Below are 54546 nucleotides of genomic sequence, written 5' to 3' on the forward strand. Positions count from 1 at the left end.
CCGATCCGCCGAGGAACCGCGCCACCTCATCGATCGGCCGCACCGTCGCCGACAGGCCGATGCGCTGTGCGGGCTCGGCTGCGCCGTCGGCCGCGCGCAGGGCATCCAGCCGCTCAAGACTCACCGCCAGGTGCGCGCCCCGCTTCGTGGCAGCGACCGCGTGCACTTCGTCGATGATCACGGTGTGCACCCCGCGCAGCGTCTCGCCGGCGCGGCTGGTGAGCATCAGATACAGCGATTCCGGAGTGGTGATCAGGATGTCGGGCGGAGCGCTGACGAGCTTGCGGCGGTCGGAGGAAGTCGTGTCGCCGGACCGCACGCCCACGGTGACCTCCGGCACATCGAGGCCGAGGCGACGTGCGGACTGGCCGATGCCGACGAGCGGAGAGCGCAGGTTGCGCTCGACGTCGACGCCCAGTGCCTTCAGCGGCGAGATGTAGAGGATGCGAGTGCGGGCGCTCTCAGCGGCAGCATCCGACTTCGTCGATGCCATGCGCTCACGGAAGACGCTGTCGATCGCCCACAGGAATGCGGACAGCGTCTTGCCCGACCCTGTCGGCGCGACGACGAGCGCGCTGCAGCCCGCCGACACCGCCTCCCACGCGCCGACCTGCGCGGGCGTGGGCGCGTCGAACGCGCCCCGGAACCAGTCCTGCGTCGCGGGGGTGAAACGGTCGAGCACATCGCTCATGTCTCTATCTTCACCCGGGCATCCGACACGGGTATCGAAGTGGACCCTCGACAATGTCGGAGCGGTGGGGGATGCTGGCGAGATGGCGCATACGACGAACTACCTCAACACTTTCATCGAGGTCTCTGAGGACTGCCGGGCGGAGTACGGCGAGGAGCCGCCGATCGCCGAGAACCTCTCGATCGCGGCGCTGCATTACCGGCTCATCATCGAGCATCCCTATTCGCGCACCAGCGACGACGTGCTGTTCGAGACTCATGCGCTGCGCAAGGGCATCGACCCGGACGACGCGGATGCCAGGGCCGAGTTCTTCTCTCAGGGACAGGCCTGCCTGCGCTCTTCGCCGATCAGCAAGCGCTACGGCTGGGGCACGCATCATGACGCCGAGGGCCGCGTCGCGATGTACCCGCGCGAGTCGGAGGAGTATGCCGCGCTCGCCGCCGACCCGGCGCTGAAGCACACGCGGGCGATGCGCAGCAGTCGCGCGGCCTGAGCGGATGGACGACGCCGAATTCGAGAAGGTATACGGGCGCTGGGCACGGCGCACTCCGCAGGACGCCGCCCGACTGTTCGACGGGTATCCCGGCGTCTGGTGGATCGCCGGCGGGTGGGCGCTGGAGGCGTTCACGGGAGTCACGCGCCACCATGAAGACCTCGACCCGTCCGTGCTGCGGGCTGACCTGCCCGCCCTGCGGCGACACCTCGACGGGCACCTGCACGTGTGGAGCGCCTCGTCCGGAGCACTCAAGCCGATCCTCCCCGGCGACCGGCCTGAGGCCGCTGCCGACGACGTCCTGATGCCGGGCTCTGGTCAGGTCTGGACGCGGCCGGATGCCGAGCACCCCTGGGAGTTCGACATCCTGCTCAGCCCGGGAACCCGCGATCAATGGCGGTACAAGCGCGACGAATCGGTGCGGATGCCGATGGCCGACGCGCTGTGGGAGCGCGACGGCATCCGATATCTGCAGCCCGAGATCCAACTGCTCTACAAGGCCAAGGGCCTGCGCGCGAAGGATCAGATCGACTTCGACGCGACGCTGCCGTTCCTCGACGCGCGGCGGCGGGCTTGGCTGTCGGATGCTCTTGAGCAGACGCTCCCCGGGCATCCGTGGCTGGGGCCACTTCAACCCGCGAACGTGTGACACTTCCGGGACTGCCGGACATGACGGGGTATGAGCGAGCAGAACGACGAGACCGAGATCTGGAGTCGTGCGCGCACGGACAGCGGTGAGGCCTTCGCCGAACTCTTCCGTCGGCACCGTGACTCCGTGTTCCGCCGGGCGGCCGCGCTCGTCGACCGGATGCAGGATGCTGATGACGCTACGGCGATCGCGTTCTTCGAACTCTGGCGAAAGCGAAGATCGGTCGTACTCGTCGATGGCACGGTGCTGCCATGGCTGCTTGTCGCCGTCACCAATACGGCAAGGAACCAGCGGCGCGGCAGCGTTCGCTATCGGCGTCTGCTCGCCGCGCTCCCACGATCGGATGCCCGAGATGCTGAGCAGGAGGCGCTGACCGCCATCGAGACCGAGGTTCTCGGCATCCGCCTGCGGGAGGCACTGTCGGTGTTGGATCCGAAGGATGCCGCGCTGCTCACGCTCACGGCGCTCGATGGGCTCAGTGTTGCAGACGCTGCACCGCTGGTCGGCTTGAAAGCCGGCGCAGCGCGGACGCGCCTGATGCGGGCGCGCCGTCGGCTGCAGGACCGCTTGGGCAGGCACCCGTCGCACGTCACCTGGTCTCTCTCGGAAGGAGAACGCGCATGAACATCACACTGGATCCGGTTTTCGCCGCGGCCATCGAACGCGAGCTGATGAGTCTCGGCACGGCTCGGAGCCGACTGCGACGTCGTCAGCGGAGGGTGCGCCTTGCTGCCTTCGGCGGCGGATCGCTCGCGCTCGTCGGAGCGCTCACGGGGGCAGCGATCATCAGCGGGCTGCCGGGCGAGACTTCGGTCACGCCGTTCGATGAGACAGTCAGCGGTTCGTACACGGGCACGGCGACGGTCGATCTCGGGCCGGTGCCCGCGGGCGCAGACCGCGTGATCCTGGACGTGACCTGCAGGGAGGGCGGCACCATCGAGGTGCCGACGAACGCAGGGGCGGGGCAAGCCCGGCCTGGAAGCGTGTTCTGGACCTGCTCTGATCCGATCCGGGAGAAGTCGACAACCCGAATCGAGGACGGGCTGCTGCCGTCGAGCGGCGCAACGACGATCACGATCACCGCGGATGCCGGCACGCCGTGGACGGTAGTCGCCCGCTATGGCTCGTCGGTGACCACGTCTTGGGGCGTGAATGCGCGAGGCGAGACCTACGGCATCCCCAACGACAACGGAGTGCCGGATCTGATCGCCGCCCAGGCGACCAACGGCGAGGTCGGCTACACGCGGCTGAGTGAGCAGTCTTTTGAGGGGGAGGGGTACGTCAAGGTGTACAAGTCGGACGGCGAGACGCAGATCGGCTGGTTCCCGATCGGGGACCCTGCGACACTCGGCGATCCACCCGCGTTCGACGAGTAGGGCGGTCATCTTCGTCTCACTCGACAGGATGATTGCAATTCTGCAGGAGGATGCGACGGCATCCATCCTGTGGAATTGGAATCGTCCTAGGAAGTTGAAGGCGACCGAGCAGCCGGCGTGGCCGGCCGACCTCAGAAGTTCCCGAGGCCCTTCCCGACCACGCTGACGCCGAGCACGATGAACAGCACCGTCATGATCACGGCATTGTTCGCGGTGAGCCAGGTGCGGATGCCGGACAGCACGTCCGCGGCCTTCTTCGGGGCGGCGATCGCGGTGATGACCGGGATCGCGACGGTCAGCGAGGCGATGAGGGCGAAGATCAGCACGAGCGTCAGCTCCTCGCCGAGGTTCTCGCCGCTGCGGCCGATCATCGTGCCGGCCGCCGCCGCCAGCAGCAGGTTCTTCGGGTTCACTCCCGAGAGCAGCAGTGCGAGCCCGGTCGCCGCGAACGGCTTCATGGTGTCGATCTTCGACATCCAGGCGGGCAGCTCGGCATCGACGCCGGGGGCCGGGCGCGAGCGCCACTGACGCACAGCGAGGAACAGCAGCCCGAGACCCAGCAGAAGCTGAATGACGGCCATGACCGGCTTCGAGCCGTCAGAGGTGTCCGGCTCGGGGATGATCCCCGCGAGCAGCGTGAACACCGTCGTCGCCACGAGCACGCCGACCAGCCAGCCCACCAGGAAGCCGAGGCCGAGCTGCTTCGAGCGCGGCGACATCAGCATCAGGATGACGGCGATGATCGGGATCGGACTGATGGCGATGCCGACAGCGCTGGGCAGTACGTCGCCGATGACCTCAAGCATGAGTGTTCTCCCTCTGGTCGGATGCTGCTCTCATCATGCCCGGATGAGGCGCCCTCGGCATCCATTCCGGTTTCGTCTAGGTTCGTGTTGCGTGGGCAGGGCGTGGATGCACGACCGTGCGCCCGCATTGGGGGAGCGGGACCCGGGCGGGGTGATCCCTGCGAGAATCGAGAGGGCGAAGATGACAGAGCTGACGATCGGCACCGTGCTGGGGGAGCCCGAGCAGGCCGTGCAGTTGGACGCGCGGCGGTTCAACCGCCACACCTTCTGGTGTGGTCAGAGCGGCAGCGGCAAGACCTACGCGCTGGGCGTCGTGCTCGAGCAGCTGCTGTTGCGCACGGAGCTGCCGATGCTGATCCTCGACCCGAACTCTGATTTCGTGCACCTGCCGAAGACACGTGACGCCGCCAGTGCCGAGGATGCCGCGCGTCTGGCCGACATCGACATCCGCGTCTTCCACTCATCTCAACGTGACGGGGAGCGATTGCGGGCCCGTTACATCGACATGTCGACAGTGTCCAAGGCCGCGCTGCTGCAGCTTGACCCGATCAAGGACGCGGAGGAGTACAACGTGCTCCTGCACATGGAGGAGCACACGGATCGACTCGACACCGATCACATGCTCGAGAACCTACGCGCATCTGGTGATCCCGGCATGGTGCGTCTGGCGAATCGCATCGACAACCTCGAGGTGCTCGGCTGGGATCTCTGGTCGCGCGGCGAGGGGGCGATCACGCAAGTCATCGACGAGCGTCCCCGTGCCACAGTGATGGACCTCGGCGGATTCGCCCACCCGAACGAACCGAAGGTCGCCGCCCTCGCGGTGCTCGAGCACCTCTGGGCGCGCAGGGAGGAGCGGCGCCCCATCCTCATCGTGATCGACGAGGCGCACAACCTCTGTTCGCCGAATCCACGCACCGATGTCGAACGGGTGCTCACCGAGCAATTGGTGCAGATCGCCGCCGAGGGGCGCAAGTTCGGTCTGTGGCTGTTGCTGTCGACGCAGCGGCCGACGAAGATCCACCCGAATGTGCTGTCTCAGTGCGACAACCTCGCGCTGATGCGCGTCAACGCGCCGCGCGACCTCGCCGAGCTCGCCGACGTCTTCGGCTTCGCGGGCGACAAGATCAGCCGTTCCCAGCGGTTCACCCAGGGGCAGGCGCTGTTCGCCGGGGGGTTCATCGAAGAGCCCACCTACGTGCAGATGGGCGTGCGCATCACCGAGGAATCCGGCGGCGACGTGCGCGTGCCGCTGCGCGAAGGGTAGAGCACGATGCGAGTCGCGCCTGGACACAGCCTGCGGATGCTGGACACCGGTGCGCCATGAAGACGACGCTCGAGTCGCTCACACGCGGCCTGCGCCGATACCTGCGCAGATTCGGCGGACGCAAGACCGTCGGCGCTGATCTGAAGGCCGGTCTCGTGCTGGGCGTCGAAAGCGTCCCGGACGGGTTGGCGGCGGGACTGCTCGCCGGGGTGAGCCCGCTGCACGGACTGTACGCCTACATGTTCGGTGCCCTCGGTGGCGCGCTCGCCACCGGGTCGGCGTTCATGACCGTTCAGTCCACTGGTGCGATGTCGGTCGTCATCGCGGACGTCTCCGCCTCGACGCCAGGCGGCCTCACCGCTGGCGCACTCACGATGCTCGGCATACTCACCGGCCTGGTGATGCTCGGCCTGGGCATCGCACGGCTCGGGTCGCTGGTGCGCTTCATCCCGACCGCGGTGCTGGTCGGCTTCATCAACGCGGTCGCGGTGAACATCGTGCTGGGGCAGCTCGACAACGCGACGGGCATCTCGTCTGAGGGGGCGAATCGCATCCTCAAGGCGGTGGATTCGTTCCTGCACATCTGGCAGTGGAGCTGGCCGACCGTGCTCGTCGGCGCGGTCACCGTCGCACTGATCCTGCTGCTCGAGCGCACCAGGCTCGGCGCCCTCGCCCTGGTCGTCGCGGTCATCGCAGGCTCTGCGCTCGCCGCCCTGCTGGCGCTGCTCGGCGGCATCGACAAGGTGGCGACCATCGGCGACGTGGCCAGCGTGCCGCAATCGCTGCCCGGACTGCAGCTGCCGGATCTCTCCACGGCGTTCACGCTGCTGATCCCCGCACTCTCCCTGGCGCTGGTCGGACTCGTGCAGGGCGCTGCCATCAGCGGCTCGATCCCCAATCCCGATGGCCGCTACCCGGATGCCTCCGCGGACTTCCGCGGGCAGGGCGTCGCGAATCTGGCATCCGGCCTGTTCCAGGGCATCCCCGTCGGCGGGTCGATGTCGGCGACGGCGCTGGTGCGCGCGGCGGGCGCGAAGACCGCGCTCGCCAACCTCTTCGCCGGTGTGGTGATGGCGATCACGATCCTCGCCTTCGCCTCGCTCATCGAGTACGTCGCCATGTCGGCGCTGGCAGGGCTGCTCATCGTGGTCGGCGTTCGGACCTTCAAGTTCCACGACCTGTACATGGTGTGGCGCACCGGCGCCGTGCAGGCCACGGTGCTGGCGGTCACCTTCCTGCTCACCTTGCTGATCCCGCTGCAGTACGCGGTGCTGACCGGCGTGGGCCTCGCCGTGATCCTGATCGTCGTGCAGCAGTCCAACCGCGTGGTGCTCAAGCGGTGGGAGTTCGACGAACTCAGCACCCTGCCGGTGGAGTCGTCGCCGCCCGCCACCATCCCTCCTGGCGAGATCCTCATCCTCGCGCCCTACGGCAGCCTGTTCTTCGCGGCCGCGCCGGTCTTCGAGAAGCAGCTGCCCGAGGTGCCGACGTATCTGGCCGGCGCCGTGGTGATCCTGCGACTGCGGGGCAAGGAGGCGCTCGGCAGCACGTTCCTGCGGACGATGGCGACGTACGCCGAGCGGGTGCGTGCCGCAGGTGGAACCCTGATGATCTCCGGCGTCAGCGAGACGGTCTACGAACAGCTGCGCAGCACGCGGATCATCCGCCGGATCGGTGAGCGGTACGTCTTCCAGGCGAAGCCCCGGCTGGGTGCCTCACTGCAGCAGGCCATTGACGCCGCGCAGCGGATGCTCGACGATCGCAAGCAATGACGGACAAGCACCGATGGACCGACCTGGAAAGAGGGCGACATGCTGATACTCGGCTCGTTCTGGAGCGTCCTGCTGCTGACCTTCTGGGCGTTCGTGCTGCTCGCGGCGCTGCTCGCCGTGTTTCTGACGATCAGCGACCTGTTCCGCGACCGTGCGTTGAGCGGCTGGGCGAAGGCGGCATGGGTGGTGCTGCTGATCTTCCTCCCGCTGCTGGGGTCGCTGATCTACGTCATCGCCCGCGGCCGTGGCATGCCCGATCGCATCGGCGACGCAGCGCGGCGCCGGCACGAGCGGGCTGACGCCAGAGCCCGTGCCGACACCGCGGAGTGACCTCCCTCAGCCCACCTGCTGCAGCATCCGATCCCCGTCCGGCGCCACGGTGAGCTCCAGCGTGAGGCTCACGTCGAGCTGGCCGAGGAACGCATCGTCGTGGCTGACGATCAGCACCGCCCCGCGGTAAGCGCGCAGTGCCTGCACCAGCTGCTCGAGTGTGTCGAGATCGAGGTTGTTCGTCGGCTCGTCGAGCACCACGAGCTGCGGTGCGGGTTCGGCCAGCAGCAGCGTCGCCAGCGCGACGCGGAACCGCTCACCGCCTGACAGCGCCGAGACAGGACGGTTCACGGTCTCCCCGCGGATGAGGAAGCGCGCGAGCCGGTTGCGCAGCTCCTTGTCCGGCACGTGCGGCGCCGCCGCCGCGATGTTCTCGATGACCGATGCCCGCTCATCGAGCCCATCCACGCGCTGCGACAGGTAGCCGATGCGGTCGGTGTGCGCGAAGGCGGTCGGCGCGCCATCGGCCGTGCCTGCGCCATCGGCCGTGCCTGCGCCATCGGCCGTGCCTGCGGCATCGGCCGTGCCTGCGGCGTCGGATGCCACGAGCCGGCGCAGCAGGGTGGTCTTGCCTGCCCCGTTCGGGCCGACCAGCGCCACGCGCTCCGGGCCCTGGATGACCCAGGCGCGCTCGGCATCGCCGATCGTCGCGATCCGTCGTGCCGGAGGCACTTGCGGATCTGGCAGGTCGATCTTCATCGTGGCGTCATCACGCACGCGGTGTCCTGCGGCGTCGAGCGCCTGGCGGGCGACGTCCTCCTTCCCGGCCACCTCGGTGCGCAGCTTGCCGGCCGACACCTGCGCCGCCATCTTGCGCCCGTTCGCGATGATCTTGGGCACGCGCTTCTCGACCTCCGCCTTCTTGGCCATCTGCGACCTCGTCGCGAGCTTCAGCTCGGCCTCGATGCGCTGCCGCTTCTCCTTCTTGAACGCCTGCTTGGCGTCGCGCTCGGCCTGCTGCGCCGCGTGCTGCTCGGCATCCAGCCACGCCCGCCACTGGGAGTACGGGCCGCCGAACACGTGCAGCGCATTGCCGTACAGCTCTGCCGTGTCGTCCATCAGCTCCAGCAGCGTGACGTCGTGGCTGACGACGATCAGAGTGCCCTTCCAGGACCGCACCATGTCGCCAAGGCGCGCACGCGCCACCCGGTCGAGATTGTTGGTGGGCTCGTCGAGCAGGGTGATCGGCGCGCGTCGGAGTCGGATGCCCGCGATCGCCACCAGCACGGCCTCGCCGCCGGAGAGCTCGCCGACGGTGCGGTCGAGGAACGACGGATCGAGTCCCGCCTCTGCGAGTGACGCCTCGGCGCGCGCCTCGATGTCCCAGTCGTCGCCGACGGCGTCGAAGTGCGCGGGATCGACGTCGCCAGCGGTGATGGCGCGGACAGCATCCAGCGCCGGTGCGATGCCGAGCAGGTCGGCGACGCGACGCTCGATGTCGAGCGTCAGCCGCTGCGGCAGGTAGGCGACCTCGCCAGTGGTGACGATGGTCCCCGAGGCGGGGGTCAGCTCGCCGGAGATAAGGCGCAGCAGCGTTGTCTTGCCTGAGCCGTTGCGGCCGACGAGACCGGTGCGCCCGGCGCCGAAGGCACCGGACAGGTCACCGAGCACTACCGAGCCGTCCGGCCAGGTGAAGGTGAGACGGTCGATGGTGACCGATGCGGATGAGATGGGTGATGACATGGGCGACTCCCGGAGGTTTTCGGGTGCGCGGATGCCGACGAGGCCACATCACGTCGAGGACGTGGAAGACCGGATGTCAAGGGAGGACCCAGGGGTCGTCGGATCAGCGCGTGAATAAGAACGCGGAGGCGACGACTCAGATCAATGGACTTCCCAACACGGCGGACAAGGGCCTCATGACTGTATCCCGGGCGTGTCGACTCGCGCAAGCCCGGGTCGCGCTCGCGCGCATATCCGTCGCGTGGGGGATGCCTGCCGCCCTCGCACGCGCGTAGCGTCGAGGGCATGGATGATCAGCCGAGCGGACACGAGACGAGCAGGCGCCTGACGCTGGGAGCGGGGATCGCCATCGGAATGGGCGTCGGTGTCGCACTGGGAGTCTCGTTCGACAACATGGGCCTCGGCATCGGGGTCGGTCTTGCGATCGGCATCGCGATCAGCGCCGCCCCGGAGTTCATCGGACGACGCCGGCGCGGTGATGATCCGGGCGCGGGCGAGTCGGATGCGGCAGATCCGGGCGACCCGGATGGCGCGGGGGACGAGCCGGGCGCGCCGGGCGACGACCTGCGCCCCTGAGCGTCAGCGCCTCAGCGGCCCTCGGTCACTCGGCATCCTCAGCATCCCGCCACTTCGCGAGGAACACGCCCACGTCGGCGAGCTCGTACTCGGAGATGCTGTGGGTCAGCCCCGCGTACACGCGGCCGGACAGCTCGGAGTGCTCGGGAAGCCACTGCGCAGTGTGGGCGACGAGCGCATCAGGGATCACGTCGTCATTGCTGCCGCGTCCCCAGAATACCGGCGGGCGCGACTCGCGCAGCACTTCGTCGTTCGGCAGCTCGCCCACGGCGGCGTACCCGCTCAGTGCCACCACGGCATCGATGCGCGTCGGCTGCAGGCGCAGCGCCTGCAGCGCGACCGCGGCCCCCTGCGAGAAGCCGAGCAGGGCGATCGTCGGGGCGCCGGCGGCTGCCTCGTCGAGCCACGTCAGCAGCGCCTCGGCGGCGGTCGTGATGCCAGCGGCATCCCTGGTGTCGAGCGAGTCGATCGCGTACCACGACCGGCCGGGCATCGGCCAGGGCGGGGTCAGGGGAGCCGCCACGGCGGCGACCGCGATGCCGTCGGGAAGGTACGGCACCAGGCCGAAGAGGTCGCGCTCATCGGCTCCATACCCGTGCAGCAGCACCAGCAGCGGTTTGCCCTCGCGGGGCGCTTCGGACCACAGCGTGGCGGAGGGATCGATCGAGACGGTCACGATGCCATCCTGCCAGCAGGCGCCGACGCTGGTAGAAATGACCCATGACGGTGCGCACACCCGACCCCGACCCCGACGGCGACGACTTCGCCTTCGATGGCGCGCCAGGCGACACGAACCCCGGGTGGCTCAGCGACATCGAGCTCGAAGAGGCCAGGCGCCGCCTGCCGATGCTCTACGTCGAGGCGATCCCGGTGCGCACCGACGGCTCAGGGCAGGTCACCTCGATCGGGGCGCTGCTGCGGTCGACGCCCCTGGGCGAGATGACGCGCACGATCGTGTCCGGCCGCGTGCGCTACGGCGAGAGCATCCGCGATGCGCTCTTCCGGCACATCGAGAACGACCTGGGCCCGATGGCGTTTCCGCAGCTGCCGCCGTCGCCCGATCCGTTCACGGTCGCCGAGTACTTCCCCATTCCCGGGGTCAGCGCGTATCACGACGACCGGCAGCACGCGGTGTCGCTGGCGTTCGTCGTGCCGGTGACGGGCACCTGCGAACCGCGACAGGACGCCCTCGAGGTCACCTGGTTCTCGCCGGAGGAGGCGGCATCCGACGCGCTTTCCGCCGAGATGGAGGGTGGCCGCGGCACTCTGCTCCGGCACGCCCTCGCGCACCTCGGCCTGCTGCGCTGATTCCGCCGCCCGCGGTGTCGGTGAGGTTTCGACATCCGAGGATTAGGCTCGATCGGGTGACTGAACCCATCGTCTTCCCCACCGATTCCGCCGACTGGCTCGCCTTCGCAGGCAGCCGCACCGATGAGCGCCTCGCGCGCGTCGACGAGGTCGTCGCCCGACTCAAGGACGGCTCCGAGCGATCGACGCTCGAGGTGCTCGCGCTGTGGAACGACCTGCAGATCGACCTGCGTCGCGCACACAGCGAGGCCGAGGTGCTTGCCGAGGTGCACCCCGACCGCGAGGTGCGAGAGGCAGCCGAATCGCGCACGGCAGCGGCGCAGGCGAAGGATACCGAGGTGATGTCGGATGCTGACCTCGCAGCGATCTTCGCCGCCACCTCCGCCGCCGGGCTCGACGTCGACGCCGCGCGTCTGCGGGAGCACCTGCTGCGCGACTTCCGCCGCGGCGGGGCGGATCGGGATGAGGCGACCCGCGATCAGCTGCGCGCGTTCGCGGCCAGGGAGACCGAGCTCGGCGTGACGTTCGCCCGCAACATCCGCGAGGGCCGCCGCGAGGTGCGCGTGGAGCCGGCGAAGCTCGCCGGTCTTCCCGAGGACTTCCTTGCCGGTCTACCGATCGGCGATGACGGACTCGTCGCGATCTCGACAGACAACCTCGACGTCATGGCCGTGATGAACTACGCCAGCGACCGCGAGACCCGCATCGCCCTGCGCCGTGCCCGCGCCGACATGGCCTGGCCGGAGAACGACGGCGTGCTCGCGGAGCTGCTCGATGTGCGCCAGCAGCACGCAGAGCTGCTCGGCTACGCCAGCTGGGCCGACTACGAGACCGAGGATCGCATGGCGGGCTCGGCCGCGCGCGTGGCGTCCTTCCTCGAAGAGGTCGATGGGGCGTCGAAGGGCGCATCCGACGCCGAGTACGAGATCCTGCTCGCCCGCCTGCGCGAGGACGAGCCCGACGCCGAATCCGTCACCAGTGCCGACAACCTCTACCTGCTCACGAAGCTGCATGAGGAGCGCTTCGCGGTGGATGCCCAGGAGGTGCGCCGCTATCTCGACTTCTCACGTGTGCTGGAGGGGCTGCTCGGGGTCACCGGGCGGCTGTTCGACATCCAGTACGTCCCGGTGCACGTCGCGACCTGGCACGAGGAGGTGCGCTCCTACGACGTCGTGCGCGGCGGAGCGCGCATCGGCCGCATCCACCTCGATCTGCACCCGCGCGAGGGCAAGTTCAACCACGCCGCGTGCTTCCCGCTCGCACCGGGCGTGCGGGGCAAGGTCGTTCCGGAGGCCGGGCTGGTGTGCAACTTCCCGCGCGGGCTGATGGAGCACCGCGAGGTGCAGACCTTCTTCCACGAGTTCGGACACCTCGTGCACGACATCCTCGGCGGTGACCAGGAGTGGGCGCCGTTCTCCGGCGTCGCGACCGAGTGGGACTTCGTCGAGGCACCCAGCCAGATGCTCGAGGAGTGGACGTGGGATGCCGACGTGCTGGCATCCTTCGCGACCGACGAGTCCGGTGCGCCGATCCCCGCCGAGCTGGTGGAGCGGATGCGCGAGGCGGATGCCTTCGGGCGCGCGCTGCTGGTGCGGACGCAGCTCGGGCACGCACGTGTCTCGTACCACCTGCACATGGACCGGCCGGCCGACCTTGCCGCCGCGACCGACCACTGGTACGCGGTCTCCAGCCCTCTCGGCGCCATCGAGGGCACGCACTCGTACGCGGCCTTCGGCCACCTCACCGGGTACGGCTCGTGCTACTACACCTACCAGTGGAGCCTCGTGATCGCCCGCGACCTGCTCACCGGCTTCGCAGGGCTGATGGATGCAGAATCCGCGGCCCGCTACCGCCGCGAGATCCTCGAGCCCGGCGGACGCCGCGATGCGGCCGACCTGGTTGAGGCGTTCCTCGGGCGTCCGTTCACGGTCGCCGCGTACCGCGACTGGATGGGTTCGCCGACCTCCTGAGCCCGGCCATCTGCGTCGCCGCCCCTGCTGAACGTCCTCGCCCCTGCTGAGTTGCGCAACTCAGCAGGGGCGAAGGCGACAGGCAGGGGCGAGGGCGAGCGGCCAGACGGGCGCGGGTCAGCGCGTCGTCAGGCGGGAGAGCTCGGCGACGAAGGCGTCGACGTCCGACTCATGCGTGTCGAAGCTGCACATCCAGCGCACCTCGTTGCGCGACGCGTCCCAGTCGTAGAACCGGAAGGACTCGCGCAGCTGGTCGGCGATGCCGTCCGGCAGCACGGCGAACACGCCGTTGGACTGGGTCGGCTGTGCGAACGAGACTCCGCGGATCGAGCCGTCGGCAAGTCCCGCTTCGACCGAGGCGCGCAGCCGCGCGGCCATGGCATTGGAGTGCTGGGCGTTGCGCAGCCACAGGTCGCCCTCCAGCAGCGCGATCAGCTGCGCCGACACGAAGCGCATCTTCGACGCCAGCTGCATGTTGAGCTTGCGACCGAAGAGCAGCCCGTCGGCAGCATCCGGATTCAGCACGACGACGGCTTCGCCGAGCATCGCACCGTTCTTCGTGCCGCCGAAGCTCAGCACATCCACGCCGACGTCGCGCGTGAACGCGCGCAGCGGCAGGTCGAGCGCGGCGGCCGCGTTCGAGATCCGCGCGCCGTCGAGGTGCAGCTTCATGCCGCGCTCGTGCGCATGGTCGGCGAGAGCGCGGATCTCGTCGGCCGTGTACAGCGTGCCGAGTTCGGTCGACTGCGTGATCGAGACCACCAGCGGCTGCGCGCGGTGCTCATCGCCCCAGCCCCACGCCTCGCGGTCGACCAGCTCGGGGGTGAGCTTGCCGTCGGCGGTGGGCACCGTCAGCAGCTTGATGCCGCCGACGCGCTCGGGGGCGCCGCCCTCGTCGACGTTGATGTGGGCGGTGGACGCTGAGATCACCGCGCCCCACCGGGGGAGCATCGACTGCAGGCCGACGACGTTCGCGCCGGTGCCGTTGAACACCGGGAACGCCGCGGCGCCCTCGCCGAAGTGCTGCTGGAAGACCTCCTGCAGACGCTGCGTGTACTGGTCCTCGCCGTAGGCCACCTGGTGCCCGCCGTTCGCGGCGGCGATGGCCGCGAGCACCTCGGGGTGGATGCCGGAGTAGTTGTCGGATGCGAAGCCGCGCACGTTCGTGTCGTGCAGCGGGGCGTCATGCAGAATGCTCACTGCACCAGCCTACGACCGGGCAGACGCGAACTCTCCCTATCCAATGTCGGATGCCCGAACTACTCTCGTACCGTGATCGAGACCGCAGCGCGGCGGGCGTTCGCGAACGTCCTCATCAACACGCTCATCGCCAATGTGACGACGAGCTTCTTGTGGTTCGCGCTGACGTTCTGGGTGTACATCGAGACGCAGTCGGTGTTGGCCACCGGCATCATCGGCGGCGCATACATGCTGTTCATCGCGTTCTTCTCGATGATCTTCGGCACGCTCGTCGACCGGCACCGCAAACAGTCCGTGATGCTGCTGTCGAGTGTGGTGTCGGCGGTCGCGTTCGCGGTCGCCGGGATGCTGTATCTGATGCATCCGGAATCCGAGCTGCTGAACCTCGGCGGCCCCTGGTTCTGGTTGTTCTCGGCGGTGATCCTGCTCGGCGGGGTGATCGAGCAGCTGCGCAACATCGCGCTGTCGACGACCGTGACCCTGCTGATCCCCGAGGAGCGCAGGGCGAACGCGAACGGCCTGGTGGGCACGGTGCAGGGCATCGCCTTCCTCATCACCAGCGTGTTCTCGGGCCTGTCGATCGGGTTCCTCGGGATGGGGTGGACGCTCATCATCGCGATCGCGGCGATGGGGCTGACCTTCGTGCACCTGCTGTTCGTGCGCATCCCGGAGAGCGAGCCGGAACGAGATCCGGATGCGCCGGGAGCCTTCGACTTCCGAGGCAGCGTCGCGGCGATCCGCAGCGCGCCGGGACTGTTCGCGCTGATCGTGTTCTCGACGTTCAACAACCTCATCGGCGGCGTGTACCTGGCGCTGATGGACCCCTACGGGCTGACGCTGTTCAACGCGCAGACCTGGGGGCTGGTGCTGGCGTTCGCCTCGACCGGGTTCCTGATCGGCGGCGCGCTGGTGGCGAAGTTCGGGCTCGGCAAGCGCCCGGTGCGCACTCTGCTGCTCGCCGTCATCGCGATGGGGGCGCTGGGCGCGGTGTTCATGCTGCGCGAGTGGTGGCCGCTGTACGTCATCGGGCTGTGGCTGTACATGATGCTGGTGCCACCGGCAGAGGCCGCTGAGCAGACGGTCATCCAGAAGGTCGTGCCCTTCACTCGTCAGGGTCGAGTGTTCGGCATGGCCGCGGCGATGGAGGCCGACGCAGCACCGGTCACCGCCTTCCTGATCGCGCCGCTGGCGGAGTTCCTGATCATCCCGTACATGCGCGAGCCAGCAGGGCAGCAGCAGTGGGGGTGGCTGCTCGGCGAAGGCGAGGCACGCGGCATCGCGCTGATCTGCCTGTTCGCCGGTGTGATCATCATGATCGTCGCGGTGCTGGCGTTCTTCACGCGCTCGTACCGCACGCTCAGCGCCTTGTATGAGCAGGCGCCGGAACAGGACATTCCGTCGCCGGGGCTGGGTATGGATCCGGTGGCCGCGCGCGGCGGGTTCGCCGATGCGGAGGTCGGCACGATCGAGCCGGAGCACGCGGGCGACGAGTCATCGAGACCGAGGACGACCGAGTAGTCGGCGTGAGCCTCGGCGCCCTACGCCATCAGAGCGTGATCACCCGATCGTTGAGCTCAGTGGCATCCTGATCCCACAGCGCGACGACAGCGCGTGCGAGGGCGGCGGGATCGAGGGCGCCCTTGGCGCGGAAGACCGTGGATGCTGCGCGCAGCGGTTCTTCCGCGTCCCGCGCGCTCTTCGCGAAACCCTGCGCGACGGCGCGAGTCCACGCCTCGCATGCGGCCTTCATGGCCGCGTAGTTCGCGCCACCAGCGAGCGGACGCTCCACCGCCGTGGATGACACGACCGCGAAGCGGCCGGCATCCGACGCCCCCAACGCCGCATCGAAAGCACGGCTGCACTCGCGCACGGCCTGCAGCGCTGGCAGCAGAGCGGCGAAGTCCTCGTCGGTCTGACCGGCGAGCCCGCCGCCGCCGCGCCATCCGCCGACCAGCGAGATGACGCCGTCGACGTCGCCCAGCCGTGCGGCCAGCGCTGTCATGTCGGTCAGGTCAGTGGCATCCGACACCTCGACCTGCGCGCCGGCTTCGGCCAGCGATGCGAGCCGCTCGGCCGACCTGCCGGTCGCGACCACGCGCGCACCGGCGGCGATCAATGCCTCGGCGACGGCGAGACCAGCGGCGCTGGTCGCCCCCGCCAGCACGATCGTGCGTCCTTCGACGCTCATATCGGCCTCCCGCCGCTCACGAACTCTGCTGTCGGTTAAAGAACACAGGACGTTTGCAACTCTGCAGGACATACGGCCTGATTTCATCCTGTGGGAGTGAAATCGTCCTGCAGAGTTGCACGCGTCTTCAGTCGTCGGTGCCGCGGATGCCGACCGTCGACTCGATCACAGGCGCCATCTTCTTCTGCAGCGCCTCGAAGAACATCGACAGCGGGAACTCGTCATCCAGCACCGCGTCGGTGTAGCCCTTCGGCGGCCCGGCGAGCACCTCGTCCGACAGTCCGCGCGCCCAGACCGAGGCCGGGTTCGGGGTCAGCGTGGAGCGCACCAGCTCGTACGCGGCCAGCCAGTGCGCGGTCTTCGGCCGGTCGATCGAGCGCCAGTACAGGTCGTCGATCGCATCTCCGAGGGCCACGACGGCATCTGGCACGCCTTCCCAGTCGAACGCGAGCTGCGTGTCGGTCCAGTGCAGCACGCCGTGCTGGTGCAGCCAGGCGAACAGCAGCTGCCCGCCAAGGCCGTCGTAGTTGCGCACCCTGGAGCCGGTGATCGCGAAGCGGAAGATCCGGTCGAAGATCACTGCGTACTGCACGAGGGCGGCGTGCTCGAGCGTCTCCTGTTCAGCATCCGAGAGCTCATCCGTGCGTGCCGAGAGCGCCTTCTCGATCTTGACCGACTCGCGGAACGCGGTCAGGTCGCAGCGCAGCTCTTCCAGCGAGTACAGGAAGAACGGCATGCGCTGCTTGATCATGAACGGGTCGAACGGCAGGTCGCCGCGCATGTGCGTGCGGTCGTGGATGATGTCCCACATCACGAACGTCTTCTCGGTGAGTGCCTGGTCATCCAGCATCCGCGCTGCGGGCTCAGGCAGGTCGAGCTTGGTGATGTCGGATGCTGCGCGAACGACGCGCCGGTAGCGTGCGGCCTCCCGGTCCTGGAAGATCGCTCCCCAGGTGAAGGTGGGGATCTCGCGCATGGCGACGGTCTCGGGGAACAGCACGGCGGAGTTCGTGTCGTACCCGGGCGTGAAGTCGATCAGCCGCAGCGAGACGAACAGCTTGTTGCCGTAATCGCCCGCCTCGAGCTCGGCGATGAACTCCGGCCAGATGGCCTGCACGATCAGCGCCTCGACCAGGCGGTCGCTGGAGCCGTTCTGCGTGTACATCGGGAAGACCACCAGGTGTCGCAGACCGTCGACGCGATGCTGCTGAGGCTGGAACGCCACGAGCGAGTCGAGGAAGTCCGGGACGCCGAACCCCTCGTCGGCCCAGCGGTGGAAGTCGACGACGAGCGCGTCGAGGTAGGCCGCGTCGTGGGGGAAGGCGGGGGAGAGGGCGCGGATGCCGGTGACGATGGCGTCCACGTGCTGCGCGGCGGCCTCGTGGTCATCGGATGCGGGGACGGAGCCGTCCTTGACCTGCAGCTCGCGCAGTGCGATCGCGGCGTCCTTCAACAGCTGCCAGGCGGCGCTGTGCTCAGCGGTGGCGGCATCCTCGACGACCTCGGGTTCTCCGATGATGGCCGATGTGTGCGGCGTGATGATGGACATATGAACCTCCGATCGCTGCTGCGCGTGGAAATTTTCCGGTGAGAACCGGCTTCACCCACTATTCTTCCACTTATGGATGATGCTGTCGACCACGCCCTGCTCGCCGCGATCTCGCTCGACGGTCGCGCCACCCTTGCCCAGCTCTCACTGGACGTCGGGCTGTCGACCTCGGCTGTGCAGTCGCGGTTGAAGAGGCTCGAGGCGCGCGGTGTGATCACGGGCTATCAGGCCGTGCTCGACCCCGAACAGGTCGGGGCGCCGCTGTCGGCCTTCATCGAGATCACACCGCTTGATCCAGCGCAGCCGGACAATGCACCGGAGCTTCTCGAGCACCTCAGTCCCATCGAGGCGTGCCATTCGATCGCCGGGGATGCGGCGTACATGCTGTTCGTCCGCGTGGCCTCGCCGCGAGCGCTGGAGCAGCTGGTGCGTGACATCCGCCTGGCCGCGAACGTGGGCACCCGCACGACCGTCGTGCTGCAGACGTTCTACGAGCGGCGTCCGATCGTCGTCGCGGTGTAGCGCCGAAAACGGAACACCGTTAGGATTTCAGACAAAACCCGAATGCGGTTGGGCTTTCGGGTCAGACATCGAAGGAGATGCCATGCCCGAAATGACACGTCGCACCGCCCTGCTCTCGCTCGGGGCCACCGCGCTGACCGGCACGCTCGCCGTCGCGGCCGCGACGCCAGCGGCCGCTGCCGTGCCTGCGCACCGCAACCATGGAGGCAACCGCAAAGTGACCGTCTACCTCGTCCGCCACGGACAGACCTGGATGAACCTCGCTGGGCGCGTACAGGGGTGGGGAGACTCCCCGCTGACGCAGAAGGGCATCGACGTGGCCACCGCGGTCGGGCGCAACCTCGCCGCGGAGATCGGCGGCTTCGATGCGGCCTACTCCGGTGACATGGTCCGCCACTTCCAGACCGCGACCGAGATGCTCGCGGGCGCGGGCTCACGTCTCAGCCCGACTCGCGTGCGGGGTCTTCGTGAGGTCGCCTACGGCGGCTGGGAGGGCGCATCGCAGCAGAAGGAGGGCGGCCCCCTCATGAAGTACCTCGCCGACAACGGCCTCGACTTCACGGTGCAGAACCTCATCCAGGCATTCGGTGCGACCAATCCGATTCCGGAACTGCCCACTGAGACCTACGACCAGGTGGCGAAGCGCATGAAGGACGCGCTCACCGCCATGGCCACCGACCGCACGATGTCGATGAAGCACGGCGGCAACATCCTGGCCGTCTCCAGCGGCATGTCCAGCGTCGTGCTGCTCGAGTCGCTCGGTGTGGAGGGACTCGGCGAGCTGCACAACGGCGCCGTCAACAAGCTCGTCTACGCGAACGGCAAGTGGACCGTCGAATACGTCAATGAGGACAAGTACGCCCACTGACACTGGGGCGACGTCAACTGGGGCGACGTCAACTGCTGCCACGCTCTGCGGCCAGTAGGATTCGGAGCGTGGCAGCATCCTCCAGCAAGCGCAAGAAGCACGTCCGGCATCAGCGGCGCACCAGCGGCAACCCGGCCAAGCGCCCTGTGCTCGAGCTCGGCCCCGTGACCGCCAAGGACTGGATCGGGGCGGCCAGGCTGCGCACGCTTCCGCTCGCGGTCGCGCCCGTCGTCATCGGCACCGGCGCCGCGCAGACGGTCGACCGCAGCTTCCACTGGGTGATCGCGCTGTTCTGTCTCGCGGTCTCGGTGCTGCTGCAGATCGGCGTGAACTTCGCCAACGACTACAGCGACGGCATCCGCGGCACCGACGCCGACCGTGTCGGGCCCGCGCGCCTCACGGCCTCCGGCCGGGTGCCGGCAAGGCGGGTGCTCACCGTCGCCCTGGTCTTCTTCGCGCTCGCCGCGATCGCCGGGCTCGCGATCGTCATCCGCACGCAGCAGTGGTGGATGCTGGCTGTCGGCGTCGTGTGCATCATCGCCGCCTGGTTCTACACCGGCGGCAAGCGTCCGTACGGGTACAACGCCATGGGCGAGCTGTTCGTGTTCGTGTTCTTCGGCCTGGTGGCCACGCTCGGCACGACCTGGGTGCAAGCCTTCGCGCTGCCGTTGGAGGCCTGGTTCGGCGCGATCGGGGCAGGGCTCTTCGCCTGCGCCGTGCTGCTGGCCAACAACCTGCGCGACATCGATCAGGACCGCGCGGTCGGCAAGCGCACGCTCACTGTGCTGATCGGCCGTCGCGCCACGCAGGTGCTGTTCACTTTCTTCGTGCTGGTGCCTTTCGGTCTCGCCGCGATGATCGCGCTGGTGTACCCGATCGCCTGGCTCGCACTGCTCGCGCTGCTCGCCGGAGTCCCGGCGATCGTCATCGTGTGGTGGTACCGGCAGCCGCGTGAACTCGTCACCGCGCTCGCCCTCACCTCGCTCACCGCCCTCGCCTATGCCGGGATGCTCTACTGGGCGTTCGTGGGCTGAGCGCCATGGATCCGGTCGTCTTCGCACTGCCCGCAGGGTCGGGACTCGAGAGTGAGGACGCCTGCGCGCTCGGCGACGGCGTCGTGGTGGTGGTCGACGGGGCCGGGCTGCCGAAGGCGCTGCGGCGCGGCTGCGGGCACTCCGTCGCCTGGTACGCGCGGATGCTGGCAGGGGCGTTCCGCGTGCGCCTCGAGGAGCGCTCGACGAACATGCCGGATGCCCTCGGCGCTGCCATCGCCGAGGTGACCGCCGCCCACTCCGAGACCTGCGATCTGGGCCTCGGCTCGCCCAGCGCGACGGTCGCCGCGTGGCGCATCGACGGCGAACAGGTCGAGCACCTGGTGCTGTGCGACGCCTCGATCGTGCTCGTCCCCTCTGACGGAGCGCCGCTCGAGATCACCGACGACAGGATCGATGGGGCCGTGCAGCGGCGTGCCGGCGAGCTGGCGGCGGCCGCCGGGATCCTCGAGGCGCCGGCCGAGATGCGCTTCGCCGCGCTGGATCAGATGCGCAACGTCGACGGTGGGTTCTGGTGCGCGCACACGGATCCGGTGGCTGCGCAGCACGCACTCACCGGCACGACGCCGATCGCAGACCTGACGGCGATCGTCGCAGTATCCGATGGCGGCACCAGGGGGTTCCAGTTCCTCGGGGCCCACTCGCTGGAGCAGTTCGCCGCGCTGGCCTCGAGCGGTCATCTCGCCGACATCGCCGCCGAGATCCGCGCCGCCGAGGATGCTATCGGTCCGCGGCCGCACACCAAGCCCCACGACGACATCGCACTGGTCGCCGCGACGTTCTGACGGTCGTCGCCCAGGTCACAGGATCGCGCAGGTCACAGGATCGCCCAGGTCACAGGGCAGCGCCGACGAGTGCCTCGCCGAGCGGGGTGCGCAGGTGCAGCATCCGTGCGCCGTCGCGGGTGCTGGTCACGAGGCCTGCCGTGCGCAGCACGGTGAGGTGGTGGGAAGCCGTTGAGGCGGCGATGCCGGCATCCGCCGCGATCTGCGATGTCGTGCGCGCGACGTGCGCGGTGAGCAGGATGTCGGCGCGCGCCGCACCCAGCAGCGCAGCAAGCGCCGCCGCCGTGTCGACCGTGCTTCGTGCCCACCCCGCCGTCACGCCCTGCGCCGGATAGAACAGGGTGGGCTGCGCCGGCGGTTCGGTCAGCACCATGCATCCGACCGATCCCATGACAGACGGCACCAGCACGAGTCCGGAGCCACGGCAGTCGACGTCCTCGCTGTGGCGGCGCAGCGCGACGCGCACGGCGTCGTCGCGCCAGGTGACCGCGGAGTGGATGCCCGACGCCATCCGCCCGATGCCCTCGGTCGTGATGGTGCGCGAGCGGACGGCGATGTCGGCGCGCAGGATGCGCTCCAGCTGTGGCCAGATCGGCGCGAGCGCTGCATCCCACACCCGCTCCCAGGCCTCGGCGATGAGATCGCGCGCCTGTTCAGGGCGCGCCTGCATCCGTCGCAGGGACGCCTGGCGCGCGCCGCTCGAGCGAAGCACCATCTTGCCGAAGTCGACCTTCATGCCGGCGAGTCCGGCCGTGCGCAGCGCGGTGATCTCGTCGGCTGGTGTCAGATCCCACCGCGGGGTCGCGGTGAGGAAGTCGGGCAGGTAGCCGTCGGCGCCGATGACGTCACCGAGCAGGCGGAACGCCTCGACGGGGACGGCTTCTCGCGCCTGCCGCAGCCACCCCCACTGCAGTGGATGCTGGGACGGGCGCAGCATCACGCGCACCGCATGCACGAGCTCGTGGCCGGGGGAGATGCCGAAGCGCACGGCCTGGATGTCGCCGGGGCTGAGGCGGAACTCCACCCGGTGATCGGGATGCACCTGACCCTCGATCGGAATGTTTCGATCCACATCGAAACTCTAGGGTCTGGCAGTCGTGCGGGGAAGAGTGAAGCACACGCGAAGCGCGAACGAAAGGAGCACATCATGGTCAATTCACTCGCCGAGCCGACGCTCGTCGCACCGGACGAGATCCTGCTCGGAAACGGTCGCAGCCGCCGATTCCAGGGCAGCGACCACGGAGCGGGCGTCTCGTACTTCTACGTCGACAACCAGCCGGGGCAGGGGGCGCAGCTGCACTGGCATCCGTACCCCGAGACGTGGGTCGTGTTCGAAGGTGAGGTGACGTTCGTCGTCGGCGACGAGCAGATCGTCGCGCACCCTGGCGACACGGTCACTGGCCCCGCCTTCGTCCCGCACAAGTTCACCAACACAGGCACGGGCACGATGCGTCTGATCGGCATCCACGCCTCGGCCGTCATCATCCAGACCGTCGTCGAATAGACCGATCGCACACAGAGAGAACCAGATGTCCTTCCAGAGCTACCTCGACAACATCGAGACCAAGACCGGCCTCACCCCTCGGCAGTTCATCGAACAGGCGACAGAGCGGGGATTCGGCCCTGATACCAAGGCGACACCGATCCTGGAGTGGCTGAAGGCCGACTACGATCTGTCGCGCGGATACGGCATGGCCCTCGTGCACGTGATCACCAAGGGCCCGCAGATCAGCGACAAGCACGTCGGCAAGGACGGACCTCACGGTGACGCGTCAGACACGCTGTGGCTCGACGGCAAGGCGACCAACCCCGGCGAAGGAGCGCGACGATGACCGTGAAGGTCGACCTGAACGTCTCTCTCGACGGCTGCGCGACGACCACCGACCAGACGCCCGAGAACCCGTTCGGCGACGACTGGGGGCGACTCACCGCCGCCTACGTCGGCACGCGCACCATGCGTGAGCGGGTGCTCGGCGACACTTCCGGTGCCGGCACGACCGGGGTCGATGAGAAGTACGCGGCAGAGTACTTCGTGGGCACGGGGGCAGAGATCATGGGCGCCGGGATGTTCGGGCTGCACCTGCACGGCGACGACCAGGACTGGCGCGGTTGGTGGGGTGAGGACCCGCCGTTCCGCATTCCGGTCCTGGTGCTCACCCACTCGCCGCGGCCCTCGATCACCTTCGCCAACGGCACGGAGTTCCACTTCGTCGACGCGTCACCGAAGGACGCCCTGCAGAGGGCATCCGCCATCGCGGGAGATGCCGACGTGCGCATCGGCGGTGGCGTGGACGTCGTTCGTCAGTTCCTCGCAGCGGGACTCGTCGACAGGCTGCACCTCGCGGTGGCGCCGATCGTGCTCGGCAGCGGCGAGCGGATCTGGGACGGCCTGCGCGGGCTCGAGGTCGGGTACGACGTGAGCAGCGAGGTGGCCGAGAGCGGCGTGACGCACATCACGTTCCGGCGGTGACCCGGCTCCCACGGTGACCCGGCGCGAGTCACTCGGCGGCGGTGTCCTCGGCGGCCTCATCGGGGTTGGTGCGGTTGCGCTTCTCGTAGATTTCGCGCGACGCGCTCGAAAGGGGAGCGCGCAGGAACAGCAGCGAGATGCTCATGCCGATCAGGGCTGCGAACAGGGCCGCCAGCCACCAGTACTCCTGGAAGATGGGGAAGAAGAACCACATGATCGCGAGCGGCACGACGAAGGCCAGCAGCCGCAGCACGGTGTAGACGAGGAGGGGTGGCAACTTCACCGCTTCATTCTACGAGCGGGGCTTAGGTGGCGGCTGAGCGTCGGGGGCCGACCGTGCCGCTTGGGCGCGCGCGACCTACACTGGAGGCATGGCGCGTTTCCTGATCGTCGGCGGTTTCCTGGCTGTCATCTTCTGGGTGTTCAGCATCGTCGACGTGGCCGCGCAGCCCGCCGCTCGACACCGTGGAGTGTCCAAGGGCATCTGGGTGCTCATCGTCGTGCTGCTGCCGGTCGTCGGCGGCATCCTGTGGTTCGTGCTCGGCCGTCGCCGCGCAGGGGACGTCAGCGAGACCACCCGCCCACTCGGGCCCGATGACGATGCCGAGGTGCTGCGTCGCATGAGCGACGCTGAGGCGGATGCCCGCATCCGCCGGCTGGAGGAGGAGCTTGCGCGGCTCGATGACGAGGCCGACGGCGCGGATCCGCGCTCGTGACGTCCGCGCCCGCGAGCGACGCGGCCGCCGAGCTGCTGGCCGGCCTCATCGGCCACGGCGTGCGCGACCTGGTGCTCGCACCCGGTTCCCGCTCACAGGCCGTCGCCCTCGCCGCAGTTGGGCTCGCCCGCGCCGGCGCGCTGCGTGTGCACGTGCGCATCGACGAGCGCGTCGCCGGATTCACGGCTCTCGGCATCGCTCGTGAGACCAGGGTGCCGGTGGCTGTGCTGTGCACCTCGGGCACTGCGGCAGGCAACCTGCTCCCCGCCACCATGGAGGCCTTCCACTCCGGCATCCCGCTGCTGCTTCTGACCGCTGACCGGCCACCAGAGCTGCGCGGCATCGGCGCGAATCAGGCGACCGTGCAGCCCGGCATCTTCGCGCCCTTCGTGCGGATGCAGGTCGATGCGCCGGTGCCGTCTGAGACGCACGTGTCGGAGACGCCAGATGATTCGGCTGCCAGCCGGCGCGCCGTTCCGGGACACACCGGCGCGGAATCAGACGATCTGAGATCTCCGACAGCCTGGACCGGCCTCGGCGCACGCGCCGTGCGCGCGGCGCTCGGACTGGAGGGCGAGGGGCTGCCTGGTGTTGCCGGCCCCGTGCACTTGAACCTGCCCACCCGCGAGCCGCTCTCAGCCGCGGGTGTCTCGTCGACGCCTGTCGCCGACGCGGTGCCGCCGCTCCCGGTCGCGGAGCCCACGCTGCTGCCCCACGGGCCGCGCACTGTCGTGATCGCGGGAGCGGATGCCGGGTCAGATGCTGAAGAGCTGTCCCATGTCGGAGGCTGGCCCCTGATCGCCGAGGTCGTCAGCGGCGCGCGCTTCGGCCGCCTTGTCGTGCACGGCTACCGCGAACTGCTGCGTGATGCGTCACTGGGCGGCCAGATCGAACGGGCCGTCGTGTTCGGGCATCCGACCCTCAGCCGTGAGGTCGCAGCCCTGCTCAGCCGCGCGGACGTCGATGTTCTCGCCGTCCGCGGCGGGGGAGAGGCACTCGACCTCAACGGACGCACCACGGCGGTGGATGCTGTCGCCGTCGCCGACGGCGCCGCGGACCGGCAGTGGCTGGGGGCGTGGATGACCGCGTCGCAGGCGTTGGCGATCGATCTCAGCGCCCCCGCTCCTGACCAGGACGGTCTGTACTCTTCGGACACGTCCGCCCGGCTCGGGGCAGTGCGCGCAGAGCTCGACGCGGTGCGCAAGCGCGTCGACCGCGAGATCCTGGTGGATGCCGTGTGGCGGGCCACCTGGCCGCACGACCGCCTGATGTTCGGCTCATCGCGTCTGGTGCGGGTGGCCGATCAGGTGCTCGGCGGCAAGAAGGTGCCTGTGCACGCCAGCCGAGGGCTCGCCGGGATCGACGGCACCATCGCGACCGGCATCGGGATCGCGCTCGCCAGCCAGGCAGAGGGATCGCCCGGCGTGACCAGGGTGCTGCTGGGAGACCTGGCCTTCCTGCACGATGTGGGAGCGCTGCTGCTGCCCGCCGACGAACCGGCGCCGCGGATCCAGGTGATCGTCGGCAACGACGGCGGGGGAACGATCTTCGACGGGCTCGAGGTCGCAGGCTCCGCCCCGACCGCAGACCTCGACCGCGCGTTCTACACGCCCCACACGGCGAAGCTGCGCGAGATCGCCGACGCCTACGGGTGGGAGTTCGCGCAGATCAGCACACGTTCGGCGCTGGATCAGGCACTGACCTCGCCGATCTCGGGCCCGCAGATCATCGAGGTGCCGCTGGACCGCTGAGGTCTGCGCACACCGGCTACTCCAGGCGCTGCGTGATCTCGCCGATGTCAGCCGTGGCGTAGTGCGAGGCGGGCGGAGCCGCCGACTCGATCTCGTACAGGTCGGTCTTCTGCGGTGCGATCGCCAGTGCCTCGACTGGCGCCGTGTCGGTGAGCACCTCGTCCAGTCCCTGCAGTGCGCTGAACCGGCGGGCCTGCGTGACGACATTGCGATCCAGTGACCCTGCGAAGCGGTTGTACGCGTCGACCGTGGAGTTCAGGCTCTTGCCGAGCTTGGCCAGGTGCTGCCCCAGTGTGCCGAGTCGCTTGTGCAGCTCCTTGCCGACAGTGAAGATCTGCTGCGCCTCCTGCGCGAGCTGATCCTGCCGCCACGCATGCCCGACCGTGCGCAGCAGCGCGACGAGGGTCGAGGGCGTGGCGATAACGACATTGCGCTCGAAGGCGTACTCGTACAGCGTGGCATCCTGATCCAGCGCCGCGGCGAGGAACGGCTCGGCCGGCACGAACATGACCACGAACTCGGGGGAGCCGGCCACGACGTCCCAGTACTCCTTGGCGCCGAGGTCATCGATGTGCTTCTTCAGATGCCGGGCGTGTGCCTGCAGGCGCTGCGCGCGCACCGTGTCGTCGGTGGCCTCCATGGCCTCGAGGTACCCGCTGAACGCCACCTTCGAGTCGACCACGACGCGCTTGTCGCCTGCCAGGTGCACGACCAGGTCGGGCCGCAGGGCACCGTCGTCGGTGTCATGGTGCAGCTGCTCGTCGAAGTCGACGTGGTTGACCATGCCGGACGCCTCGACTACACGCCGCAGCTGCAGCTCACCCCAGCGTCCGCGCACCTGCGGCGCGCGCAGCGCGTTGACCAGGTTGCGGGTCTCGGAGCCGAGGGTCTCGGACGTCTGCCGCATGAACTGCAGCTGCTCCGAGAGGGCGGCATTCGCCTCGAGCCGCGACTTCTCGGCCGTGGTCATCTCGGTCTTGACCGTGTCGAGCGTCTTCTGGATCGGATCGATCAGCTGCTGCACGGCATCCTGACGCTTCTGCAGCTCGGCGGCACCCTCGCTCTGACTGCGCTTGAGCCGCTCCTCCGCCTGCTGCAGGAACGCCTTCGTGTTGGCCTCGAGCGCCTTCCGGCTCAGCGCGTCGAACTCGTCGGCGAGCCGCTTCTGATCCGCCCGCAGCTCATCGAGGCGATCCGCTGCGCGTCGGCGCTCCATCGCGAGATCGGATTCGGCCTCGTCGCGCACCTCGGCCAGGCGACGCACGTGCTCGGCCCGCTCGTGCTCGAGCCTCGCCTGGGCTTCGGCCTTGGCATCTGACATCGCCTTCTCGCCCTGCTGGCGGGCCTCGACGATGCGGTGATCGCCCAGCGCGCGCTCTTCCTGCACCCGGGCGGCGGTCTCGGCGCGCAGCGCCACGGCATCCCGCTCCAGCGCCTCGATGCGCAGCTGCGCTGCGCCGACGGCGGCCTGCTGCGCAGCATCCGACGTACGGCCCCGGTGGACGCCGAGCAGGAACCCGAGTCCACCGGCCAGAGCCGCAGCCAGCAGGGCGACCACGATGACGAGAAGCGTGTCCATGTCTTCGATTGTGTCGGAGGCCACCGACATCGGTCGATCCGGCATGATGTCACCATGTCGAAGCACAGATGGAAGCACGAGCCGACCGAGATCCTGCTGGTGCGCGATGGCTTCGCGCTGGCCGGGGTCGATGCCGGTGGCACGCCCGGTTTCCACGGCGATCAGGGCCACGGCGAGAAGGAGCTCGCTCGCCAGATGTCGCAGCTCGGCGACCTGCAGGAGCGGCTGTACGCCGGCCGCAATGAGCGCGGCGACGCCGTGCTGCTGGTGCTGCAGGCCATGGACACCGCGGGCAAGGGCGGCGTCGTGCGCCACGTCGTCGGCGGCGTCGACCCGCAGGGCGTCGCACTGGCGGCGTTCAAGCAGCCGACCGCCGAAGAGCTCGAGCACGACTTCCTGTGGCGCGTCGAGAAGCGCCTGCCGGAGGCCGGCTTCATCGGCGTCTTCGACCGCTCGCACTATGAAGACGTGCTGATCGGCAAGATCCATGAGCTCGCCGACGAGGCCGAGATCGAGCGCCGCTACGAGGCGATCGTCGAGTTCGAGCGCCGCATCGCGGCATCCGGCACTCGAATCATCAAGGTGATGCTGCACATCTCGAAGGACGAGCAGAAGGCCCGGCTGACGGAGCGCCTCGACCGCGCGGACAAGCACTGGAAGTACAACCCGAGTGATGTCGACGAGCGGATGCGCTGGGACGAGTACATGGCCGCCTACCAGACGGTGTTCGAGCGCACCTCGACACCGGAGGCGCCGTGGTACGTCGTGCCCGCGAACCACAAGTGGTACGCGCGCCTGGCCGTGCAGAGGCTGCTGCTCGACGCGCTGAAGGAGATCGATCCGCAGTGGCCGGCCGCCGAGTTCGATGTCGACGTCGAGAAGAAGCGTCTCGCCGCGACCTGAGCCGCGTGCGCGTCCGCACACTTTTCTCCGTTCTGCACATCAGATCCCCGGATTCCTGTGCTGAACGGGGAATTCTGTGCAACGCCGCACGGCCGAAGCCGGCGACGCACTCAGCGGGGCTTGCGCGCCCGGTGCAGCGCCACCATGCCGAACGACAGGTTGCGGTACTCGACCTGCGTCCAGCCCGCCTGGCGGATCCAGTTGGCGAGCGTGCGCTGATCGGGCCAGTCGCGGATCGACTCGTTCAGGTAGTCGTACGCGTCGCCGTTGGTGCCGGCCAGTCGCGCCACCCGAGGCAGCACCTGACCGTTGTAGAACGTGTAGAAACCGCGGAAGAACCTGTTCGGCGGCGTGGAGAACTCGTTGATCACCAGGCGCCCGCCCGGCTTGGTGACCCGGAACAGCTCGGCCAGCGCCTTCTTCGGCTGCTGCACGTTGCGCAGCCCGTACGACATCGTCACGGCGTCGAACTCGTCGTCGCCGAAGGGCAGGTCAGTGGCATCCGCCTCGACGAAGCTGATGTTCGGCAGGTGACCGTGCCGGCGACGCCCTTCTGCCAGCATCCCCGGCGAGAAGTCGGCGGCGACGACCTGCGCGCCGCTCGCGGCGAGCGAGGCGGAGGAGGATGCCGTGCCGGCAGCCAGATCGAGGATGCGCTCCCCGCGCTTCGGCGCCACCGCGCGGGTGGTCGCCGCGCGCCACAGCGCGTCGTTGCCCATCGTCATCACGGTGTTCGTGCGGTCGTAGCCCTTGGCGACCTGGTCGAACATGCCGCTGACGTGCGAGGGGTCTTTGCCGAGGTCGGCGCGGTTCGGCTCCATGCTTCGATCCTACGGCGGCGGTGCCCGGTTGCGTTCTGCGGGCCGACACGCCAGATGTCGGACTGGATACCCGGTTTCGTCCGACATCTGGCGTGTTGACCCCCGATGTGGACCGGGGAACCAGGGCATCGCGCCGTAGACTCCCCGGGTGAATGAGCTGCGACCAGAGCCCGGAACCGTGATGACCATGCAATGGCGCAAGTGGGACGGCTCTGCGCACTGGCGCAGCGACTGCGTGTACCTCGGCAGCGACCAGCGGGGCGACTGGCTCGGACAGCCTTCCGGCTGGACCAGCACCCGACCCGGATACGAGTTCGTCGCCGAGACCCCGAACGTCGCTCTGATCCCGAGCGGCCGCACCGACTACGCCCTCACCGTGCACGACGACCACCCTCGTGACCTGCGGATCTACATCGACCTCGCCTGGGACGTGCGGTGGGAGAGCGCAGAGCTCGTGACCGGCATCGACATGGACCTCGACGTGGTGCGGCGCGTCAACGACCAGGGCACCTACGTCGACGACCGTGACGAGTGGGCAGAGCACAGCGCGCGCTATGGCTATCCCGCCGACGTCATGACCCACCTCGAGGCGCTGACTCTCGAACTCGAGGGGCAGGTGCGCGCCCAGCATCCGCCGTTCGACGACGCGACCGGCGACGCGTGGCTGGAACGCCTCGAGACGCTCGGGCTGAACGTCGGACCCCGGGCTGAACAGTAAACTGAACGCGTGAGCAGCATCCGCCTGGTCGCGCAGACCCGCGAGATCCCACCCGTCGACGATCTGCTGGCGTACACCTCCGCCACCCGGCCCCTCGCGTGGCTGCGCCGCGGCGATGGGATCGTCGCCGCCGGCGACGGGCTGGCAGCAGCGATCCGCATCCCCGCCGGTCAGCAGCGCAAACGCAGCGACATCATCGCCGACATGTGGCGCGAGGTCGCAGCGGATGCTGAGATCGACGATCCGCTCGATCTTCCCGGCACCGGGCTGCTCGCGTTCGGCGCGCTCATCTTTGCTGAAGAGTCGCACGCTGACAGCGTGCTCGCCGTACCGCAGACCATCGTCGGCCACCGTGAAGGGCGCAGCTGGATCACCCGCATCCGCACCGCAGATGCGGAGTTCGCGGCGATGCCGGAGAGCCTGTCGTACGGTCCGCACTGGGCGGGGAGAGTGGGGCCGGGCGCACAGACCCCGCAGGGCTACCAGGATGCCGTGCGCCTCGCCATCGACGAGATCGCCGACGGGGACTATCGCAAGGTCGTACTGGCTCGCGACCTGACCGGGACCGTGCCAGGGGACGCCGACCTTCGCCGGCTCGTCCGCGCGCTGTCGACCGGCTACCCCGACACCTGGACCTTCGCCGTCGACGGACTCATCGGGGCGAGTCCCGAGACCCTCGTGACGGCGCACGAGCGCACCGTCACCGCGCGAGTGCTCGCCGGAACCGCGGCACGCGGCGCGGACCCTGAGGAGGACGCCCTGGCATCTGCTGCCCTCGCGGCCAGCGCGAAGGACGTCGCAGAGCACGCGTTCGCGGTGCAGAGCGTGCTGGCATCGCTGCGCTCGCACACGCGCAGACTCACCGCCGACGAGCAGCCCTTCACCCTCGAGCTGCCGAACCTCTTCCACCTCGCCACTGATGTGGCCGGTGAGCTGAGTGACGGTGCGTCATCCCTGGATCTGGTCGGCGCGCTGCATCCGACCGCGGCCGTCGCCGGCACCCCGACCGAAGTCGCCGTCGCAGCCATCGCGCGCATCGAGCCGTTCGACCGCGGCCGCTACGCGGGCCCTGTCGGCTGGATCGACGCGTCCGGAGACGGCGAGTGGGCGATCGCGCTGCGCTGCGCGCAGTTTGCGGATGCCCCTGACGAGGCCTCCTCCGCACGCCGCGTCACGGCGTACGCCGGTGCGGGCATCGTCGCCGGCAGCGACCCCGAGTCGGAGCTGCTCGAGACCAGGGTGAAGTTCCGCCCGCTCGTCGATGCGCTCGCGTGAACGCCCCGCAGGTAGGGTTGAATACGTGACTTCGAGCCCCGCCACCCCGGGCACGCGCCTGGCGAGCCGCCTCGGCTTCAGTGACCGCGTCTTCCTCGGTGCTGCAGGCCGCCGCGTCGCAGCGCGCATCGAAGAAGGACTCGACCAGGTCGAGGCGAATATCGCCGACGAGGTCAAGGTGGCGGACCCCGTCGCCGACGCCGCGGCGCGCTACCTCTACGAGGCGGGCGGCAAGCGCATCCGCCCCGTGCTCGCGCTGCTGACCGCACAGCTCGGTGACGGCAACATCCGCCCGGTGATCGACATCGCCACCGCGCTGGAGCTCACCCACCTCGGCTCGCTCTACCACGACGACGTGATGGACGGCGCAGACACCCGCCGCGGTGTGCCCGCCGCGCATGCGGTGTGGGGCAACAACGTCGCCATCCTCACCGGCGACATCCTGTTCTCGCGGGCCAGCCAGATCATGTCGCGCTACGGCGATCGGGCCATGCGGCTGCAGGCCGACACCTTCGAGCGCCTGGTGATGGGCCAGATGCACGAGACCGTCGGCGCACAGCCGGACGACGATCCGATCGAGTTCTATCTGCAGGTGCTGGCCGACAAGACCGGCTCGCTGATCGCCGCCGCCACCGAGGGCGGCGTGATCTTCTCCAACGCCCCGACCGAGTTCGAGGCGCCGCTGCGGATGTACGGCGAGAAGATCGGCGTGGCGTTCCAGCTGCTCGACGACGTGATCGATCTGTCCGCGGACGCGGCCGAGACCGGCAAGGTGCCTGGCACCGACCTGCGTGCCGGCGTGCCGACCATGCCGTCCCTGCTGCTGCAGACCAGCACGGCACCCACCGACGTCGACCTCGCCCGCCGTATCGACGAGGGGGTCGCCAGCATCGCCGACGGCGCTGACGCGGCGGTGCTGGACGGACCGCTCGCCGAGCTGCGCGACAACGATGCGACCGAGCGGACCATGGATCTCGCCCGCACCTGGACATCCGATGCGATCGTCGCACTGGCGCCGCTGCCCAAGGGCACCGTGCGCGAGGCGCTGACCCGCTTCGCGCAGACTCTTGCTGATCGCAGCAGCTGACGGAAGGAACCCCATGACGAAGCTCAAGCTGGCCATCGTCGGGGCAGGACCGGCGGGCATCTACGCCGCTGACATCCTGCTCAAGGCCGAGCGCAAGTTCGATGTCGCCATCGATCTGTTCGAGCAGCTGCCGGCGCCGTACGGCCTCGTCCGCTATGGCGTCGCCCCCGACCACCCACGCATCAAGGGCATCATCAACGCCCTGCGCGATGTGCTCGACCGCGGCGACATCCGCATCTTCGGCAATGTGCGCTTCGGTGAGGACATCACCATCGAGGACCTCAAGCGGCACTACAACGCGGTGATCTTCGCCACCGGCGCCGTGCGCGACTCCGGGCTCGACATCCCCGGCATCGACGCCAAGGGCTCGTACGGTGCTGCCGAGTACGTCAGCTGGTTCGACGGCCACCCGGACGTGCCGCGCGAGTGGCCCCTTGACGCCAGCTCCGTCGGCGTCATCGGCAACGGCAACGTCGCCCTCGACGTGGCGCGCATGCTCGCGAAGCACGCGGATGATCTGCTGGTCACCGAAGTGCCCGACAACGTCTATCAGGGCTTGAAGCAGAGCGCGATCACGGACGTGCACGTGTTCGGTCGCCGTGGCCCGGCCCAGGTGAAGTTCACCCCGCTCGAACTGCGCGAGCTCGGCGAGCTGCGCGACGTCGACATGGTCGTCTACGACGAGGACTTCGACTACGACGAGGCTTCGCAGCAGGCGGTCGCCAGCAACAAGCAGGTCATGGTCATGGACCGCATCATGCAGTCGTGGCGCAAGCTGGACTCCACCAATGACGCCAGAGGCGATGAGAACAGCGCCGGAGGCACGGCATCGCGCCGCCTGCACATGCACTTCTGGGCGCGTCCCGTCGAGGTGAAGACCGATGCGGATGGTCGCGTGGCCGCGCTCGTCTACGAGCGCACGAAGTCCGACGGCGCCGGTGGTGCGGTCGGCACTGGCGAGCTGCGCGAGATCCCGATGCAGGCCCTGTACCGGGCCGTCGGCTACTTCGGCTCGCCGCTGCCAGGTGTGCCCTTCGACAAGAAGCACGGTGTGATCCCGAACCGCGAGGGTCAGGTGCTCGAGACGAAGTCGAACCAGCGTGTGCCAGGCATCTACACCACCGGCTGGATCAAGCGGGGGCCTGTGGGCCTCATCGGACACACGAAGTCGGATGCCATGGAGACCGTTCGGCATCTGATCAACGACCAGGGCTCGTGGTGGCAGCCGGAGGACACCTCGGATGAGGCGATCCCCGCGCTGCTCGCCCAGCGCGGGGTCGCGTGGACCGATCTCGACGGCTGGCACCGACTGGATGCGCACGAGATCGAATCGGGAGCCGCGCAGGAGCGCGCCCGCGTGAAGCTCGTCCCGCGCGACGAGATGGTGCGCGTCTCCCGCGGAGAATAGCCCGCCGACCCCGCTAGGCTGACGCCATGGGGGAGTGGCAAGCGGATATCCTCGGCGACGGCTTCGAGCAGCAGACCCTGCCGCTCGGAGAGGACAACGAGGGAGACATCGTCGCGACGGTCGTCCGCTCGCTTCCGGATGCCAGGCGCTGGTGGCATCCGGCGGATTGGGGCCGCGGCCGCGCGCCCCTCGCCGACGTCGATGTGCTGTACGTGCACGGCTGGTCGGACTACTTCTTCCAGAAACGGCTGGCACGGTTCTGGACCAGCCGCGGCGCCCGCTTCTACGCGCTCGATCTGCGCAAGTACGGACGCAGCCTCAGGCCGGGGCAGACCCCAGGGTTCATCACCGACCTGGCGGCGTACGACGCGGACATCGAGGCCGCGCTGGCCGCGCGAGGCGATACCGCCGGCCGGCGCCTGGTGCTGCTCGGGCATTCCACCGGCGGCTTGACCCTGAGTCTGTGGGCGTCGCGGCACCCCCGCCAGGTCGACGCGCTGATCCTCAACGCTCCGTGGCTGGAGTTCCAGCTCGGCGCCGCGCGCGCAGCGATCGCGCCGGTGGTCGAGCTGCAGGCGCGGCTGTGGCCGATGGACGCCGTGCCTCAGGTCGATCTCGGGTACTACACCCGCGCGCAGCGCGAGGTCGCCGACCCTGACGACCCCGTGGACGTCAATCTCCAGTGGCGGCCTGAGCAGACCATGACGGTGCACGCCGCGTGGCTGCGCGCCGTGCTGGCAGGGCACACCGCCGTCTCGCGAGGGCTGAAGATCACGGCGCCGGCGTGCGTGCTGCTGTCACAGCGCACGGTCGCCCCGACCAGATGGTCGCCTGAGCTCACCCGCGCCGACAGCGTGCTCGTGGTCGACGACATCGCGAAGGCGTCGCTCAAGCTGGGGCAGTCCGTGACGGTCGAGCGCATCGACGGCGCGCTGCACGACGTGTTCCTCTCGCAGAAGGCTGCCAGGGACGAGGCATACGCCCGTCTTGGCCGCTGGGTGACCGGCTGGAACGCGCAGAGCCGCCGTCGAGGCGCCGGTGAGGCTCAGTCCACGCCGTAGATGACGCGGCACGCCTGCTCGGCGGCATCGGCATCGCCGCTGCGGAGCGCGGCCGTCAGGGCTGCGCAGCCTGTGATCACCCGCGGGCGGTGCTCAGGGGTGATCTCGAATGTGCGCAGAGCGCGAGCGAGGGCGAGGCTTGCCTCGTCGACGAGCGACTGCTGCAGGGGGTTGCCGGTGAGGGCTGCGAGGTAGCCGATGGCCCGGCCTCGCGCGCGTGAGCAGTCACCGGAGTCGTCGACGTTGACCGCGATCTCAGCGATCAGCTCAGTGGCGACCTGCAGCTCCTCCGCGTTCAACCGCGGGCATGCCAGCCTGACGATGATGCCGGCTTGCAGCCCGGCGAACGCATGCGCCACCTTGACCGAATCCGGCGTGGTGGCGGTGATCTCGGTGTACCGGCTCGGGTACATCGTGACCAGGCCGATGCGCTCGAGCCGCTGGAGTGCTTCTCGAACCGGCGTGCGTGACACGGCGAGCTCGGCAGCCAGCTCGCTGTCGCGGATGCGCATGCCAGGCGGCAGCTCGCCTTCCACGATCCGACCGCCGATCAGATGGAAGACTCCCTCTGCCAGCAGATGCTTGCGTGTCGTGATACTCGGTGCTTGCTGTGGCTCGACGTCAACCATGATCTCACTCCCCGAATGTACGCCTCGCGGCGTCGACGGGCTTCCCCAGAAACCCATTCAGCCCAGCAGTCTACCCACGTCACCACCAACTGGATCAAGCCCCGCGCCCGGAAGGGCACGGGGCTTGATCCAGATCTCGGCGGCTACTGCCGGGTCATGGCGATCGTCATGAGATGGGCAGGATCGGCGTGGTGGGAGTGGTCGTCGTCGCCAGCATCCAGCCGAACCCAGTCGATCGTGCCGGTGAACCGATTGTCATGTGGGCCGTAGTCGGGAGAGACGGGAGAGGCGACATCCTCGCCGATATCGACAGTCTCATCCATCGAGTACATGAACGGCAGGGTGCGCTCGATCTGTCCCTCAGCGACCAGAATGTCTCCGTCGTATAGCGAGACTGTACCGCCCTTGCCCACGCCGCCACCCGCGTAGGCGAAGTGCGCGCGGACCTCGTGCTTCCCGGCATCGAGCTTCGCCTCGCCTGAGACGATGTCCGTCTTGACGCCGAGGATGTTGTAGGCGAAGCGCAGCCCACCGTCGTGCGCGTAGAAGCTCCAGCCGCCGTATGAGCCGCCCTGGGCGATCAAGACGCCTCCGGCGCCGTCCTCCGGAACAGTGACCGAAGCCGTCACCGTGAACGACTTGTTCTTGAGGTTGATGACCGAGTTCTCGCTCAGGCGCTTCATCCCCGTGTACAGCGTCTGCGAGGTGCCCGTGACGAGCTCCGGCCGCCCGGCGATCTCGGAGTTGAAGCGCTCCGCCGAGCGGATGTCGATCGGCAGCACGCTGAAGCGCGCGGCCTGGATGAGGAACAGCCGCTGCAGATCGGCGAGCTTCTCGGGGTTCGAGGCAGCCAGGTCGTTCGACTGTGTCCAGTCCTCTTCGACGTTGTAAAGCTCCCACACGTCGTCGTCGAGTCCGTGTGAGGAGGCCAGCCAGGGATCCTTGTGCTTCGCGCAGGCCACCCATCCCTTGTGGAAGATGGCCCGGTTGCCCAGCATCTCGAAGTACTGTGTGGTGTGCTGCTCTGCGGCTGTGCCGTCGTCGAACGAGTAGTTCATGGCGGTGCCCTCGTAGGGGCGCTGCGTCACGCCGTTCACCGAGGTCGGCTCCGGGATGCCGGCGGCCGCGAGCACGGTCGGTGCGACGTCGATGACGTGCGCGAACTGGTTGCGGATCTCGCCGCGTGCGGCGATCCCGTTCGGCCATGACACGATCGTGCCGTTGCGCGTGCCACCCCAATGGCTGGCGACCTGCTTGGTCCACTGGTAGGGGGTGTCCATCGCGTGCGCCCAGCCGATCGCGTAATGGTTGTAGGACGTGGGTGTGCCCAGGTCGTCCTTATGCGCGATCAAGTACTCGTCATCTTCGATGGCTTCCATGTGATTGATGACGAAGCCCTCGTTCGTGGTGCCTCGCATCGTGCCCTCGGCCGAAGCGCCGTTGTCGCCGATGATGACGTAGATGAGCGTGTTGTCGAGCTCGCCGAGATCATCGAGCGCGTCGATCAGGCGCCCGACGTGATGATCCGCGTACTCGAGGAACCCCGCATAGACTTCCATCTCGCGCGCAAGCACGGGGCGCAGCTCCGGATTCATGTCATCCCAGGCGGGAATGCCGGGACTGCGCTCGGTGAGCACCGATTCCGCCCCGACCACGCCGAGTGCCTTCTGGCGGGCGAACGTCTCTTCGCGCACCGCATCCCAGCCCTGATCGAACTTTCCCTTGTACTTGTCTGCCCACTCCTGCGGGACGTGGTGCGGGGCATGCGTCGCACCTGGGGCGAAGTACGTGAAGAACGGCTTGTCCGGCGTCAGCGCCTTGCGCTGCTTCATCCACCCGATCGCCTTGTCGGTCATGTCGCCCATGAAGTGATAACCCTCTTCGGGGGTGCCCCACGGCTCGACGGGAGTCGTGTTCTCGTAGACGGCGGGGTACCACTGGTTGGTCTCGCCGCCGATGAAGCCGTAGAAATACTCGAAGCCGTTGCCTGGGCTGGGCCAGTGGTCGAACGGACCCATCGGGCTCGACTCCCACACCGGCACCTCGTGGCACTTGCCGAACTGAGAGGTGCTGTAGCCGTTGAGCTTGAGCGTCTCGGCGAGCGGTGCGCAGTTGTTGGGGCGCAGTGAGCTGTAGCCGGGAGCGGAGGTGGCGATCTCGGTGATACCGCCCATGCCGACCGTGTGGTGATTGCGGCCGCTCAGCAGCGCAGCGCGGGTCGGCGAACACAGAGCGGTGGTGTGGAAGCGGGTGTACTTGAGACCCCGCGCGGCGATGCGCTCAAATGTCGGTGTCTGCACAGGACCGCCGAAAGTGCTGGATGCCCCGAAGCCGGTGTCATCGATCAGCACGACCAGAACGTTGGGGGCGCCCGCGGGCGGGCTGATGGGCGAGATGGGCGGATAGTGTGTGTCTGGGTCGGTCGCATCGTACGTCACGGTGCCTGTGTAGGCGAGATCCGGTACGGGTAGCGTCGAACGCTGGACATTGTCAGACATGGCACTCCTCTGTCGTCGCAGGCGACCTCCGGGCAACCTGTGGCGCCAGCCTAGGAGTCCGTCGGGGAGTGTCAAGTCCCGACACCGCGTCGGTCATCCGACGCGGGTGAGGGTCACCGGTAGTTGACGAATTGCAGGTCGATGTCGAGGTCGCTGCCCTTGAGCAGTGCGATGACCGTCTGCAGGTCGTCGCGGCTCTTGGACTGCACGCGCAGCTCGTCGCCCTGGATCTGGCTCTTCACGCCCTTGGGGCCCTCATCGCGGATGATCTTGCCGATCTTCTTCGCGTTCTCGCTGGAGATGCCGTCCTTGAGCGTCGAGACGATGCGGTACTCCTTGCCGCTGGCGAACGGGTCGCCCGTCTCGAGGCTCTTCAGTGAGATGCCGCGCTTGATGAGCTTGGTCTGGAAGACATCGAGCACCGCCTTGGCGCGCTCCTCGGAGTTCGCCTTGATGAGCACCTGCTCACCGCTCCAGGCGATGGACGCATCGGTGCCCTTGAAGTCATAGCGCTGCTCGACCTCCTTGCGGGCCTGGTTCAGGGCATTCTCGGCCTCCTGGTGGTCGACCTTGGAGACGATGTCGAAAGAGCTGTCAGCCATACAGGCAGTGTAGCGAGATCACGCAATGTGAAAGCGTTTTCATGCCTGTGCGCCCGGAATAGGTCGGTCACGGCTTGATATCAGTGCATCTCAGCGTTGCACATCACCGTGATGGCATTGCATACTGTAAGCGCTTGCAGTTCTGCAGGCCACCCGCACTGAGAGAGGCACACACCAATGAAGGTGAACAAGAGGGGCGCAGCCGTCGCAGGCCTGATCGCCATGGTTTCCACGCTGGCATTGGCCGGCTGCTCGTCCGCCGCCGGCGGAGAGGACAAGCCGACCAAGGACGAGGGCAGCGGCTCGCTGACGGTCTGGGTGGACGCGGAGCGTGTCGATGCGCTGAAGGGCGCGGCCGGCGCGTACCAGGACAAGACAGGCGTCAAGGTCGAGCTCGTCGGCAAGTCCGTCGACGACATGAAGGACGACTTCATCCAGCAGGTTCCGACCGGCAAGGGGCCGGACATCGTGATGGGTGCCCACGACTGGCTGGGCGAGCTGTCGACGAACGGCGTCGTCGCTCCCCTCGAACTCGGCGACTCGGCCGAGGACTACCTTCCGGTCGCGCTCCAGGCCGCGACCTATGACGGCACCGTCTACATGCTCCCGTACGCCGTCGAGAACATCGCCGTGCTGCGCAACGCCGATCTGGTCCCCGCAGCCGCGACCAGCTGGGACGACATGATCTCGAAGGGCGCCTTCGTCGTCGAACAGGGCGCCGAGGGCAACCCGTACCACCTGTACCCGTTCCAGACCGCGTTCGGCGCCCCGGTGTTCGGCACTGACGCGTCTGGCAGCTACGACCCCACCGACCTGCAGCTGGGCAGCGAGGGCGGCTTCGCCTTCGCCGACTGGCTGAGCGCACAGGGCAGGGCCGGCACGCTGAACACCGACATCGACGGTGAGATCGCCAAGCAGCAGTTCCTCGACGGCACCGCAGCCTTCTGGCTGACCGGCCCGTGGAATGTGTCGGCGGCGACCGAAGCAGGCATCAACGTGGCCATCGACCCGATCCCGAGCCCGACCGATCAGGTCGCCTCGCCGTTCGCCGGTGTGAAGGGCTTCTTCGTGTCCGCCGAGTCGAAGAACAAGGTCGCGGCGAACGACTTCCTCGTCAACTACATTGGCACCGAGGACGTGCAGCTCGACCTGTTCAAGGCCGGCAACATCCTGCCCGCGCTCACCGCAGCGGCCGACACGGCAGCATCCGACCCGATCATCGCGGGCTTCCAGGCCGTCGGAGCCGACGCCGTTCCGATGCCGGCCATCCCGGCGATGGGCTCGGTCTGGGAGTTCTGGGGTGTGGCTGAGGCCGCCATCATCAACGGCGCCGACCCGACCGCGACGTGGCAGAAGCTCGTCGACGACGTCTCCGCGGCGATCAAGTAACCCACCGACGCTGCCGGGGCGGACGACTCGTCCGCCCCGGCAGTCTCACGACGCGGTGCGATGACAGATGACGGTGCGATGACAGACAGCGAAGGGGCCCTGATGACCCAGACGGAAGAGCCGACGGCTCCCCTCACGAAACGACAGCGCCAGGCGGCGAAGATCGCCGAGGCGGCCTCCGGCAGCATCGGGTGGATGCTGCTGAAGATCGTCCTGCTGGCGATCGTCGACGCGGTGGCGCTGTATGCGGCGTTCGTGCTGTTCACCCACCGGGAATGGCTGGTGCTCGGCATCGTCGTCGCGGTGACCGTGATCGTCAATTACATCTACTTCTCGCGCAAGCGCATCCCGGCCAAGTACCTCACGCCGGGGATCATCTTCCTCATCGTCTTCCAGGTGTTCACGCTGCTGTACACCGGTTACATCGGCTTCACCAACTACGGCACGGGGCACAACGGCACCAAGGACCAGGCGATCTCGTCGCTGCTCGCCTCCGCGCAGGAGCGCGTCGAGGACTCGCCGACGTTCCCTGTGACCGTGGTCGAGCAGTTCGGCACGCTCGGCCTTCTCGTTACCGACCCCGACACCGGTGACGCCTCCGTCGGCACGAACGAGCAGCCGCTCGCCGACGTCGACGCGACGATGGACAACGGCAAGGCCGTCGCCGCCGACGGCTGGACGACGCTGACCTTCGCCCAGGTGCTCGCTCAGTCCGAGCAGGTCGAGAAGCTGTCCGTGCCGTTCAGCGATGACCCCAATGACGGCAGCATCCGCACGCCCGACGGGCAGAGCGGCTACCTCTACGTCTCGACCCTCGCCTTCGACGAGTCCGCAGACACCATCACCGACACCCGCACCGGCACGGTCTACTCGGACGTCGGCACCGGCGCCTTCACCGCCGAGGACGGCACAGAGCTCATGCCGGGCTGGCGGATCACGGTCGGGTTCGACAACTTCGTCCGCGCCGTCACGGATGCCTCCATCCGCGGCCCGCTCATCTCGGTGACGATCTGGACCTTCGCTTTCGCTCTCATCTCGGTTGCGTCGACGTTCTTCCTCGGCCTGCTGCTCGCACTCGTGTTCAACAACACCAAGATGCGCTTCCGCAACGGCTACCGCATCATCATGATCCTGCCCTACGCGTTCCCGGCGTTCCTGTCGGCACTGGTCTGGGCCGGCATGATGAACGAGAGCTTCGGCTTCATCAACCAGGTGATCTTCGGCGGCGCCGAGATCCCCTGGCTGACCGATCCGACCCTCGCCAAGGTCTCGATCCTGATCGTGAACCTCTGGCTCGGCTTCCCCTACATGTTCCTGGTCTGCATGGGGGCGCTGCAGGGCATCCCGGAAGACGTCAACGAGGCCGCCGTGATGGACGGCGCCAACGCCTGGCAGATCTTCCGACGCATCAAGCTGCCGCTGCTGCTGGTGACCGTCGCGCCGCTGCTGATCTCGTCGTTCGCGTTCAACTTCAACAACTTCAACCTCATCTACATGCTCACCGGCGGCGGTCCTCGCTTCAGTGACGTGTCGATCCCCGTCGGCCACACCGACATCTTGATCTCGATGGTCTACAAGGTGGCCTTCACCGGTCAGAACCGCGACTACGGCCTGGCGTCCGCGTTCACGATCCTGATCTTCCTGGTGGTCGCAACGATCTCGATCGTCAGCTTCCGCAAGACCAAGGCACTCGAGGAGCTGAACTGACATGAGCACCGAAACTGCTGCCACCACCGCATCCGCCGTCGCCGAGGTGCACCGCCCGCGAAACTCCAAGCGCTCCGTCGGGGCCTGGTTCGCCGACACCGGATGGCGTCACGTCGTCGCGATCGTCGTCAGCGCCTTCGCGCTCTTCCCGCTGCTGTACGTGCTCTCGGCATCGCTGAACCCGCACGGCACCCTGACCGGCTCGAACAAGCTGTTCTCGGCGATCGGCATCGACAGCTACGTGCGCATCCTCACCGATCCGCAGAACCCCTACCCGAAGTGGTTCCTGAACACGCTGATCATCGCGACGGTCACCGGTCTCGTGACCGTGTTCATCGGGGCGTGCGCGGCATATGCCTTCTCGCGCATGCGCTTCGCCGGACGGCGGGTGGGCCTGGTCACGATCGTCGTGGTGCAGATGTTCCCGCAGCTGCTCGCCGTGGTGGCGATCTTCCTGCTGATGTCGACCCTCGGCGACTGGTTCCCCGCGATCGGGCTGAACACGCATACGGGGCTGATCCTCGTCTACCTCGGCGGCGCGCTCGGGGTGAACACGTACCTGATGTACGGCTTCTTCAACACGATCCCGAAGGAGCTTGACGAGGCGGCGCGCATCGACGGCGCCGGCCACGCGCGCATCTTCTTCACGATCATCCTTCGTCTGGTCGCCCCGATCCTGGCGGTCGTCGGACTGCTCTCGTTCATCGGCACGGTCAACGAGTACGTGATCGCCAGCGTCATCCTCATCGATCCGGAGCAGCAGACGCTCGTCGTCGGCCTAACCAAGCTCGTCGCCAACCCTCGCTACGCGGACTGGTCGGCGTTCTCGGCAGGCGCCGTGATGGCGGCGATCCCGGTGATGATCCTGTTCCTGTTCCTGCAGAAGTACATCGTCGGCGGGCTCACCGCCGGCAGTGTGAAGTAACGAGCGAAGCAGTGAAAGGCTCCTGACATGAGCGTTGCCCTCCCGCACCACGACGGCTCCTCGCTGCACGTGTCGAACGATGCCCCGCAGCTCGGCGAAGTCGTCAGCGTTCGCCTGCGGGTGCCGGTGGGCTACGGCCCGCTGCGCGCGGTGCGCACGCGTTGCAACCCCGACCACGAGCCGGAGTGGACAGATGCCGAGCGCGTCGGCACGGTCGACGGATGGGACTGGTGGCAGGCGCCCATCATCGTGCGCAACCCGCGGCACGGCTACCGGTTCGTGCTGATCCACGCTGACGGAGCAGTGGAGTGGCTGAATCAGAGCGGACTGCACCGGGGCGAGACCCTCGACTCAGAGGACTTCGCGCTCGTCGCGAACCCGGCTCCTCCGACCTGGCTGCACGAAGCGGTGATGTACCAGGTGTTCCCAGACCGCTTCGCCCGGTCAGCCGCCGCCGACCAGCATCCGACGCCCGACTGGGCCATCCCCGCGCAGTGGGACGACGCCGTCGATCCGGTGAACCCCGCCCGTTCGCAGCAGTTCTACGGCGGTGACATCCCCGGCATCATCGAACGACTCGATCACCTGGTCTCCCTCGGCGTGAACCTGCTGTACCTGACGCCGGTGTTCCCAGCTGCGTCCAACCACCGCTACGACGCGTCGAGTTTCGACGCGGTTGATCCGCTGCTCGGAGGCGATGACGCGTACATACGTCTGATAGCCGAGGCGCACGTACGCGGCATCCGCGTCATAGGTGACCTCACCAGCAACCACTCCGGCGACAGCCACGAATGGTTCCAGGCCGCCCTCGGCAATCCAGGCGCCGAGACCTCGGGTTTCTACTACTTCACCGACGACGGCAACACGACCTATGAGTCGTGGCTCGGCGTCCCCACGCTGCCGAAGTTCGACTGGGCATCAGCCGAGCTGCGCGAGCGGTTCGTCTCGGGCGAGGACTCGATCGTCGCGAAGTGGCTGAAGCCGCCGTACGGCATCGACGGGTGGCGCATCGATGTGGCGAACATGACCGGGCGCCTAGGGTCGATCGATCTGAACGCCGAGGTGCGCGGGCTGTTCCGCGAGACCATGCTGCGCATCAATCCCGATGCGATCCTGCTCGGAGAGTCGACCAATGACGCGGCGACCGATCTGCAGGGCGACGGCTGGCACGGAGCGATGACGTACCCGTCGTTCACGAGGCCGGTCTGGGGATGGCTGAGCGAGCCGACCGGTGCGCCGTATCTGACGGCGGAGGGGGAGGAGCGCACCGAGCCGTGGTTCTTCACGCAGCCGATCGGCGGGATCCCGCGGTACACGGCTCGGGACTTCGCCGACGCCGTGGTGCGCTTCACCGCCGGCATCCCCTGGCGCGTGCGCCTGGCCAACATGCAGCCGCTCGACACTCACGACACCGCGCGCTTCGCGACGAACGCGGCGGAGGGCGCGGTGCCCGTCGCGGTCGGACTGTCCGTGACGCTCCCTGGCCTTCCGGTGGTCTTCGCCGGCGACGAGTTCGGTCTGCATGGGGTGGATGGCGAGAGCAGCCGCACGCCGATCCCGTGGGGGTCTGAGTCGGATGTCGGGATCGCCGAGCGCCTGGAGCTGTATCGCGACCTGGTGGGGCTGCGCCGCGCGCACCCCGTGCTCGGCACCGGCGGGATGCGCTGGCTGCACGTCGACGACGAGACCGTTGCGTTCGTGCGCGAGAGCGCCGAGGAGAGCGTGCTGGTGCTCGCGACCCGCGGGGGAGCGGATGCCGAGCTGCCGCCTGGCACCCTGCCCGGAGCCGCTGCCGCCGTGCCGCTGTTCGGCGATGCGACGCTCGCCGTGGCATCCGACGGCGCCGTCGCGCTCGCCGCCGACGGTCCCGCATTCGCGGCATGGATGCTGCCAGGAGTGACCGCTCCCGCGCTCTGACCGGACGCGTCCTGCGACACGTCATCGTGATGCAGCACTCGAGGCGGCACCGGGCGTACGGTGTGGGCATGTCGACTCGCGTGGGAGGGCGCAATCTGGCGATCAGCTGGATCGTCGGACTCGTGTGCGCAGGCATCGTCGGTGCGCTGCTGTGGCTCTCCCTTCCCGCCGGGCCCGGTCTGCTGGTGGTCGTCGGCCACGTGCTGGACGGCACAGTACCGGGGTGAACGGCCATCGAGCGATGGGCCTCCGCCGGGTCATCGCTCGGCGCTGTTGCCCTGTCCAGGACCGGAATTCGCACGGGCCGGACGACACGTCGGCACGCCTGCCGCACCGGGGTTCCCGCGAGCGTTACCCTCGCACTGGACCTATCCATGAGAGGCGGCACCATGAGCGACCCCGAGGTTCCCCAGAATAAGCAGTCCGACCCCGTCGATGACGTCGTCGACAGCGCCAACGAGGGACTTGACGCTGCCGCTGCGGCCCGCGCTGAGACGCCGGGCCCCGACAGTGCGGCTGATGCCGCTGATGCCGACATGGAGGCGTTCGCCGCCGCCGAGCGCGATCACCCCGGCACCTTCGAGACACCTGGCCTCGCCGAGTCGGCCGAGGCGGAATCAGACGCCGAACCCGTCGCCGCAGCCACCGCCGTCGGTCCGGCAGACGAGTTCGTCACCTCCACCGGCCCTGTGACCGTCGACAGCGCGGACACGCACGTCGACGCCACGCCCACCGTCGCCGACACGGCGTACGCCGCCGGCGCAGCATCCTTCGCCGAGACGCAGATCATGCCCGCCGAGCCGGTGGCACCGCCGCCCGCCTCGCCGCAGCCGATCTTCGTGCAGGCGCCGGAGCCTCCTCGTGAACTCGGCAACCGCGCCACGGCCGGTGCGATCGGTCTTCTCGCGACGCTGTCCTTCGCCATCCTCTACCTCGGCGCGATCCTCGGTTTCGGCGCGCTGCAGGGAACGGTCACCGACGAGAACGTCGGCGCCGCAGCCCTCGCCCCGCTCTCGATGTGGTCCTACTGGGTGCCGGTGGCGGTGTTCTTCATCGCGTTCTGGCTGCTCGGCGCGATCATCAACCGCGGTCGCTGGGGCCACTGGGTCATCTGGGGCATCTTCGTCGCCGCTGCGACCTACGGCGGCCACATCCTCGGACAGCTGTTCCAGGCGCCGTTCTGGCGCATCACTGCCAGCGAGGCTGTCGACCTCGTCGACGCGCAGCTGCTCGCGCCGCTCGCCATCGCCGCCTTCGTCTTCGCCCGCGAGCTGACCATCTGGTTCGGTGCATGGGCGGCACGCGCCGGCGCACGCAAGAAGGTGCTGAACGCCGAGGCGCAGGCCGAGTACGAGCGCACGCTCGAGGCAGGCCCCGGCCCGCTGCGCTGACATCGGATACGGTGACAGCATGAGCACCGGAGACCCCCACGGCCCAGCTGCCGAGGGGGTCTCTGTCGCTCTCGCCGCGGTCGTCGGCACGGTCTGCTTCGGCGCCCTCGCCATCCTCGGCCTGGGAATGCTCTCGTACTTCACCGACACCGACATCATCTCCGTCGAGGGGCTCCAGCTGTGGCCGGGAGTGATCGGCATGGTCGCGGCGATCGCCGCCTACGCGGCACTGCTCACGTCCCTGCTCCGCCGCCGGCGCCCGGCCTTCGGCTCGGTGCTGCTCATCGCGGTCGTGACCGTCATCGCGCATCTCGTGGCCGTCTGGATCAGCGCGCTGCTCGGCGGCGCCGGCTTCGCCCATGCCACGGCCGCGATCTCGCAGCTGGTGCTGCACGGCTCGAGTCTGGTGGTGCTGGCTGCGGGCCTGATCGCGGGGTGGATCGCCGTTGCACTGCGCCGAGCACGCAGCGGAGTGCCGAAGTGGCCGTGGGAACGCGGCGAGGACGTCTGAGTGCGGGATCGGATGCCGAAGGCCGGCCTTCGGCCCTGACAGCGCCCACTTTCCAGCGGTCACCGTACTCTGGTACTCGTGGAGCGATCACTGGAAGCCCAGGTGAGCCAGGCCGTGGAGGCCTGGCTGCGCTGGGTGCCGCGATGGGCACCGGCCACGCACCGAGGGCGGGTGGCCCCGTGTCGCCGCTGCCTCGGCTCGCCGATCCTGTCAGCAGCAGGAATCGGGGCGAACGTTCCACACGGCGTGCAGCACGGCCTGTCCACGCGCATCAAGGTGATCATCGATCAGTCAGTCGCGGAGTACACGGCGCGCAACCTGCCGATGCTCCAGGCCGAGCTCGACCAGCAGGCCGACCGCAACCGGTCGCGTGGCTATCGCCCCGCTGAGGGTCTCGAGCCCGAGTACGAGGGGATGCCGCTGGACCCGGAACCAGTGCCAGGGGCGCCATTCCTGTTCACGGTCGCCGGAATGGCCGACCAGGCGGCGGCCGAGCTGCCGCCGCTGCCACCGCTGAGCGAAGACGCGAAAGCGGCGCTGCGCCAAGAGGTCGCACTGGCAGATGAGTATGCGAACATGGTCGGTCGAGAGATCTGCGGGCTGCTGCTTCGTCATCGGCTCGAGGTGCAGTCGGCCATCTCGCAGCACGTCGAACCGCAGATCGAGGCGATGCTGGCAGAGCTCAGCGAAGCGCTGGACTCGCCGTTCGATCCAGACACGCCGTAGCACAGCATCCGAACTCATTTGACCATGACGCGGGTGACCGATTACACTTGATCGGGTGTGCGCATGATCGTGCGTGCACGCTGGGCGCCGACACCGTCGGTTCGCCTCCACGGCATACCCACCACACCAAAGGCACGGCGGTTCCGCTGCGCCGGTGGGTCATGATGTGAAACCCATCACGCTGTCACCGTGCAGCACTATGAGGAGAGAACGTGCCAACTATTCAGCAGTTGGTTCGCAAGGGACGTTCGCCGAAGGTCACCAAGACCAAGGCGCCCGCTCTGAAGTCGAACCCGCAGCAGGCCGGCGTGTGCACCCGCGTGTACACCACCACCCCGAAGAAGCCGAACTCGGCGATGCGCAAGGTCGCCCGCGTGAAGCTGCGCAACGGCACCGAGGTCACCGCCTACATCCCCGGTGAGGGACACAACCTGCAGGAGCACTCGCTGGTGCTCGTGCGCGGCGGTCGTGTCAAGGACCTTCCCGGTGTCCGTTACAAGATCGTCCGTGGTGCACTCGACACCCAGGCTGTCAAGAACCGTAAGCAGGGTCGCTCCCGCTACGGCGCGAAGAAGGGTTGAGTTAGATGCCTCGTAAGGGTCCCGCCCCCAAGCGCCCAGTCGTCAACGACCCCGTATACGGCGCGCCGATCGTCACCTCGCTGGTGAACAAGATCCTCGTCGACGGCAAGAAGTCGCTGGCCGAGTCGATCGTCTACGGCGCCCTCCGCGGTGTCGAGGCGAAGAACGGTCAGGATGCCGTCGCCACGCTCAAGAAGGCGCTCGACAACGTGCGCCCCACCCTCGAGGTCCGCAGCCGCCGCGTCGGTGGCTCGACCTACCAGGTTCCGGTCGAGGTCAAGCCTCACCGCGCGAACACGCTCGCGCTGCGCTGGCTCGTCAGCTACGCGAAGGGCCGTCGTGAGAAGACGATGACCGAGCGTCTGCAGAACGAGATCCTCGACGCGTCGAACGGCCTTGGTGCCGCGGTCAAGCGCCGCGAGGACACCCACAAGATGGCCGAGTCGAACCGCGCGTTCGCTCACTACCGCTGGTAAACAGCTTCGCCCGCCCCTTGACCACCAGTCAGGGGCGGGCACCCCATTCTTCGCAGTACGACTGCGCGAACAGATAAGGACACTCCTGTGGCACAAGACGTGCTCACCGACCTGAGCAAGGTCCGCAATATCGGCATCATGGCGCACATCGATGCCGGCAAGACGACGACGACCGAGCGCATCCTGTTCTACACGGGCGTCAACCACAAGCTCGGCGAGACGCACGATGGCGCCTCGACCACCGACTGGATGGAGCAGGAGAAGGAGCGCGGCATCACGATCACGTCTGCCGCCGTGACCTGCTTCTGGAACAAGAACCAGATCAACATCATCGACACGCCCGGTCACGTGGACTTCACCGTCGAGGTGGAGCGCTCGCTTCGCGTCCTCGATGGCGCTGTCGCCGTGTTCGACGGCAAGGAGGGCGTCGAGCCCCAGTCCGAGACCGTCTGGCGCCAGGCCGACAAGTACAACGTCCCCCGCATCTGCTTCGTCAACAAGATGGACAAGCTCGGCGCGGACTTCTACTTCACGGTCGACACGATCATCAACCGCCTTGGTGCGAAGCCCCTCGTGCTCCAGCTCCCGATCGGTGCTGAGAGCGACTTCATCGGCGTCGTCGACCTGGTCGAGATGCGTGCGCTGGTCTGGGCCGGTGACTCCAAGGGTGACGTCACGATGGGTGCCTCGTACGAGGTGCAGGAGATCCCCGCTGACCTTCAGGAGAAGGCTGCCGAGTACCGCCAGCTGCTGCTGGAGACGGTCGCCGAGACCGACGACGCGCTGCTCGAGAAGTTCTTCGGTGGCGAGGAGCTCACGCTCGCCGAGATCAAGGGCGCGATCCGCAAGCTGACGGTCGCCTCCGAGGTCTACCCGGTGCTGTGCGGCTCTGCGTTCAAGAACCGTGGCGTCCAGCCGATGCTCGACGCGGTCGTCGACTACCTCCCGAACCCGCTCGACGTGGGTTCGATCGAGGCGCACGACCCGAAGGACTACGACACGATCATCGAGCGTCACCCCGACGCCAACGACCCGTTCGCGGCACTCGCGTTCAAGGTTGCAGTGCACCCGTTCTTCGGTCGCCTCACCTACGTGCGCGTCTACTCGGGCCACCTCGACTCCGGCTCTGCGGTCATCAACTCGACCAAGGGCAAGAAGGAGCGCATCGGGAAGATCTTCCAGATGCACGCCAACAAGGAGATCCCGGTTCCCTCGGTCACCGCAGGCAACATCTACGCGGTCATCGGCCTGAAGGACACCACCACGGGTGACACCCTCACCGACCCGGCGGCGCCTGTCGTCCTCGAGTCGATGACGTTCCCCGAGCCCGTCATCGAGGTCGCCATCGAGCCGAAGACCAAGGCCGACCAGGAGAAGCTGGGTGTCGCCATCCAGAAGCTCGCTGAAGAGGACCCGACCTTCCGCACCGAGCTCAACCCCGAGACCGGTCAGACGACCATCAAGGGCATGGGCGAGCTGCACCTCGACATCCTCGTGGACCGCATGAAGCGCGAGTTCAACGTCGAGGCGAACGTCGGCAAGCCGCAGGTGGCGTACCGCGAGACGATCAAGAAGCTCGTCGAGAAGCACGACTACACGCACAAGAAGCAGACCGGTGGTTCGGGTCAGTTCGCGAAGATCCAGTTCAACATCGAGCCCCTTGAGCTCGATGGGGACAAGACCTACGAGTTCGTGAACGCCGTCACCGGTGGTCGCATTCCGCGCGAGTACATCGGCTCGATCGACGCTGGTTTCCAGGACGCGATGAATGTCGGTGTCCTGGCCGGCTACCCGATGGTGGGCGTCAAGGCCACCATCGTCGATGGTGCTGCTCACGACGTCGACTCCTCGGAGATGGCGTTCAAGATCGCGGGCTCGATGGGCTTCAAGGAGGCCGCACGTCGTGCGAACCCCGTGCTGCTCGAGCCGCTGATGGCCGTCGAGGTCCGTACTCCTGAGGAGTACATGGGCGACGTCATCGGTGACCTGAACTCGCGTCGCGGTCAGATCCAGTCGATGGAGGACGCCGCAGGCGTCAAGGTCGTCCGCGCTCAGGTGCCGCTGTCCGAGATGTTCGGCTACATCGGCGACCTGCGCTCGAAGACCTCGGGTCGCGCCGTCTACTCGATGGAGTTCCACAGCTACGCTGAGGTTCCCCGCGCTGTGGCTGACGAGATCATCCAGAAGACCAAGGGCGAGTAAGCCCTTCGTTCGGATGCTGGGGGCTGAGCCCTCCAGGGGAGCAGCTTCCAGCATCCGGATACACCACAACTTCACATTCACTCTCTACTAAACTGAGAAACCGAAATCCGTAGGGAGCCGGTCACAATCCAGTGATCCGGTTTTCTCTACACGAACGTCCTGAGGAGGACCCAGTGGCCAAGGCCAAGTTCGAGCGGACCAAGCCGCACGTCAACATCGGAACGATCGGTCACGTCGACCACGGCAAGACCACCCTGTCTGCCGCGATCTCGAAGGTGCTCGCTGACAAGTACCCGTCCGACACGAACGTCCAGCGTGACTTCGCGACGATCGACTCGGCTCCCGAGGAGCGTCAGCGCGGTATCACCATCAACATCTCGCACATCGAGTACGAGACCCCGAAGCGCCACTACGCGCACGTTGACGCACCCGGCCACGCCGACTACGTCAAGAACATGATCACCGGTGCTGCTCAGATGGACGGCGCGATCCTCGTGGTCGCCGCCACCGACGGCCCGATGGCTCAGACGCGTGAGCACGTGCTGCTCGCCAAGCAGGTCGGCGTGCCGTACCTGCTGGTCGCGCTGAACAAGAGCGACATGGTCGACGACGAGGAGATCCTGGAGCTCGTCGAGCTCGAGGTTCGCGAGCTGCTCTCGGCTCAGGGCTTCGACGGTGACAACGCTCCTGTCGTCAAGGTCTCGGCGCTGAAGGCGCTCGAGGGCGAAGAGAAGTGGGTCGACGCGATCCTCGAGCTCATGCAGGCTGTCGACGACAGCGTGCCGGAGCCCGAGCGTGACCGCGACAAGCCGTTCCTGATGCCCGTCGAGGACGTCTTCACGATCACCGGCCGTGGCACGGTCGTCACGGGCCGCGCCGAGCGTGGCACCCTGGCGATCAACTCCGAGGTCGAGATCGTGGGTCTGCGTCCCACCGTCAAGACCACGGTCACCGGTATCGAGATGTTCCACAAGCAGCTCGACGAGGCATGGGCCGGCGAGAACTGTGGTCTGCTGCTCCGCGGCACCAAGCGTGAGGACGTCGAGCGCGGCCAGGTCATCGTGAAGCCGGGTTCGATCACCCCGCACACGAACTTCGAGGGCACCGCCTACATCCTCTCGAAGGAAGAGGGCGGCCGTCACAACCCGTTCTACACGAACTACCGCCCGCAGTTCTACTTCCGCACCACGGACGTCACCGGCGTCATCTCGCTGCCCGAGGGCACCGAGATGGTCATGCCCGGCGACACCACCGACATGTCGGTCGAGCTGATCCAGCCGATCGCCATGGAAGAGGGCCTCGGCTTCGCTATCCGTGAGGGTGGCCGCACCGTCGGCGCCGGCACGGTGACCAAGGTCGTCGCGTAAGCATCTGCTTTCTGAAGAGGGGTCGGACCTGTTGGTCCGGCCCCTCTTTCGTGTAGAAAAGGGATGGGGCGGACCAGCCGCCCCATCTACCCAGGGGGAGGATCCTGATGGGCATCGACGACATGGTCAACAAGGGCAAGGATCTCTACGAAGAGAACAAGGACAAGATCTCCGAGGCGCTGGGGAGCGAGCAGGCCGAGGGGATCAGCGACAAGATCCTCGACGGCGTCTCCGACTTCGCGAAGAAGGTGGCCCCGGGCGCTGCCGACAAGATCGACGAGGTCCGGGACAACGTGGACAATTCCATCGGTCACGAGTAGTCCTCGACGTCTTCTGAAGGCGGTGCGCCCCTCGGGCGCGCCGCCTTCTGCATGCCCCGAGCGCCAGTTCTCGACGCGCGACACGCCCGGGTTTGCAGTTCGGGAATCCGGCATGGCAGAATAGTGAGGTTCCACATTTCTGCGCGCTTCGTGATGCGCGGAATCACTGTCATGGCAGTGCATAGACGGCGAGCCCCTCGGGGCGTGCGCAGGGTTCTAGGCCGCGGGCAGCAGAACAGACAATCCGACACTTCCTCATAGAGGCTCATCGTGCGTGCGCGGTGGGGTCGGGATGACAGCAGAACAGTGGTGCAGCAGATCGGTTCGCGAGGATCGTTCGAGTGCCGAGGCGCGAACAGCGCCATCGTGCGTCCAATGCCCCAGGATCACCCGGTCCCGGTCGGTACGACGCCTATAGAGAGAGAGCAGACAATGGCGGGACAGAAGATCCGCATTCGCCTGAAGTCGTATGACCACGAGGTCATCGACACGTCGGCACGTAAGATCGTCGACACCGTGACCCGCGCGGGCGCGACCGTCGTCGGCCCCGTGCCGCTTCCGACCGAGAAGAACGTCGTGTGCGTCATCCGGTCGCCCCACAAGTACAAGGACAGCCGCGAGCACTTCGAGATGCGCACCCACAAGCGTCTGATCGACATCGTCGACCCGACGCCCAAGGCTGTCGACTCGCTGATGCGTCTCGACCTGCCCGCCGATGTCAACATCGAGATCAAGCTCTGAGGTCCGCCATGGTTGACATCAACTCCAAGATTTCCAAGGGCATGCTCGGCACCAAGCTCGGCATGACCCAGGTCTGGGATGAGAACGGCAAGTTCATTCCCGTCACCGTCATCGAGCTCGCCTCGAACGTGGTCACGCAGGTCCGCACCCCCGAGAAGGACGGCTACAACGCCGTGCAGATCGCGTACGGCCAGATCGACCCCCGCAAGGTGAACAAGCCCCTGACCGCGCACTTCGAGGCTGCCGGCGTCACGCCGCGTCGCCACGTCACCGAGATCCGCACCGCGGATGCCGCTGACTACGCGCTGGGCCAGGAGCTCACCGCAGACGGCGTGTTCGAGTCGGGCCAGCTGGTCGACGTCGTCGGCACCAGCAAGGGCAAGGGCACCGCCGGTGTCATGAAGCGCCACAACTTCAAGGGTGTGTCGGCTTCGCACGGTTCGCACCGCAACCACCGCAAGCCCGGCTCGATCGGCGCTTCGTCGACCCCGAGCCGTGTCTTCAAGGGCATGCGCATGGCCGGCCGTATGGGTGGCGAGCGCGTGACCGTCCTCAACCTCACGGTGCACGCCATCGACGTCGAGAAGGGACTCATGCTCGTCAAGGGCGCTGTCCCCGGCGCGCGTGGTCGTATCGTGTACGTCCGCAACGCAGTGAAGGGTGCCTGAGCATGGCTGACTCGACTCTCGCACTCGACGTCCTCACGGTCGCTGGCAAGAAGGCAGGCTCCATCGAGCTTCCCGCCGCGATCTTCGACGTCGAGACCAACGTCCCGCTGATCCATCAGGTCGTCGTCGCGCAGCTCGCTGCCGCACGTCAGGGCACTCACTCGACCAAGCGTCGTGGTGAGGTCTCCGGTGCCGGCCGCAAGCCCTTCAAGCAGAAGGGCACGGGTAACGCCCGTCAGGGCTCGATCCGTGCACCGCACATGACCGGTGGTGGCATCGTCCACGGCCCGAAGCCGCGCGACTACTCGCAGCGCACTCCCAAGAAGATGATCGCCGCCGCCCTGCTGGGTGCGCTGAGCGACCGCTTCCGCGGCGAGCGTCTGCACGCAGTCGAGGCCTTCGTCGCCGACAGCGCCCCTTCGACCAAGGCTGCCGCTGGCTTCATCGCCGCGGTTGCTCCGTCGAAGAACGTGCTGGTCGTCATCGAGCGCGATGACGAGCTGACCGTGAAGAGCGTCCGCAACCTCGCGAACGTGCACGTCCTCAGCTTCGACCAGCTGAACGCCTACGACGTCATCGTCTCTGACGACATCGTCTTCACCAAGGCCGCGCTCGAAGGCTTCATCGCCTCGAAGACCGGCGCAACCGCGGAGGTCTCGGCATGAGCGAGCAGAACCCCCTCGCAACGGCCCTGAACAAGGACCCGCGCGACATCATCCTGGGACCGGTCGTCTCTGAGAAGAGCTACGGCCTGATCGATGAGGGTAAGTACACCTTCCTCGTCGACCCGCGCGCTTCGAAGACCGAGATCAAGCTCGCCATCGAGAAGATCTTCGGTGTCAAGGTGGCTTCGGTCAACACGATCAACCGCGTCGGCAAGGCCCGCCGCACCCGCTTCGGCACCGGTAAGCGCAAGGACACCAAGCGCGCCATCGTCTCGCTGAAGTCGGGTTCCATCGACATCTTCACGGCAGTCGGCTGACCGGGGGATAAGGACAAACATGGCTATTCGCAAGTACAAG

General features: G+C 67.8%; 58 protein-coding genes (2 of these 58 only partly in view). 44 read left to right on the top strand and 14 right to left on the bottom strand.

Annotated elements, in window-relative coordinates:
- Positions 1-691, bottom strand: the beginning of a protein-coding gene (locus MNR00_RS03660) for an ATP-dependent helicase (RefSeq protein WP_241927824.1). The gene continues 3896 nt to the left of window position 1, outside the view; only the first 691 of its 4587 coding nucleotides appear in the window; it begins with the start codon at positions 689-691; its stop codon lies beyond the left edge, outside the window.
- 82 nt (positions 692-773) lie between these two features.
- Here MNR00_RS03660 and MNR00_RS03665 point away from each other — a divergent pair, with 82 nt between their 5' ends.
- Genes MNR00_RS03665 through MNR00_RS03680 form a run of 4 tightly spaced genes read left to right on the top strand, consistent with a single transcriptional unit; the run spans position 774 to position 3209 of the window.
- Positions 774-1184 carry a DUF6157 family protein gene (locus MNR00_RS03665; RefSeq protein WP_241927825.1) on the top strand — a complete coding sequence of 137 codons (411 nt, stop codon included), beginning with the start codon at positions 774-776 and terminating at the stop codon, positions 1182-1184.
- A 4-nt stretch (positions 1185-1188) separates the two neighbouring features.
- A complete protein-coding gene (locus MNR00_RS03670) occupies positions 1189-1833 on the top strand; it encodes a hypothetical protein (protein WP_241927826.1) in 645 nt (214 codons plus the stop codon).
- A 30-nt stretch (positions 1834-1863) separates the two neighbouring features.
- Entirely contained in the window at positions 1864-2457 is a 594-nt protein-coding gene (locus MNR00_RS03675; RefSeq protein WP_241927827.1) for a sigma-70 family RNA polymerase sigma factor, read from the top strand.
- Positions 2454-3209 (top strand): hypothetical protein, encoded by a 756-nt coding sequence (locus MNR00_RS03680; protein WP_241927828.1) that lies wholly within the window; start codon positions 2454-2456, stop codon positions 3207-3209. Before MNR00_RS03675 ends, MNR00_RS03680 begins: the two co-directional genes overlap by 4 nt.
- A 131-nt stretch (positions 3210-3340) precedes the next feature.
- Here the strand turns inward: MNR00_RS03680 and MNR00_RS03685 are convergent, their stop codons facing one another.
- A complete protein-coding gene (locus MNR00_RS03685) occupies positions 3341-4015 on the bottom strand; it encodes a GAP family protein (RefSeq protein ID WP_241927829.1) in 675 nt (224 codons plus the stop codon).
- Positions 4016-4196: 181 nt separating this feature from the next.
- On the opposite strand from MNR00_RS03685, the gene MNR00_RS03690 reads away from it, so the two are divergent.
- The 3 genes from MNR00_RS03690 to MNR00_RS03700 are packed head-to-tail and all read left to right on the top strand — an operon-like array spanning position 4197 to position 7384.
- Positions 4197-5282, top strand: a complete 1086-nt coding sequence (locus MNR00_RS03690) for an ATP-binding protein (RefSeq protein ID WP_241927830.1) — start codon at positions 4197-4199, stop codon at positions 5280-5282.
- Between the two features lie 56 nt (positions 5283-5338).
- A complete protein-coding gene (locus tag MNR00_RS03695; protein WP_241927831.1) occupies positions 5339-7054 on the top strand; it encodes a SulP family inorganic anion transporter in 1716 nt (571 codons plus the stop codon).
- 39 nt (positions 7055-7093) lie between these two features.
- Positions 7094-7384 (top strand): PLDc N-terminal domain-containing protein, encoded by a 291-nt coding sequence (locus MNR00_RS03700; protein ID WP_241927832.1) that lies wholly within the window; start codon positions 7094-7096, stop codon positions 7382-7384.
- Between the two features lie 6 nt (positions 7385-7390).
- Here MNR00_RS03700 and MNR00_RS03705 read toward each other — a convergent pair whose 3' ends face one another.
- Positions 7391-9067 carry an ATP-binding cassette domain-containing protein gene (locus MNR00_RS03705; RefSeq protein ID WP_241927833.1) on the bottom strand — a complete coding sequence of 559 codons (1677 nt, stop codon included), beginning with the start codon at positions 9065-9067 and terminating at the stop codon, positions 7391-7393.
- Positions 9068-9352: 285 nt separating this feature from the next.
- Here MNR00_RS03705 and MNR00_RS03710 point away from each other — a divergent pair, with 285 nt between their 5' ends.
- Complete coding sequence (locus tag MNR00_RS03710) at positions 9353-9643, top strand: hypothetical protein (protein WP_241927834.1); 291 nt, start codon at positions 9353-9355, stop codon at positions 9641-9643.
- 25 nt (positions 9644-9668) lie between these two features.
- Here MNR00_RS03710 and MNR00_RS03715 read toward each other — a convergent pair whose 3' ends face one another.
- Entirely contained in the window at positions 9669-10322 is a 654-nt protein-coding gene (locus tag MNR00_RS03715) for an alpha/beta fold hydrolase (protein ID WP_241928753.1), read from the bottom strand.
- Between the two features lie 41 nt (positions 10323-10363).
- On the opposite strand from MNR00_RS03715, the gene MNR00_RS03720 reads away from it, so the two are divergent.
- Together MNR00_RS03720 and MNR00_RS03725 are read left to right on the top strand one after the other, a co-directional pair.
- Complete coding sequence (locus MNR00_RS03720; protein WP_241927835.1) at positions 10364-10951, top strand: NUDIX hydrolase family protein; 588 nt, start codon at positions 10364-10366, stop codon at positions 10949-10951.
- Between the two features lie 56 nt (positions 10952-11007).
- Complete coding sequence (locus tag MNR00_RS03725; protein ID WP_241927836.1) at positions 11008-12921, top strand: M3 family metallopeptidase; 1914 nt, start codon at positions 11008-11010, stop codon at positions 12919-12921.
- A 117-nt stretch (positions 12922-13038) separates the two neighbouring features.
- Here MNR00_RS03725 and MNR00_RS03730 read toward each other — a convergent pair whose 3' ends face one another.
- The gene (locus MNR00_RS03730; protein ID WP_241927837.1) at positions 13039-14121 is read right to left on the bottom strand and encodes a low specificity L-threonine aldolase; all 1083 of its coding nucleotides are present in this window, start codon (positions 14119-14121) and stop codon (positions 13039-13041) included.
- A gap of 72 nt (positions 14122-14193) precedes the next feature.
- Between MNR00_RS03730 and MNR00_RS03735 the strand changes: the two genes are divergently transcribed.
- A complete protein-coding gene (locus tag MNR00_RS03735; RefSeq protein ID WP_241927838.1) occupies positions 14194-15639 on the top strand; it encodes an MFS transporter in 1446 nt (481 codons plus the stop codon).
- 28 nt (positions 15640-15667) lie between these two features.
- Here the strand turns inward: MNR00_RS03735 and MNR00_RS03740 are convergent, their stop codons facing one another.
- Positions 15668-16309, bottom strand: a complete 642-nt coding sequence (locus MNR00_RS03740) for an SDR family oxidoreductase (RefSeq protein WP_241927839.1) — start codon at positions 16307-16309, stop codon at positions 15668-15670.
- A gap of 127 nt (positions 16310-16436) precedes the next feature.
- The gene (locus MNR00_RS03745) at positions 16437-17858 is read right to left on the bottom strand and encodes a DUF6421 family protein (protein ID WP_241927840.1); all 1422 of its coding nucleotides are present in this window, start codon (positions 17856-17858) and stop codon (positions 16437-16439) included.
- Positions 17859-17930: 72 nt separating this feature from the next.
- On the opposite strand from MNR00_RS03745, the gene MNR00_RS03750 reads away from it, so the two are divergent.
- The 4 genes from MNR00_RS03750 to MNR00_RS03765 all read left to right on the top strand — a co-directional run bounded on the left by MNR00_RS03750 (position 17931) and on the right by MNR00_RS03765 (position 21085).
- Entirely contained in the window at positions 17931-18380 is a 450-nt protein-coding gene (locus MNR00_RS03750; RefSeq protein ID WP_241927841.1) for a winged helix-turn-helix transcriptional regulator, read from the top strand.
- 82 nt (positions 18381-18462) lie between these two features.
- A complete protein-coding gene (locus MNR00_RS03755) occupies positions 18463-19248 on the top strand; it encodes a histidine phosphatase family protein (RefSeq protein WP_241927842.1) in 786 nt (261 codons plus the stop codon).
- A gap of 68 nt (positions 19249-19316) precedes the next feature.
- Positions 19317-20282, top strand: a complete 966-nt coding sequence (locus MNR00_RS03760; RefSeq protein ID WP_241927843.1) for a 1,4-dihydroxy-2-naphthoate polyprenyltransferase — start codon at positions 19317-19319, stop codon at positions 20280-20282.
- Positions 20283-20287: 5 nt separating this feature from the next.
- Entirely contained in the window at positions 20288-21085 is a 798-nt protein-coding gene (locus MNR00_RS03765; protein WP_241927844.1) for a protein phosphatase 2C domain-containing protein, read from the top strand.
- A gap of 49 nt (positions 21086-21134) precedes the next feature.
- Here MNR00_RS03765 and MNR00_RS03770 read toward each other — a convergent pair whose 3' ends face one another.
- Positions 21135-22157, bottom strand: coding sequence for a DUF5937 family protein (locus tag MNR00_RS03770; protein ID WP_241927845.1), 1023 nt, complete (start codon positions 22155-22157; stop codon positions 21135-21137).
- A 75-nt stretch (positions 22158-22232) separates the two neighbouring features.
- Here MNR00_RS03770 and MNR00_RS03775 point away from each other — a divergent pair, with 75 nt between their 5' ends.
- From MNR00_RS03775 to MNR00_RS03785, 3 genes are read left to right on the top strand one after another with little or no spacing between them, the layout of a single operon-like run.
- A complete protein-coding gene (locus MNR00_RS03775; protein ID WP_241927846.1) occupies positions 22233-22589 on the top strand; it encodes a cupin domain-containing protein in 357 nt (118 codons plus the stop codon).
- Positions 22590-22614: 25 nt separating this feature from the next.
- Positions 22615-22917 (top strand): DUF4287 domain-containing protein, encoded by a 303-nt coding sequence (locus tag MNR00_RS03780; RefSeq protein WP_241927847.1) that lies wholly within the window; start codon positions 22615-22617, stop codon positions 22915-22917.
- Positions 22914-23555, top strand: a complete 642-nt coding sequence (locus tag MNR00_RS03785; RefSeq protein ID WP_241927848.1) for a dihydrofolate reductase family protein — start codon at positions 22914-22916, stop codon at positions 23553-23555. The genes MNR00_RS03780 and MNR00_RS03785 overlap by 4 nt, the downstream gene beginning before the upstream one ends.
- A gap of 28 nt (positions 23556-23583) precedes the next feature.
- Here MNR00_RS03785 and MNR00_RS03790 read toward each other — a convergent pair whose 3' ends face one another.
- Positions 23584-23838 (bottom strand): DUF4229 domain-containing protein, encoded by a 255-nt coding sequence (locus tag MNR00_RS03790; protein ID WP_241927849.1) that lies wholly within the window; start codon positions 23836-23838, stop codon positions 23584-23586.
- An 88-nt stretch (positions 23839-23926) separates the two neighbouring features.
- Between MNR00_RS03790 and MNR00_RS03795 the strand changes: the two genes are divergently transcribed.
- Entirely contained in the window at positions 23927-24271 is a 345-nt protein-coding gene (locus MNR00_RS03795) for a PLDc N-terminal domain-containing protein (protein ID WP_241927850.1), read from the top strand.
- Positions 24268-26022, top strand: a complete 1755-nt coding sequence (locus MNR00_RS03800) for a thiamine pyrophosphate-binding protein (protein ID WP_241927851.1) — start codon at positions 24268-24270, stop codon at positions 26020-26022. The genes MNR00_RS03795 and MNR00_RS03800 overlap by 4 nt, the downstream gene beginning before the upstream one ends.
- Positions 26023-26038: 16 nt before the next feature.
- Here MNR00_RS03800 and rmuC read toward each other — a convergent pair whose 3' ends face one another.
- Positions 26039-27601 carry a DNA recombination protein RmuC gene (gene rmuC, locus MNR00_RS03805; RefSeq protein WP_241927852.1) on the bottom strand — a complete coding sequence of 521 codons (1563 nt, stop codon included), beginning with the start codon at positions 27599-27601 and terminating at the stop codon, positions 26039-26041.
- A 54-nt stretch (positions 27602-27655) separates the two neighbouring features.
- Between rmuC and MNR00_RS03810 the strand changes: the two genes are divergently transcribed.
- A complete protein-coding gene (locus MNR00_RS03810) occupies positions 27656-28504 on the top strand; it encodes a PPK2 family polyphosphate kinase (protein ID WP_241927853.1) in 849 nt (282 codons plus the stop codon).
- A 110-nt stretch (positions 28505-28614) separates the two neighbouring features.
- Here MNR00_RS03810 and ubiE read toward each other — a convergent pair whose 3' ends face one another.
- Positions 28615-29325 (bottom strand): bifunctional demethylmenaquinone methyltransferase/2-methoxy-6-polyprenyl-1,4-benzoquinol methylase UbiE, encoded by a 711-nt coding sequence (gene ubiE / locus MNR00_RS03815; protein WP_241927854.1) that lies wholly within the window; start codon positions 29323-29325, stop codon positions 28615-28617.
- 148 nt (positions 29326-29473) lie between these two features.
- On the opposite strand from ubiE, the gene MNR00_RS03820 reads away from it, so the two are divergent.
- From MNR00_RS03820 to MNR00_RS03840, 5 genes are read left to right on the top strand one after another with little or no spacing between them, the layout of a single operon-like run.
- Positions 29474-30043: a DUF402 domain-containing protein gene (locus MNR00_RS03820; protein ID WP_241927855.1), complete on the top strand. Its 570-nt coding sequence runs from the start codon at positions 29474-29476 to the stop codon at positions 30041-30043.
- 9 nt (positions 30044-30052) lie between these two features.
- Positions 30053-31318, top strand: coding sequence for an isochorismate synthase (locus tag MNR00_RS03825; RefSeq protein WP_241927856.1), 1266 nt, complete (start codon positions 30053-30055; stop codon positions 31316-31318).
- A 25-nt stretch (positions 31319-31343) separates the two neighbouring features.
- Complete coding sequence (locus MNR00_RS03830; RefSeq protein WP_241927857.1) at positions 31344-32405, top strand: polyprenyl synthetase family protein; 1062 nt, start codon at positions 31344-31346, stop codon at positions 32403-32405.
- A 13-nt stretch (positions 32406-32418) separates the two neighbouring features.
- Positions 32419-33813, top strand: a complete 1395-nt coding sequence (locus tag MNR00_RS03835) for an FAD-dependent oxidoreductase (protein WP_241927858.1) — start codon at positions 32419-32421, stop codon at positions 33811-33813.
- Positions 33814-33839: 26 nt separating this feature from the next.
- The gene (locus tag MNR00_RS03840) at positions 33840-34874 is read left to right on the top strand and encodes an alpha/beta hydrolase (RefSeq protein WP_241927859.1); all 1035 of its coding nucleotides are present in this window, start codon (positions 33840-33842) and stop codon (positions 34872-34874) included.
- On the opposite strand, the gene MNR00_RS03845 is transcribed toward MNR00_RS03840, so the two are convergent.
- The 3 genes from MNR00_RS03845 to MNR00_RS03855 form a co-directional block, all read right to left on the bottom strand.
- Positions 34859-35503: a GntR family transcriptional regulator gene (locus MNR00_RS03845; RefSeq protein ID WP_241927860.1), complete on the bottom strand. Its 645-nt coding sequence runs from the start codon at positions 35501-35503 to the stop codon at positions 34859-34861. The two genes, MNR00_RS03840 and MNR00_RS03845, sit on opposite strands and share 16 nt — an antisense overlap.
- Positions 35504-35646: 143 nt before the next feature.
- Positions 35647-38001 (bottom strand): arylsulfatase, encoded by a 2355-nt coding sequence (locus MNR00_RS03850; protein WP_241927861.1) that lies wholly within the window; start codon positions 37999-38001, stop codon positions 35647-35649.
- Between the two features lie 113 nt (positions 38002-38114).
- Positions 38115-38603 carry a YajQ family cyclic di-GMP-binding protein gene (locus tag MNR00_RS03855; RefSeq protein WP_241927862.1) on the bottom strand — a complete coding sequence of 163 codons (489 nt, stop codon included), beginning with the start codon at positions 38601-38603 and terminating at the stop codon, positions 38115-38117.
- A 177-nt stretch (positions 38604-38780) separates the two neighbouring features.
- On the opposite strand from MNR00_RS03855, the gene MNR00_RS03860 reads away from it, so the two are divergent.
- The 18 genes from MNR00_RS03860 to rplB form a co-directional block, all read left to right on the top strand.
- On the top strand, positions 38781-39992 hold the full coding sequence (locus MNR00_RS03860; protein WP_241927863.1) for an extracellular solute-binding protein: 1212 nt from the start codon (positions 38781-38783) through the stop codon (positions 39990-39992).
- Between the two features lie 102 nt (positions 39993-40094).
- Positions 40095-41699: an ABC transporter permease subunit gene (locus MNR00_RS03865; protein ID WP_241927864.1), complete on the top strand. Its 1605-nt coding sequence runs from the start codon at positions 40095-40097 to the stop codon at positions 41697-41699.
- Between the two features lies 1 nt (position 41700).
- The gene (locus tag MNR00_RS03870; RefSeq protein ID WP_241927865.1) at positions 41701-42624 is read left to right on the top strand and encodes a sugar ABC transporter permease; all 924 of its coding nucleotides are present in this window, start codon (positions 41701-41703) and stop codon (positions 42622-42624) included.
- Positions 42625-42651: 27 nt separating this feature from the next.
- A complete protein-coding gene (locus tag MNR00_RS03875; protein WP_241927866.1) occupies positions 42652-44541 on the top strand; it encodes a glycoside hydrolase family 13 protein in 1890 nt (629 codons plus the stop codon).
- A 68-nt stretch (positions 44542-44609) separates the two neighbouring features.
- On the top strand, positions 44610-44768 hold the full coding sequence (locus tag MNR00_RS03880) for a hypothetical protein (RefSeq protein WP_241927867.1): 159 nt from the start codon (positions 44610-44612) through the stop codon (positions 44766-44768).
- A gap of 162 nt (positions 44769-44930) precedes the next feature.
- A complete protein-coding gene (locus MNR00_RS03885) occupies positions 44931-45932 on the top strand; it encodes an ABC transporter (RefSeq protein ID WP_241927868.1) in 1002 nt (333 codons plus the stop codon).
- Between the two features lie 19 nt (positions 45933-45951).
- Complete coding sequence (locus tag MNR00_RS03890; RefSeq protein ID WP_241927869.1) at positions 45952-46443, top strand: hypothetical protein; 492 nt, start codon at positions 45952-45954, stop codon at positions 46441-46443.
- Positions 46444-46521: 78 nt separating this feature from the next.
- On the top strand, positions 46522-47169 hold the full coding sequence (locus tag MNR00_RS03895) for a spermidine/putrescine ABC transporter substrate-binding protein (RefSeq protein ID WP_241927870.1): 648 nt from the start codon (positions 46522-46524) through the stop codon (positions 47167-47169).
- Between the two features lie 212 nt (positions 47170-47381).
- Positions 47382-47750: a 30S ribosomal protein S12 gene (gene rpsL / locus MNR00_RS03900; RefSeq protein WP_241927871.1), complete on the top strand. Its 369-nt coding sequence runs from the start codon at positions 47382-47384 to the stop codon at positions 47748-47750.
- A 5-nt stretch (positions 47751-47755) separates the two neighbouring features.
- Positions 47756-48226, top strand: coding sequence for a 30S ribosomal protein S7 (gene rpsG / locus MNR00_RS03905; protein WP_017201608.1), 471 nt, complete (start codon positions 47756-47758; stop codon positions 48224-48226).
- A gap of 87 nt (positions 48227-48313) precedes the next feature.
- A complete protein-coding gene (fusA, locus tag MNR00_RS03910) occupies positions 48314-50428 on the top strand; it encodes an elongation factor G (RefSeq protein WP_277884363.1) in 2115 nt (704 codons plus the stop codon).
- Positions 50429-50601: 173 nt separating this feature from the next.
- On the top strand, positions 50602-51795 hold the full coding sequence (tuf, locus tag MNR00_RS03915; protein WP_241927872.1) for an elongation factor Tu: 1194 nt from the start codon (positions 50602-50604) through the stop codon (positions 51793-51795).
- A 107-nt stretch (positions 51796-51902) separates the two neighbouring features.
- On the top strand, positions 51903-52115 hold the full coding sequence (locus MNR00_RS03920) for a hypothetical protein (protein WP_241927873.1): 213 nt from the start codon (positions 51903-51905) through the stop codon (positions 52113-52115).
- 432 nt (positions 52116-52547) lie between these two features.
- Positions 52548-52856, top strand: coding sequence for a 30S ribosomal protein S10 (gene rpsJ, locus MNR00_RS03925; protein WP_017201594.1), 309 nt, complete (start codon positions 52548-52550; stop codon positions 52854-52856).
- An 8-nt stretch (positions 52857-52864) separates the two neighbouring features.
- The gene (gene rplC, locus MNR00_RS03930) at positions 52865-53524 is read left to right on the top strand and encodes a 50S ribosomal protein L3 (RefSeq protein ID WP_241927874.1); all 660 of its coding nucleotides are present in this window, start codon (positions 52865-52867) and stop codon (positions 53522-53524) included.
- 2 nt (positions 53525-53526) lie between these two features.
- Entirely contained in the window at positions 53527-54189 is a 663-nt protein-coding gene (gene rplD, locus MNR00_RS03935) for a 50S ribosomal protein L4 (RefSeq protein ID WP_241927875.1), read from the top strand.
- Complete coding sequence (gene rplW / locus MNR00_RS03940; RefSeq protein WP_241927876.1) at positions 54186-54506, top strand: 50S ribosomal protein L23; 321 nt, start codon at positions 54186-54188, stop codon at positions 54504-54506. Before rplD ends, rplW begins: the two co-directional genes overlap by 4 nt.
- A gap of 19 nt (positions 54507-54525) precedes the next feature.
- Positions 54526-54546 carry the 5' portion of a 50S ribosomal protein L2 gene (gene rplB / locus MNR00_RS03945; RefSeq protein ID WP_241927877.1) on the top strand. It continues 819 nt past the right edge of the window, so only the first 21 of its 840 coding nucleotides appear in the window; its start codon is at positions 54526-54528; its stop codon lies beyond the right edge, outside the window.

The organism is Microbacterium sp. H1-D42 (assembly GCF_022637555.1).
Lineage (GTDB): Bacteria > Actinomycetota > Actinomycetes > Actinomycetales > Microbacteriaceae > Microbacterium.

What these genes read in the sequence shown, in the direction of transcription:
- MNR00_RS03810 (WP_241927853.1), top strand. Translation starts at nt 27,656, where the DNA reads ATGTCGAAGCACAGATGGAAGCACGAGCCGACCGAGATCCTGCTGGTG.
- MNR00_RS03700 (WP_241927832.1), top strand. Translation starts at nt 7,094, where the DNA reads ATGCTGATACTCGGCTCGTTCTGGAGCGTCCTGCTGCTGACCTTCTGG.
- MNR00_RS03850 (WP_241927861.1), bottom strand. Translation starts at nt 38,001, where the DNA reads ATGTCTGACAATGTCCAGCGTTCGACGCTACCCGTACCGGATCTCGCC.
- MNR00_RS03780 (WP_241927847.1), top strand. Translation starts at nt 22,615, where the DNA reads ATGTCCTTCCAGAGCTACCTCGACAACATCGAGACCAAGACCGGCCTC.
- MNR00_RS03665 (WP_241927825.1), top strand. Translation starts at nt 774, where the DNA reads ATGGCGCATACGACGAACTACCTCAACACTTTCATCGAGGTCTCTGAG.
- rpsG (WP_017201608.1), top strand. Translation starts at nt 47,756, where the DNA reads ATGCCTCGTAAGGGTCCCGCCCCCAAGCGCCCAGTCGTCAACGACCCC.
- MNR00_RS03865 (WP_241927864.1), top strand. Translation starts at nt 40,095, where the DNA reads ATGACCCAGACGGAAGAGCCGACGGCTCCCCTCACGAAACGACAGCGC.
- rmuC (WP_241927852.1), bottom strand. Translation starts at nt 27,601, where the DNA reads ATGGACACGCTTCTCGTCATCGTGGTCGCCCTGCTGGCTGCGGCTCTG.
- rplW (WP_241927876.1), top strand. Translation starts at nt 54,186, where the DNA reads ATGAGCGAGCAGAACCCCCTCGCAACGGCCCTGAACAAGGACCCGCGC.
- MNR00_RS03835 (WP_241927858.1), top strand. Translation starts at nt 32,419, where the DNA reads ATGACGAAGCTCAAGCTGGCCATCGTCGGGGCAGGACCGGCGGGCATC.
- MNR00_RS03710 (WP_241927834.1), top strand. Translation starts at nt 9,353, where the DNA reads ATGGATGATCAGCCGAGCGGACACGAGACGAGCAGGCGCCTGACGCTG.
- MNR00_RS03755 (WP_241927842.1), top strand. Translation starts at nt 18,463, where the DNA reads ATGCCCGAAATGACACGTCGCACCGCCCTGCTCTCGCTCGGGGCCACC.
- MNR00_RS03740 (WP_241927839.1), bottom strand. Translation starts at nt 16,309, where the DNA reads ATGAGCGTCGAAGGACGCACGATCGTGCTGGCGGGGGCGACCAGCGCC.
- MNR00_RS03890 (WP_241927869.1), top strand. Translation starts at nt 45,952, where the DNA reads ATGAGCACCGGAGACCCCCACGGCCCAGCTGCCGAGGGGGTCTCTGTC.
- MNR00_RS03670 (WP_241927826.1), top strand. Translation starts at nt 1,189, where the DNA reads ATGGACGACGCCGAATTCGAGAAGGTATACGGGCGCTGGGCACGGCGC.
- MNR00_RS03765 (WP_241927844.1), top strand. Translation starts at nt 20,288, where the DNA reads ATGGATCCGGTCGTCTTCGCACTGCCCGCAGGGTCGGGACTCGAGAGT.
- MNR00_RS03745 (WP_241927840.1), bottom strand. Translation starts at nt 17,858, where the DNA reads ATGTCCATCATCACGCCGCACACATCGGCCATCATCGGAGAACCCGAG.
- MNR00_RS03795 (WP_241927850.1), top strand. Translation starts at nt 23,927, where the DNA reads ATGGCGCGTTTCCTGATCGTCGGCGGTTTCCTGGCTGTCATCTTCTGG.
- MNR00_RS03680 (WP_241927828.1), top strand. Translation starts at nt 2,454, where the DNA reads ATGAACATCACACTGGATCCGGTTTTCGCCGCGGCCATCGAACGCGAG.
- MNR00_RS03855 (WP_241927862.1), bottom strand. Translation starts at nt 38,603, where the DNA reads ATGGCTGACAGCTCTTTCGACATCGTCTCCAAGGTCGACCACCAGGAG.
- MNR00_RS03675 (WP_241927827.1), top strand. Translation starts at nt 1,864, where the DNA reads ATGAGCGAGCAGAACGACGAGACCGAGATCTGGAGTCGTGCGCGCACG.
- MNR00_RS03695 (WP_241927831.1), top strand. Translation starts at nt 5,339, where the DNA reads ATGAAGACGACGCTCGAGTCGCTCACACGCGGCCTGCGCCGATACCTG.
- ubiE (WP_241927854.1), bottom strand. Translation starts at nt 29,325, where the DNA reads ATGGAGCCGAACCGCGCCGACCTCGGCAAAGACCCCTCGCACGTCAGC.
- MNR00_RS03870 (WP_241927865.1), top strand. Translation starts at nt 41,701, where the DNA reads ATGAGCACCGAAACTGCTGCCACCACCGCATCCGCCGTCGCCGAGGTG.
- MNR00_RS03885 (WP_241927868.1), top strand. Translation starts at nt 44,931, where the DNA reads ATGAGCGACCCCGAGGTTCCCCAGAATAAGCAGTCCGACCCCGTCGAT.
- MNR00_RS03775 (WP_241927846.1), top strand. Translation starts at nt 22,233, where the DNA reads ATGGTCAATTCACTCGCCGAGCCGACGCTCGTCGCACCGGACGAGATC.
- MNR00_RS03685 (WP_241927829.1), bottom strand. Translation starts at nt 4,015, where the DNA reads ATGCTTGAGGTCATCGGCGACGTACTGCCCAGCGCTGTCGGCATCGCC.
- MNR00_RS03720 (WP_241927835.1), top strand. Translation starts at nt 10,364, where the DNA reads ATGACGGTGCGCACACCCGACCCCGACCCCGACGGCGACGACTTCGCC.
- MNR00_RS03840 (WP_241927859.1), top strand. Translation starts at nt 33,840, where the DNA reads ATGGGGGAGTGGCAAGCGGATATCCTCGGCGACGGCTTCGAGCAGCAG.
- MNR00_RS03690 (WP_241927830.1), top strand. Translation starts at nt 4,197, where the DNA reads ATGACAGAGCTGACGATCGGCACCGTGCTGGGGGAGCCCGAGCAGGCC.
- MNR00_RS03860 (WP_241927863.1), top strand. Translation starts at nt 38,781, where the DNA reads ATGAAGGTGAACAAGAGGGGCGCAGCCGTCGCAGGCCTGATCGCCATG.
- MNR00_RS03750 (WP_241927841.1), top strand. Translation starts at nt 17,931, where the DNA reads ATGGATGATGCTGTCGACCACGCCCTGCTCGCCGCGATCTCGCTCGAC.
- MNR00_RS03920 (WP_241927873.1), top strand. Translation starts at nt 51,903, where the DNA reads ATGGGCATCGACGACATGGTCAACAAGGGCAAGGATCTCTACGAAGAG.
- MNR00_RS03785 (WP_241927848.1), top strand. Translation starts at nt 22,914, where the DNA reads ATGACCGTGAAGGTCGACCTGAACGTCTCTCTCGACGGCTGCGCGACG.
- rplD (WP_241927875.1), top strand. Translation starts at nt 53,527, where the DNA reads ATGGCTGACTCGACTCTCGCACTCGACGTCCTCACGGTCGCTGGCAAG.
- MNR00_RS03875 (WP_241927866.1), top strand. Translation starts at nt 42,652, where the DNA reads ATGAGCGTTGCCCTCCCGCACCACGACGGCTCCTCGCTGCACGTGTCG.
- MNR00_RS03705 (WP_241927833.1), bottom strand. Translation starts at nt 9,067, where the DNA reads ATGTCATCACCCATCTCATCCGCATCGGTCACCATCGACCGTCTCACC.
- MNR00_RS03845 (WP_241927860.1), bottom strand. Translation starts at nt 35,503, where the DNA reads ATGGTTGACGTCGAGCCACAGCAAGCACCGAGTATCACGACACGCAAG.
- rpsJ (WP_017201594.1), top strand. Translation starts at nt 52,548, where the DNA reads ATGGCGGGACAGAAGATCCGCATTCGCCTGAAGTCGTATGACCACGAG.
- MNR00_RS03880 (WP_241927867.1), top strand. Translation starts at nt 44,610, where the DNA reads ATGTCGACTCGCGTGGGAGGGCGCAATCTGGCGATCAGCTGGATCGTC.
- rplC (WP_241927874.1), top strand. Translation starts at nt 52,865, where the DNA reads ATGGTTGACATCAACTCCAAGATTTCCAAGGGCATGCTCGGCACCAAG.